This is a genomic window from Serinibacter salmoneus (assembly GCF_002563925.1).
Taxonomy (GTDB): domain Bacteria; phylum Actinomycetota; class Actinomycetes; order Actinomycetales; family Beutenbergiaceae; genus Serinibacter; species Serinibacter salmoneus.
Genome location: NZ_PDJD01000001.1, coordinates 1,724,099 through 1,779,854, shown reverse-complemented (window position 1 = coordinate 1,779,854; position 55,756 = coordinate 1,724,099). Strand labels below are relative to the sequence as shown.

General features: G+C 71.4%; 55 protein-coding genes and 2 tRNA genes (2 of these 57 cut by a window edge). 36 read left to right on the top strand and 21 right to left on the bottom strand.

All coding sequences use genetic code 11. The features are described from left to right. The 3 genes from ATL40_RS07985 to ATL40_RS07975 form a co-directional block, all read right to left on the bottom strand. Window positions 1–689, bottom strand: partial view of a linear amide C-N hydrolase gene (locus ATL40_RS07985; protein ID WP_098469080.1) — the 5' portion only. It extends 355 nt beyond the left edge of the window; the window shows 689 of its 1,044 coding nt (coding positions 1–689); the start codon lies at window positions 687–689; its stop codon lies off the left edge, out of view. Between the two features lie 168 nt (window positions 690–857). Beyond that, window positions 858–2,294 carry an argininosuccinate synthase gene (gene argG, locus ATL40_RS07980; protein ID WP_098469079.1) on the bottom strand — a complete coding sequence of 479 codons (1,437 nt, stop codon included), beginning with the start codon at window positions 2,292–2,294 and terminating at the stop codon, window positions 858–860. A gap of 44 nt (window positions 2,295–2,338) precedes the next feature. Continuing rightward, on the bottom strand, window positions 2,339–4,282 hold the full coding sequence (locus ATL40_RS07975) for a helicase HerA-like domain-containing protein (RefSeq protein ID WP_098469078.1): 1,944 nt from the start codon (window positions 4,280–4,282) through the stop codon (window positions 2,339–2,341). 90 nt (window positions 4,283–4,372) lie between these two features. Between ATL40_RS07975 and holA the strand changes: the two genes are divergently transcribed. Further along, the gene (gene holA / locus ATL40_RS07970; protein WP_098469077.1) at window positions 4,373–5,386 is read left to right on the top strand and encodes a DNA polymerase III subunit delta; all 1,014 of its coding nucleotides are present in this window, start codon (window positions 4,373–4,375) and stop codon (window positions 5,384–5,386) included. A gap of 88 nt (window positions 5,387–5,474) precedes the next feature. On the opposite strand, the gene rpsT is transcribed toward holA, so the two are convergent. Together rpsT and ATL40_RS07960 are read right to left on the bottom strand one after the other, a co-directional pair. Beyond that, window positions 5,475–5,735, bottom strand: coding sequence for a 30S ribosomal protein S20 (rpsT, locus tag ATL40_RS07965; protein WP_098469076.1), 261 nt, complete (start codon window positions 5,733–5,735; stop codon window positions 5,475–5,477). Window positions 5,736–6,010: 275 nt separating this feature from the next. Then, window positions 6,011–6,571, bottom strand: coding sequence for a type II toxin-antitoxin system PemK/MazF family toxin (locus tag ATL40_RS07960; protein WP_098469075.1), 561 nt, complete (start codon window positions 6,569–6,571; stop codon window positions 6,011–6,013). Between the two features lie 63 nt (window positions 6,572–6,634). On the opposite strand from ATL40_RS07960, the gene ATL40_RS07955 reads away from it, so the two are divergent. Genes ATL40_RS07955 through ATL40_RS07945 form a run of 3 tightly spaced genes read left to right on the top strand, consistent with a single transcriptional unit; the run spans window position 6,635 to window position 10,016 of the window. Continuing rightward, window positions 6,635–8,239, top strand: coding sequence for a circularly permuted type 2 ATP-grasp protein (locus ATL40_RS07955; protein WP_098469074.1), 1,605 nt, complete (start codon window positions 6,635–6,637; stop codon window positions 8,237–8,239). Next, on the top strand, window positions 8,233–9,162 hold the full coding sequence (locus ATL40_RS07950) for an alpha-E domain-containing protein (protein ID WP_098469073.1): 930 nt from the start codon (window positions 8,233–8,235) through the stop codon (window positions 9,160–9,162). Before ATL40_RS07955 ends, ATL40_RS07950 begins: the two co-directional genes overlap by 7 nt. After that, entirely contained in the window at window positions 9,159–10,016 is an 858-nt protein-coding gene (locus ATL40_RS07945) for a transglutaminase family protein (RefSeq protein ID WP_098469072.1), read from the top strand. The genes ATL40_RS07950 and ATL40_RS07945 overlap by 4 nt, the downstream gene beginning before the upstream one ends. A 37-nt stretch (window positions 10,017–10,053) precedes the next feature. Here the strand turns inward: ATL40_RS07945 and ATL40_RS07940 are convergent, their stop codons facing one another. From ATL40_RS07940 to ATL40_RS07930, 3 genes are all read right to left on the bottom strand, one after another. Then, complete coding sequence (locus ATL40_RS07940; protein ID WP_098469071.1) at window positions 10,054–10,551, bottom strand: septum formation family protein; 498 nt, start codon at window positions 10,549–10,551, stop codon at window positions 10,054–10,056. A 108-nt stretch (window positions 10,552–10,659) separates the two neighbouring features. Next, the gene (locus tag ATL40_RS07935) at window positions 10,660–11,118 is read right to left on the bottom strand and encodes a hypothetical protein (RefSeq protein WP_098469070.1); all 459 of its coding nucleotides are present in this window, start codon (window positions 11,116–11,118) and stop codon (window positions 10,660–10,662) included. A 46-nt stretch (window positions 11,119–11,164) separates the two neighbouring features. Continuing rightward, the gene (locus ATL40_RS07930; protein ID WP_245866887.1) at window positions 11,165–11,962 is read right to left on the bottom strand and encodes a maleylpyruvate isomerase family mycothiol-dependent enzyme; all 798 of its coding nucleotides are present in this window, start codon (window positions 11,960–11,962) and stop codon (window positions 11,165–11,167) included. 42 nt (window positions 11,963–12,004) lie between these two features. Between ATL40_RS07930 and lepA the strand changes: the two genes are divergently transcribed. Genes lepA through ATL40_RS07915 form a run of 3 tightly spaced genes read left to right on the top strand, consistent with a single transcriptional unit; the run spans window position 12,005 to window position 16,055 of the window. After that, window positions 12,005–13,876, top strand: coding sequence for a translation elongation factor 4 (gene lepA / locus ATL40_RS07925; protein WP_098469069.1), 1,872 nt, complete (start codon window positions 12,005–12,007; stop codon window positions 13,874–13,876). Window positions 13,877–13,913: 37 nt separating this feature from the next. Continuing rightward, window positions 13,914–15,119: a radical SAM family heme chaperone HemW gene (gene hemW, locus ATL40_RS07920; protein WP_098469068.1), complete on the top strand. Its 1,206-nt coding sequence runs from the start codon at window positions 13,914–13,916 to the stop codon at window positions 15,117–15,119. 9 nt (window positions 15,120–15,128) lie between these two features. Further along, on the top strand, window positions 15,129–16,055 hold the full coding sequence (locus ATL40_RS07915; protein WP_098469067.1) for a DUF2189 domain-containing protein: 927 nt from the start codon (window positions 15,129–15,131) through the stop codon (window positions 16,053–16,055). A gap of 84 nt (window positions 16,056–16,139) precedes the next feature. Here the strand turns inward: ATL40_RS07915 and ATL40_RS07910 are convergent, their stop codons facing one another. Further along, window positions 16,140–17,018 carry a DUF3097 family protein gene (locus ATL40_RS07910; protein ID WP_098469066.1) on the bottom strand — a complete coding sequence of 293 codons (879 nt, stop codon included), beginning with the start codon at window positions 17,016–17,018 and terminating at the stop codon, window positions 16,140–16,142. A 122-nt stretch (window positions 17,019–17,140) separates the two neighbouring features. On the opposite strand from ATL40_RS07910, the gene hrcA reads away from it, so the two are divergent. The 11 genes from hrcA (at window position 17,141) to ATL40_RS07855 (ending at window position 28,434) form a co-directional block, all read left to right on the top strand. Further along, a complete protein-coding gene (gene hrcA / locus ATL40_RS07905) occupies window positions 17,141–18,196 on the top strand; it encodes a heat-inducible transcriptional repressor HrcA (protein WP_098469065.1) in 1,056 nt (351 codons plus the stop codon). Window positions 18,197–18,245: 49 nt separating this feature from the next. Beyond that, on the top strand, window positions 18,246–19,364 hold the full coding sequence (dnaJ, locus tag ATL40_RS07900; protein WP_098469064.1) for a molecular chaperone DnaJ: 1,119 nt from the start codon (window positions 18,246–18,248) through the stop codon (window positions 19,362–19,364). Beyond that, window positions 19,364–20,434 carry a PhoH family protein gene (locus ATL40_RS07895; protein WP_245866885.1) on the top strand — a complete coding sequence of 357 codons (1,071 nt, stop codon included), beginning with the start codon at window positions 19,364–19,366 and terminating at the stop codon, window positions 20,432–20,434. Before dnaJ ends, ATL40_RS07895 begins: the two co-directional genes overlap by 1 nt. Further along, window positions 20,434–20,886, top strand: coding sequence for an rRNA maturation RNase YbeY (gene ybeY / locus ATL40_RS07890; RefSeq protein ID WP_098469063.1), 453 nt, complete (start codon window positions 20,434–20,436; stop codon window positions 20,884–20,886). The genes ATL40_RS07895 and ybeY overlap by 1 nt, the downstream gene beginning before the upstream one ends. Before the next feature lie 9 nt (window positions 20,887–20,895). Next, on the top strand, window positions 20,896–21,843 hold the full coding sequence (era, locus tag ATL40_RS07885; RefSeq protein ID WP_098469062.1) for a GTPase Era: 948 nt from the start codon (window positions 20,896–20,898) through the stop codon (window positions 21,841–21,843). A gap of 23 nt (window positions 21,844–21,866) precedes the next feature. Further along, window positions 21,867–23,546, top strand: coding sequence for an alpha/beta hydrolase family protein (locus tag ATL40_RS07880; RefSeq protein WP_098469061.1), 1,680 nt, complete (start codon window positions 21,867–21,869; stop codon window positions 23,544–23,546). Window positions 23,547–23,576: 30 nt separating this feature from the next. Then, window positions 23,577–24,281: an FHA domain-containing protein gene (locus tag ATL40_RS07875; protein ID WP_098469060.1), complete on the top strand. Its 705-nt coding sequence runs from the start codon at window positions 23,577–23,579 to the stop codon at window positions 24,279–24,281. A gap of 142 nt (window positions 24,282–24,423) precedes the next feature. Continuing rightward, window positions 24,424–26,199, top strand: a complete 1,776-nt coding sequence (gene leuA / locus ATL40_RS07870; protein ID WP_245866883.1) for a 2-isopropylmalate synthase — start codon at window positions 24,424–24,426, stop codon at window positions 26,197–26,199. Between the two features lie 56 nt (window positions 26,200–26,255). Continuing rightward, window positions 26,256–27,008, top strand: coding sequence for a DNA repair protein RecO (gene recO, locus ATL40_RS07865; RefSeq protein ID WP_098469058.1), 753 nt, complete (start codon window positions 26,256–26,258; stop codon window positions 27,006–27,008). After that, window positions 27,005–27,838 carry an isoprenyl transferase gene (locus ATL40_RS07860; RefSeq protein WP_098469057.1) on the top strand — a complete coding sequence of 278 codons (834 nt, stop codon included), beginning with the start codon at window positions 27,005–27,007 and terminating at the stop codon, window positions 27,836–27,838. The genes recO and ATL40_RS07860 overlap by 4 nt, the downstream gene beginning before the upstream one ends. A 248-nt stretch (window positions 27,839–28,086) precedes the next feature. Then, on the top strand, window positions 28,087–28,434 hold the full coding sequence (locus ATL40_RS07855; RefSeq protein WP_098469056.1) for a VOC family protein: 348 nt from the start codon (window positions 28,087–28,089) through the stop codon (window positions 28,432–28,434). Window positions 28,435–28,440: 6 nt separating this feature from the next. Here ATL40_RS07855 and ATL40_RS07850 read toward each other — a convergent pair whose 3' ends face one another. The 6 genes from ATL40_RS07850 to ATL40_RS07825 all read right to left on the bottom strand — a co-directional run bounded on the left by ATL40_RS07850 (window position 28,441) and on the right by ATL40_RS07825 (window position 33,226). Beyond that, entirely contained in the window at window positions 28,441–29,046 is a 606-nt protein-coding gene (locus ATL40_RS07850) for a DedA family protein (protein WP_211283084.1), read from the bottom strand. Further along, a complete protein-coding gene (locus tag ATL40_RS07845) occupies window positions 29,046–29,432 on the bottom strand; it encodes a Fur family transcriptional regulator (protein ID WP_098469055.1) in 387 nt (128 codons plus the stop codon). Before ATL40_RS07845 ends, ATL40_RS07850 begins: the two co-directional genes overlap by 1 nt. 44 nt (window positions 29,433–29,476) lie before the next feature. After that, window positions 29,477–30,412 carry a metal ABC transporter permease gene (locus ATL40_RS07840; RefSeq protein ID WP_098469054.1) on the bottom strand — a complete coding sequence of 312 codons (936 nt, stop codon included), beginning with the start codon at window positions 30,410–30,412 and terminating at the stop codon, window positions 29,477–29,479. After that, window positions 30,409–31,188 (bottom strand): metal ABC transporter ATP-binding protein, encoded by a 780-nt coding sequence (locus ATL40_RS07835; RefSeq protein ID WP_245866882.1) that lies wholly within the window; start codon window positions 31,186–31,188, stop codon window positions 30,409–30,411. Before ATL40_RS07835 ends, ATL40_RS07840 begins: the two co-directional genes overlap by 4 nt. After that, complete coding sequence (locus ATL40_RS07830) at window positions 31,185–32,198, bottom strand: metal ABC transporter substrate-binding protein (protein WP_098469052.1); 1,014 nt, start codon at window positions 32,196–32,198, stop codon at window positions 31,185–31,187. The genes ATL40_RS07835 and ATL40_RS07830 overlap by 4 nt, the downstream gene beginning before the upstream one ends. Before the next feature lie 86 nt (window positions 32,199–32,284). Continuing rightward, window positions 32,285–33,226 (bottom strand): metal ABC transporter substrate-binding protein, encoded by a 942-nt coding sequence (locus ATL40_RS07825; protein ID WP_098469051.1) that lies wholly within the window; start codon window positions 33,224–33,226, stop codon window positions 32,285–32,287. Window positions 33,227–33,355: 129 nt separating this feature from the next. Between ATL40_RS07825 and ATL40_RS07820 the strand changes: the two genes are divergently transcribed. The 6 genes from ATL40_RS07820 to ATL40_RS07795 all read left to right on the top strand — a co-directional run bounded on the left by ATL40_RS07820 (window position 33,356) and on the right by ATL40_RS07795 (window position 40,250). Beyond that, window positions 33,356–34,735, top strand: coding sequence for a glycine--tRNA ligase (locus tag ATL40_RS07820; RefSeq protein ID WP_098469050.1), 1,380 nt, complete (start codon window positions 33,356–33,358; stop codon window positions 34,733–34,735). Between the two features lie 125 nt (window positions 34,736–34,860). Beyond that, on the top strand, window positions 34,861–36,006 hold the full coding sequence (locus tag ATL40_RS07815) for a YibE/F family protein (RefSeq protein ID WP_245866880.1): 1,146 nt from the start codon (window positions 34,861–34,863) through the stop codon (window positions 36,004–36,006). A 62-nt stretch (window positions 36,007–36,068) separates the two neighbouring features. Further along, a complete protein-coding gene (locus tag ATL40_RS07810) occupies window positions 36,069–37,553 on the top strand; it encodes an alanine/glycine:cation symporter family protein (RefSeq protein ID WP_098469048.1) in 1,485 nt (494 codons plus the stop codon). Window positions 37,554–37,661: 108 nt separating this feature from the next. Further along, the gene (locus ATL40_RS07805; RefSeq protein WP_098469047.1) at window positions 37,662–37,943 is read left to right on the top strand and encodes an HU family DNA-binding protein; all 282 of its coding nucleotides are present in this window, start codon (window positions 37,662–37,664) and stop codon (window positions 37,941–37,943) included. A gap of 112 nt (window positions 37,944–38,055) precedes the next feature. Beyond that, a complete protein-coding gene (locus tag ATL40_RS07800) occupies window positions 38,056–38,400 on the top strand; it encodes a DUF3039 domain-containing protein (RefSeq protein WP_098469046.1) in 345 nt (114 codons plus the stop codon). A 50-nt stretch (window positions 38,401–38,450) separates the two neighbouring features. Beyond that, complete coding sequence (locus ATL40_RS07795; RefSeq protein WP_098470363.1) at window positions 38,451–40,250, top strand: DEAD/DEAH box helicase; 1,800 nt, start codon at window positions 38,451–38,453, stop codon at window positions 40,248–40,250. Window positions 40,251–40,286: 36 nt separating this feature from the next. Here the strand turns inward: ATL40_RS07795 and ATL40_RS07790 are convergent, their stop codons facing one another. The 3 genes from ATL40_RS07790 to ATL40_RS07780 are packed head-to-tail and all read right to left on the bottom strand — an operon-like array spanning window position 40,287 to window position 43,298. Continuing rightward, a complete protein-coding gene (locus ATL40_RS07790; protein ID WP_098469045.1) occupies window positions 40,287–41,627 on the bottom strand; it encodes a nicotinate phosphoribosyltransferase in 1,341 nt (446 codons plus the stop codon). 26 nt (window positions 41,628–41,653) lie between these two features. After that, complete coding sequence (locus ATL40_RS07785) at window positions 41,654–41,929, bottom strand: ferredoxin family protein (protein WP_098469044.1); 276 nt, start codon at window positions 41,927–41,929, stop codon at window positions 41,654–41,656. A gap of 19 nt (window positions 41,930–41,948) precedes the next feature. Next, a complete protein-coding gene (locus ATL40_RS07780; protein WP_098469043.1) occupies window positions 41,949–43,298 on the bottom strand; it encodes an FAD-dependent oxidoreductase in 1,350 nt (449 codons plus the stop codon). A 138-nt stretch (window positions 43,299–43,436) separates the two neighbouring features. Between ATL40_RS07780 and clpS the strand changes: the two genes are divergently transcribed. The 8 genes from clpS to ATL40_RS07740 all read left to right on the top strand — a co-directional run bounded on the left by clpS (window position 43,437) and on the right by ATL40_RS07740 (window position 52,259). Then, complete coding sequence (gene clpS, locus ATL40_RS07775) at window positions 43,437–43,784, top strand: ATP-dependent Clp protease adapter ClpS (protein WP_098469042.1); 348 nt, start codon at window positions 43,437–43,439, stop codon at window positions 43,782–43,784. A gap of 22 nt (window positions 43,785–43,806) precedes the next feature. After that, complete coding sequence (locus tag ATL40_RS07770) at window positions 43,807–44,484, top strand: DUF2017 family protein (protein ID WP_098469041.1); 678 nt, start codon at window positions 43,807–43,809, stop codon at window positions 44,482–44,484. Between the two features lie 101 nt (window positions 44,485–44,585). Next, on the top strand, window positions 44,586–45,461 hold the full coding sequence (gene murI / locus ATL40_RS07765) for a glutamate racemase (protein ID WP_098469040.1): 876 nt from the start codon (window positions 44,586–44,588) through the stop codon (window positions 45,459–45,461). After that, window positions 45,458–46,234, top strand: coding sequence for an MBL fold metallo-hydrolase (locus ATL40_RS07760; protein ID WP_098469039.1), 777 nt, complete (start codon window positions 45,458–45,460; stop codon window positions 46,232–46,234). Before murI ends, ATL40_RS07760 begins: the two co-directional genes overlap by 4 nt. 219 nt (window positions 46,235–46,453) lie before the next feature. Then, window positions 46,454–49,105 (top strand): phosphoenolpyruvate carboxylase, encoded by a 2,652-nt coding sequence (locus ATL40_RS07755; RefSeq protein WP_245866878.1) that lies wholly within the window; start codon window positions 46,454–46,456, stop codon window positions 49,103–49,105. 86 nt (window positions 49,106–49,191) lie between these two features. After that, entirely contained in the window at window positions 49,192–49,962 is a 771-nt protein-coding gene (rph, locus tag ATL40_RS07750) for a ribonuclease PH (protein ID WP_098469038.1), read from the top strand. Then, complete coding sequence (gene rdgB, locus ATL40_RS07745; protein ID WP_098469037.1) at window positions 49,959–50,585, top strand: RdgB/HAM1 family non-canonical purine NTP pyrophosphatase; 627 nt, start codon at window positions 49,959–49,961, stop codon at window positions 50,583–50,585. The genes rph and rdgB overlap by 4 nt, the downstream gene beginning before the upstream one ends. A gap of 45 nt (window positions 50,586–50,630) precedes the next feature. After that, window positions 50,631–52,259: an ATP-binding cassette domain-containing protein gene (locus ATL40_RS07740; protein WP_098470361.1), complete on the top strand. Its 1,629-nt coding sequence runs from the start codon at window positions 50,631–50,633 to the stop codon at window positions 52,257–52,259. Between the two features lie 29 nt (window positions 52,260–52,288). Here the strand turns inward: ATL40_RS07740 and ATL40_RS07735 are convergent, their stop codons facing one another. Genes ATL40_RS07735 through ATL40_RS07725 form a run of 3 tightly spaced genes read right to left on the bottom strand, consistent with a single transcriptional unit; the run spans window position 52,289 to window position 53,633 of the window. Beyond that, on the bottom strand, window positions 52,289–52,834 hold the full coding sequence (locus ATL40_RS07735) for a DUF4916 domain-containing protein (RefSeq protein ID WP_098469036.1): 546 nt from the start codon (window positions 52,832–52,834) through the stop codon (window positions 52,289–52,291). Window positions 52,835–52,886: 52 nt separating this feature from the next. After that, the gene (locus tag ATL40_RS07730; RefSeq protein WP_098469035.1) at window positions 52,887–53,363 is read right to left on the bottom strand and encodes a DUF6328 family protein; all 477 of its coding nucleotides are present in this window, start codon (window positions 53,361–53,363) and stop codon (window positions 52,887–52,889) included. Next, window positions 53,364–53,633 carry a Rho termination factor N-terminal domain-containing protein gene (locus tag ATL40_RS07725; protein WP_098469034.1) on the bottom strand — a complete coding sequence of 90 codons (270 nt, stop codon included), beginning with the start codon at window positions 53,631–53,633 and terminating at the stop codon, window positions 53,364–53,366. Between the two features lie 146 nt (window positions 53,634–53,779). On the opposite strand from ATL40_RS07725, the gene ATL40_RS07720 reads away from it, so the two are divergent. The 4 genes from ATL40_RS07720 to rsgA all read left to right on the top strand — a co-directional run. Further along, window positions 53,780–53,855: transfer RNA gene (locus ATL40_RS07720), tRNA-His, on the top strand. 229 nt (window positions 53,856–54,084) lie between these two features. After that, entirely contained in the window at window positions 54,085–54,564 is a 480-nt protein-coding gene (locus ATL40_RS07715; protein ID WP_098469033.1) for a peroxiredoxin, read from the top strand. Between the two features lie 183 nt (window positions 54,565–54,747). Continuing rightward, a tRNA-Leu gene (locus ATL40_RS07710) sits at window positions 54,748–54,832 on the top strand. 126 nt (window positions 54,833–54,958) lie between these two features. Next, window positions 54,959–55,756, top strand: the 5' portion of a protein-coding gene (gene rsgA, locus ATL40_RS07705) for a ribosome small subunit-dependent GTPase A (RefSeq protein ID WP_098469032.1). Its footprint extends 219 nt past the window's final position; the window shows 798 of its 1,017 coding nt (coding positions 1–798); the start codon lies at window positions 54,959–54,961; the stop codon falls past the right edge of the window.

Sequence of the window (55,756 nt, the reverse complement as noted above, 5' to 3'; positions counted from 1 at the left end):
ATCGCCGCGATCGCCTGCAACTGCGTGTCGGGCTGCTCGAGCCGGTTCACGTAGTAGGACGCGCGGGCGAACCGGTCGGTGGCCAGCGTGGAACCGGGCAGCGGGGTCTCCCCGCCGAGCCCGGCCACCGTACGGACGAGCTCGAGCTGCTGGTCATAGGTGGGGGAGTTCGTCATCACCGTGAACGCGCGGTCGTGATAGACCTTCGGGTGCCCATCGGTGTACTCGATGATCGCCGAGTCGCCGGTCGCATCGTCCAGCGCGAGGTGGATGGCGGGCGGGTTGCCGCCGGTCGGGTCGGCCAACTGCACCACCTGCAGGTCGTTCTCCTCCACCCACGCCACGGCCTCGGCCACGGTGGCGAAGTTGTCCAGGAAGTACTGCATCCACACGGCCTGGCTCAGCGAGGTGCGCTCCGGGTCCAGCGTGCCGTAGTCCGACTCCGCCAGCCAGAGCACGTGCCCGGCCAGGCCGGCCTCATTGATGCCGTCCACCGAGATGATGTCGAAGGCGGTCGCCACCACGCTGCCGTACTTCGCGGTCCAGGTGAGCGTGCCCTCCACGCCGTCATCCCGGCTCACGCCGCGGGGCTGCTTCCACATGTTGGTCATCAGGTCCTTGTGGAAGTCCATGTTCCGGCCGACGATGACCGAACCGTTCGCGTTCGGCCACATCACGCGGGTGCACATATCGACTCACTCTCGTCTCGGGGGGTTCCTCCCCCGAGAGTAGGCATGTGCGCCCAGCCTGCACCCCGTGGCCAGGGTGAAAGCCCGGGTGAGCCGAGCCCCGGGCTGAGCCCGGCGGGCGCGACCGTCACGGTCATTCCCGCCGGGCCTGTCGTCGATGCGCCCGGCTCAGTCGGCGCCGAAGTCGAACGCCGCGGAGTCCAACGCCGCGTCGTCGGCGGCGTCATCCACCGGCTCGGCGATCTTCTCGCCGCCGCCCGCGGGCAGGGTGCCCAGCAGCGTGCCGTGTTCCACCAGGAGTTGGCCCTGGTCCAGCGGCTGCCCGGCGTAGAGCTCGAGCTTGCCGCGCGAGTCGGCGATGTCGAGGTTGCGCATCGTGAGCTGACCGATCCGGTCGGTGGGACCGAACGCGGCGTTGTCGGTGCGCTCCATCGAGAGCTTGTCCGGGTGGTAGGAGAAGTTCTCCCCGCGGGTGTCCATGATCGAGTAGTCCTCACCGCGGCGCAGCCGCAGCGTGACCTGCCCGGTCACCAGGGAGGAGACCCAGCGCATGATCGACTCGCGCATCATCAGCGACTGCGGGTCCAGCCACCGGCCCTCGTACATCAGTCGCCCGAGGCGGCGACCCTCGTTGTGGTAAGTGGTGATGGTGTCCTCGTTGTGGACGGCGTTGAGCAGCCGTTCGTAGGCGATCCACAGCAGCGCCATCCCCGGGGCCTCGTAGATGCCACGGGACTTCGCCTCGATGATGCGGTTCTCGATCTGGTCGCTCATGCCAAGGCCGTGCCGGCCGCCGATGGCGTTGGCCTCCTTGACCAGGTCGACGGCCGCCTCCTTGCCCTCGTAGCGCACGCCGTTGATCGAGATGGGACGGCCGGCCTCGAACCCGATCGTCACGTCCTCGGTCTCGATCGCCACGCTCGGGTCCCAGAACTTCACGCCCATGATCGGCTCGACCGACTCCAGGCCCACGTTCAGGTGCTCCAGGGTCTTGGCCTCGTGGGTGGCGCCCCAGATGTTGGCGTCAGTAGAGTAGGCCTTCTCCTGGGAGTCGCGGTAGGGCAGGTTGCGCGCGGTGAGCCACTGGCTCATCTCGGTGCGCCCGCCGAGCTCGGCGACGAAGGCCGCATCCAGCCACGGCTTGTAGATGCGCAGGTCCGGGTTGGCCAGCAGGCCGTAGCGGTAGAACCGCTCGATGTCGTTGCCCTTGAAGGTGGAGCCGTCGCCCCAGATGTCCACGCCGTCCTCGTGCATGGCGCGCACCAGCAGGGTGCCGGTGACGGCGCGGCCGATCGGCGTGGTGTTGAAGTAGGTGCGGCCGCCGGAGCGGATGTGGAACGCGCCGCAGGCGATGGCGCTCAGGCCCTCCTCGACCAGCGCGACCTTGCAGTCCACGGCGCGGGAGATCTCCGCGCCGTACTCCAGCGCGCGGCCGGGGACACCCTCGATGTCCGGCTCGTCGTACTGGCCGATGTCAGCGGTGTAGGTGCAGGGGATCGCACCCTTCTCCCGCATCCACGCGACCGCCACCGATGTGTCCAGGCCCCCGGAGAACGCGATGCCGACGCGCTCACCCACGGGCAGATCTGTCAGAACCTTAGCCATGGGAAAACCATACAGGATGATGAATAGTCATACAGTCACGGGTGTCAGCGCCGGCGGGTGCCGAACAGCGTGCGGGTGATCTCCCGTCCCAGTTGCTGGCCGGCCGAGCGCAGGAACCCGTCCAGCACCGACCCCGAGGCGCTGGTCGAGCGGCGTGAGCGGCTGCCGCTCGAGGACGAGCGGCTTGAGGCTGAGCGGCTAGAGCGCGAGGCCGTGAGGGCCTCGCGCTCCAGGCGCCGCCGCATCTCCTCCAGTTCCTTCTCCCGGGCGCGGGCCTCCTTCGCGGCCGCCTCGGCGCGTTCGTCGGCCTCCTTCTCCAGGCGCTGCAGCTCCGCGGCACGCGCCGCCTCCTGCGCCTGCAACTCCGCGCGACGCGCCAGCAGCTCGTGTGCCGACTCGTTGTCCACCGCCGTGCCGTACCGGGCCTGCAGGGGCGAGGCGTCGATCACGCCCTGCATCGCGGAGTCCTCGGCCGGGGCCATCAGGCTCAGCGGCGCCCGCACCCGCGTCCACGCCACCGGCGTGGGCGCGCCGGACTCCGACATCACCGTCACCACGGCCTCCCCGGTGCCCAGCGAGGTCAGCAACTCCTCCAGGTCGTAGGGGGAGTGGGGGTAGGTGCGCACGGCGGCCCGCAGCGCCGTCGCGTCCTTCGGGGTGAAGGCGCGCAGCGCGTGCTGCACCCGGTTGCCGAGCTGACCGAGCACATCGGCGGGCACGTCCTGCGGGGACTGCGTCACGAAGAACACCCCCACGCCCTTGGACCGGATCAGGCGGACGGTCTGCACCACCTGGTCCAGGAAGTCCTTCGAGGCGTCGTCGAACAGCAGGTGCGCCTCGTCGAAGAAGAACACCAGGCGGGGCTTGGCCAGGTCGCCCACCTCCGGGAGTTCGGCGAACAGTTCCGCCAGCAGCCACATGAGGAACGTGGAGAACAACGCCGGACGGTCCGCCACGGCGGGCAGTTCCAGGGCCGAGATCACCCCGAGGTCCTCGCGGGTGCGCAGCAACTCGGAGACGGAGAATGCCGGCTCCCCGAAGAACGCGTCCGCGCCCTGCGCCTGCAGCGCGACGATCTCGCGCAGGATCACCCCGGCGGTGGCCGTGGAGATCCCGCCGATGCCCTTGAGCTCGGCCTTGCCCTCGTCCGAGGTGAGGAAGGCGATCGTGGCCTGCAGGTCCTTGAGGTCCAGCAGCGCCAGTCCCTGGGTGTCGGCCCAGTGGAAGATCAGCCCGAGGCTGGATTCCTGTGTCTGGTTCAGGCCCAGCACCTTGGACAACAGCAGCGGGCCGAAGTCGGTCACGGTGGTGCGGATCGGCACGCCGGGGCCGATGCCGCCGAGGCTGTAGAACTCCACCGGGAAGGTGGTGGGCGCCCAGTCCTGTCCGATCGAGGAGGCGCGGGCGGTGAGTTTCTCCGAGGCGGCGCCGGGCGTGATCAGTCCCGACAGGTCGCCCTTGATGTCGGCCAGGAACACCGGCACACCCGCGAGCGAGAGGCCCTCGGCCATCGCCTGCAGGGTTCGTGTCTTCCCGGTGCCGGTGGCGCCCGCCACCAGGCCGTGCCGGTTGAGCATGCCCAGGGAGAAGGCGACCTGGGCGGGCGGGAGGGGTTCGCCGTCGACCAGGAGAGCCCCCAGCGGCAGCGCGCCGCCGGGGAAGGAATAGGCAGCGGCGACCTCGGCGGGGTACCCGGTCAGGCCGCTGGGCTGGGCGTCGCTGGTGTCCGACGGCGCAGTCTCGCCGTGGGTGAACCCGTCGCCATGGGTGGGTGGCTCGGTGGGTGTTCCGGTGGGCGCCTGTTGGGCAGGTGGGGGCGTCTCGGCCGCCGCTGCCGCGGCCGCTGCGGCCTCTGCCGCGGCCGCTGCGGCCTCTGCAGCGGCCAGTGCCGCCTGGGCGGCGGCCGCGCGGGCCTGTGCTGCCTCGGCCTCGGCTGCTGCGGCCTGGGCGCGCAAGCGCGCGAGTTCCGCCTCGTCTGGTGTGCTCACGTGGTCTCCTCCCCGGTGCAGCCTAGCGGCGCGCGTGCCCGTGCAGGTCAGCGGTGCCTCGACGTCGGTGGCGTCTGGCAGGCTAGCCACGTGCCTCCCTCACGCCGCCAACCGAAGGTCACCGGGATCCCCTGGGACCGGGTCGAACTCGCCCCCGTGGTGCTCGTGCGAGGCAAGGAGGATCTGCTTGCGGAGCGCGCGATGGACTCCCTCGCCGAGCAGGCACGGGCGCGCGCTCGCGAGGAGGGTACGGGCGCCCTGGAACTGACGCGATTGGAGGCGGCCACCTACGAGAGCGGGCGGCTGAGCGTGCTCGCCTCGCCGTCGCTGTTCTCCGAGCCCCGGCACATCGAGATCCACGGTCTGGAGGCGCTCTCGGACGCGTGCGCCACCGACGTGCTCGCCTACCTCGCCGACCCTGCGCCGGATGTCTCGCTCGTGCTGCGGCACCGTGCGGGAGTGAAGGGCAAGAAGGTGCTGGAGGCGATCACCGCGGCCGGCGCCACCCTCGTGCAGTGCGAGGAGATCCCGGATCGCGACAAGGGCGGGTTCGTGGCGGCGGAGTTCAAGCGCGCTCGGCGGCGGGTGGACCCGCAGGCGGTCACGGCGCTGGTCGACGCGGTGGGGTCCGATCTGCGCGAGCTCGCAGCGGCTGCGGGGCAGCTGATCTCCGACACCACGGGAGCCGTGACGCCTCAGATCGTGGACCGCTACTACGGCGGCCGGGTCGAGGCGACCGGGTTCAAGGTCGCGGACGCGGCGATCGCGGGAGATGTCGCCGGTGCGCTCGCACTGGTGCGTCACGCCATGGCCAGCGGGACCGACCCCGTACCGCTGGTGGCTGCGCTGGCGCTCAAGCTGCGCACCATGGGCCGGGTGGCAGCCTCACGCGGGCGGGACGTGGGGCCCGAGGCGACCAAGGGCCTGGCGCCGTGGCAGGTGGACCGCGCCAAGCGCGACCTGCGCGGCTGGACGCCGGAGGGTCTCGCGGCGGCGATCACCGCCGTCGCCGCGGCCGACGCCCAGGTGAAGGGGGAGTCGCGCTCGCCGGGCTACGCCGTCGAGCGTGCCGTGCTCACCGTGGCGTCCTCGCGCGCCGGCTGAGGTCTCACGGGAGCGGCACTGGCGGGAACGGCGACGGGCGCCGCTCCCCGGAGGGTGCGGCGCCCGTCGGCGTCGGTGATGCGGCTCGTCAGAGCGCGGCAACCTGCTTGGCCAGACCGGACTTGCGGTTGGCTGCCTGGTTGAGGTGGATGACACCCTTGCTCACGGCCTTGTCGAGCTTGCGCGACGCGATGCGCAGCGACTCCTCGGCGGCGGCCTTGTCGCCGGCGGCGATGGCCTCGCGGGTCTTGCGCACGTGCGTCTTCAACTCGGTCTTGACGGACTTGTTGCGCAGACGCGCCTTCTCGTTCGTCTTGTTGCGCTTGATCTGGGACTTGATGTTTGCCACTGGTGTGCTTTCCTGCTGCTCGGTGAATGGGTCGGCGAGGGTTCTCCCCGCAGAATGGGACAGGACGTGGGGACACCCCGTGGTTCCTGCGGGACGAGCCAGCCGACCCGAATGGGCGCCAGGCTCGACCTGCAAGGCTACCACGCTGCGCGCGTGAGCCCCCGCGGCGCCACCCGCCCTCGCCGAGTGTGCTGTTGCGCACAGGTGGCGCGCCTGTGCGCTGCGTAAGGACCCGCTCGGCGGGGGTGGGGCTGCGTAAGGACCCGCTCGGCGGGCTACCCCCAGCCGAAGTGGCCCGCGAGGGCGTTCACCACCGAGAGGAACACCTTCTTGGAGACCTGGGAGCCCTCCCGTCGCACCGCGGACTCGGGTACCAGGAGCAACCTGTCGATCCGCACCTCGCTGTCGCGGCCCTGCCGGTCCCATCCGCCCGTGCCCACGTCCAGCCACACCCGCCCGTAACGGTCCTCCTCGATGCCGCGGCGGTGCCCGTGGTCCTTGGAGGTCAGTTGCAGCCCCACGAGGTCGTGCTTGCTGCGGCCCACGATCAGCACCGGCCGGTCCTTGCCCTGCGAGGGGTCGTCCTCGTAGGGCACCCAGCCCCAGACGACCTCGCCTGGGTCCGCCTGGCCATCGGGGTGCGGGGCGTAGTCCAGAGTGGGACGTCCGCGCCGGCGCAGGTCGTACTCGGTGATGGTGCCGACGGCCACCGCCGAACCGCTCGAGCGGGTACCGCCGCGCGGACCCGGCTTCGCTCCGGTCCCCGAGCGTGTCGTCGAGGTGGGCCGGTGCAGCACGGTGCGCGCGAGGGCGCCGAGGAGCGATTTCAGACTCATGTGGATACCCTAGAGCGGACCCCGTTTTACCCGCTCGTTACTGAGGAGGGTTAGGTTCACTGCATGGCAGATCTCCTGGAGGGATACCCCGCCGGCGCGGCGTGGGACGAGATGCGCGGCCACGCGCCCGGAGCAGGCTCCGAGGATCAGTGGCGATCGCAATACGACAGCGTCCGCGCCACCATGTCCAAGCTCTCACCTGCGGAGATGCGTGCCAGAGCCGATGCCCTCGCGCACTCCTATCTCGCACAGGGCATCACGTTCGATATCGGCGGCGAGGAACGTCCGTTCCCGCTCGACCCGGTGCCGCGCGTGATCGACGTGGACGAGTGGTCCACCCTGGCGCCGGGCATCGCGCAGCGGGTGCGGACCCTCGAGGCGCTGCTGGATGACATCTATGGCCGCCAGAAAGTGGTCTCCGACGGCGTGATCCCGCGGGCGCTGATCACCTCCTCCGCGCACTTCCACCGCCAGGCGCGCGGCATCGTCCCCGCCAACGGTGTGCGGGTGCACGTCTCGGGCATCGATGTGATCCGCGATTCCGAGGGCGGCTGGCGGGTGCTGGAGGACAACGCCCGCATTCCCAGTGGCGTCAGCTACGTGCTGTCCAACCGCCGCGCGATGGCGCAGACCTTCCCGGAGATGTTCGCCTCCACCCGGGTGCAGCCCGTCTCGGACTACCCGCGCCGCCTGCTCGCGGCGCTCACCGCTGCCGCTCCCTCCGGGGTGGACGACCCGGTGGTCGTGGTGCTGACCCCCGGTGTGTTCAACTCCGCGTACTTCGAGCACTCCCTGCTCGCCCGCCTCATGGGCGTGGAACTGGTGGAGGGCCGCGACCTGGTGGTCTCCGGCGGCCGTGTGTACATGCGCACCACCGAGGGCCGCCGCCGCGTGGACGTGATCTACAAGCGCGTGGACGACGAGTTCGTGGATCCGGTCGCCTTCCGCGCCGACTCCCTTCTCGGTTGCCCGGGTCTGCTCGGGGCGGCCCGCCTGGGGAACGTGACCATTGCCAACGCCGTCGGGAACGGTGTGGCCGACGACAAACTGATGTACACCTACCTGCCGGACCTCATCCGCTACTACCTGGGCGAGGAGCCGCTGATCCAGAACGTGGACACCTGGCGGCTGGAGGAGCCCGACGCCCTCACCGAGGTGCTGGACCGGCTCGAGGAACTGGTGGTGAAGCCGGTGGACGGCTCCGGAGGCAAGGGCATCATCATCGGCCCGGCCGCCTCCCGGGAGGAACTCGACGAGGCTCGCACCCGGCTGCGGCTGGACCCCCGCGGCTGGATCGCGCAGCCGGTGGTGCAACTGTCCACGGTGCCGACCCTGGCCGGTGACCGATTGCGGCCACGCCACGTGGACCTGCGTCCGTTCGCGGTGAACGACGGCGAGGACGTGTGGGTGCTGCCCGGTGGGTTGACGCGTGTGGCCCTGCAGGAGGGACAGCTCGTGGTGAATTCCTCTCAGGGCGGCGGGTCCAAGGACACCTGGGTGATGTCCCGGACACGGTGGCCCCAGGGAACCTCCAGCGAGGGCGACACGCTGCTGCCCGACGGTTCAGCCCGCCAGGGGCAACCGGTGGACACCCACCCGGACGGACGCAAGTCCGTGAGCCAGCAGCAACAGCAGCAACAGCAACAGGGCGCGGAGGAATCATGCTGAGCCGCATCGCGGAGTCGCTGTTCTGGGTGGGCCGCTACATCGAGCGCGCCGATGACACCGCGCGCATCCTCGAGGTCCACCTGCAACTCCTGCTGGAGGACCCCTGGATCTCCGAGGACCTGGCCTGCCGCTCGCTGCTGGCCGTGATGGGTGCCCCACCGCCTCCGGTGGGTTCGGCGGTCACGCCGCAGGACGTGCTGAGCACCCTTGCCTATGACCGCCTCAACCCCGGGTCGATCGCCGGTGCGCTGGACGCGGCGCGTGAGAACGCCCGCCGCGCCCGCGAGACGATCTCCACCGAGCTGTGGGAGTGCCTGAACAAGACCCGTAACGAGTTGCCGACCGCCATCACCTCCCGCACCAGCCCGGACTTCTTCTCCTGGGTGCAGGAGAAGTCGGCGATGGCCACGGGGATCACCGACTCCGCCACGGCGCGCGACCAGGTGTGGACCTTCCTCGTGCTCGGGCGCTCCATCGAACGGGCCGACATGACCGCCCGGTTGGTGGCCACGCGTGCCGTTGCTGGATCCTCCGGCCCCAGTTGGACCACGCTGCTGCGCTCCTGCGGTGCCCACGAGGCATTCCTGCGCGCCTACCGGGGCAGCGCGAGCGACGCACTGGCCGCAGAGTTCCTGCTGCTGGACCCGCTGTTCCCACGCTCGGTGGTGTTCGCCCTCAAGCAGGCCGAGGACTGCCTCGTGCAGCTCGGCGAGGGCAACGAGCGCTCCAGCAACGAGAGCGCGGTGCGGATCCTCGGTCGGGTTCGTTCGGGCCTGGAGTTCCGCCCCGTGGGGCAGCTCCTGGCGCACCTTCCGGACGAGATGGAGGACGTGCAGCGGGCCTGCTCGAGCGCGAGTGATGCGGTCCGGTTGCGGTACTTCCCCACGGGGGCACACGACGACTGGGTGGGAGAGCGACTGTGACGCGGCTGCACATCGTCCACACGACGAGTTTCATCTACGACCGCCCGGCGGCGGCCTCCTACAACGAGGCGCGGATGCGGCCGGCAACCCTGCCCGGCCAGATGGTCCTCTCCTCCCGGCTCTCGGCGAGTCCGAGCACCTGGAGCACCGAGTACCGCGACTACTGGGGCACGCAGGTCACCGCGTTCGAGGTACTGCGCACCCACTCGGAACTCGTGGTGACCTCGGAGTCCACGGTGGACCTGCAGCCGAGGCCCGATCCCGGCGCCACGGGGGTGGCGGAGAGGGTGGAGTGGTCCACCCTGACCGAGCCCTCGATCGCCGACCGCCTGGCGGAGTTCCTGGCCAACACCGAGGCCACGGCCCCGAGCGACGAGCTCGCGGCCCTCGCGCTGGAGTGCGGCGGCGGCCGCAGCCCCGTGGAGGCCGCCCTCGCGGTGTGCGAGGCGGTGCGCTCGGCCGTGGAGTACGTGCCCGGTGTCACGGGCGTGCACACCCGCGCCGCCGAGGCGTGGGCGCAGCGCTCGGGGGTCTGTCAGGACATCGCCCACCTGGTGCTCGGCGCGCTGCGCAGCCTCGGGATCCCGGCGCGCTATGTCTCCGGCTACCTGCACCCGCTGGGTCACGAGGCCGTGGCGGGGGAGACGTTCCTCGGCGAGTCCCACGCCTGGATCGAGTTCTGGTGCGGCGAGTGGTACCCGTGGGATCCCACGAACCGATGCGCCGTGAGCGACCACCACGTGGTCGTCGCGCGGGGCCGGGAGTACAACGACGTCACCCCGCTGCGCGGCGTGTTCGCCGGAGGTGGCCAGTCCCAGCAGTCCGTTCAGGTGGCGCTCACCCTGGAGGCCTGAGCGGGCGTGGACACCGGACGCGGACCGCTGCTCGGCGTCAGTAGCCGGCGCCGCGCAGGGACTCGGTGTGCGTGGTGTCCGGCTCGTACACCACGCAGGTGATGAGCCGATCGTCCAGTTCGGTCCAGCTCTCCTGGCTCGGGTAGAGATAACTGGCGTACAGCGCCGACTCCTCGTAGGGCACGCCGATGAACGCGTCCCACTCGGCGCCGCAGTAGTCCTCGGCCATGGTCGCGAGCGCGGCCTCACCGGGGAAGTCGGTCTCGCTGCGGGTCTGCTCCGCGAACACCTCGTACTGGTGCGGTTCGCTGCACGGCACGGTCGGCACCGACCCGAGCTCCCCGGCCTCGTCCTGCGACGAAGCGGTGGGGTCGTTGTAGCAGTCGCCGATCCGGAGTTGGAAGGCGCTCGTGTCCCCGCCCTCCACGATCTCCCCCGACTCGTCGCGCACTTCCGGCGTGGTGCACGGGGCGAGGACGGCGCAGACCGCGGGGACGGCGAGGATGCGGACGGTTGTGCTGGGCAGACGGGTCATCGAACCCCCCTCTCTGGTGGGTGCCGACGGTCAGTGCCCGGTCGACCGACACCCCCCATGGGCCGACCGGCCTACGACACTAGCCACCTTCCGGCGCGTGGTGGGGGATCAGATCAGCCGTGCGAGCCCGACGATGAGGATCAGCCCGAAGGAGAGGCCACAGGAGACCAGGGTCGCCACGCTGAGAGCGGCCAGCCCGCCCACGCCCAGGCGCGGCACCACGGAGCGTTCGGCTCCGGAGACGATGATCTCCACCTGATCGCCCGAGGTCGTCACCGTGCGCACCACGTTGTCCGGATGCTCCCCGGTGCGTTCCATCTCCGCGAGCCGCGCGAGCACCTGCTGGCGCCGGATCGCGAGCCACACCACGGGGATCGCGAGCACACCGGCCACCACCCGCACCACCCAGGCCCCGGCGCCCTCGAGCCCGATGGTGGTGGTGAACAGCAGACCGACCATGACGGCGCCCAGGATGATCAGGCCGAGCGTGGGCGATCCCACGGCGCGCGATCCACCGCGCCCGATGCTGCGCCAGTCGACTCCCGGACCCTGTCCCTGATCGGTCATGATCCCAATCTCCCATGCGGGCCCGGGGGAGACCAGGGGGATTCGCTCAGGGCGTGAGGTGGGTGGTCAGGACCCGTTCGGCCTCGGTGATCCAGGAGGCCTCGCCCACGACGGCGAATCGCGCCTGTCCCAGCCGGGCGCGTCCCCAGAGCAACAGGGAGAGATCCAGCGCGTCCGCGGTGATCCTCACCTCCGGCGCGCCCCGCGGTGCCCCGGTCAGTACCCAGGGGCCTCGGCGCGGATCGACCAGCGTGATCCGCACACCCGGCGCGGGTGCCCGCCCCAGCCGGAGCTGGCGCGGGTGCATCACCTCGGTCACCTCCGCCACGCAGTCCTCCCACAGCGCCGCGCGAGTCTCGGCGTCGACTGCCGGCCCGAGCGGCCCCAGGTCCAGGCCGAGCGCCGTGCGCAGGTCCCACAGGTGGATCAGGGTCTCCAGCTTCTGGCGGCGGTGCCAGAAGCGCACCGTGCCGGTGGGCTCGGCGGGGGCCGCGTCGTCGTCCAGCAGCGTCCAGGCCGGGGCGTCCGGATCCAGCGCCCGCAGCGTGCCCGCGAGTTCGGCCGCCTGCTCCCGGTAGAAGGTCGGTAGCGGCAAGGAGCCCCGGCCGAGCGGCGCCTCGCGCTCGCGCCTCGCCCGGGCGGCGGCCCAGTGGTGGATCCGGGCGAGGTGGTCCACCAGATCGCGCACCCGCCAGGTGCCGCACCACGGGATCGGGGCACCCAGCCCCGCCTCGCCCGCCACCTCCACGGTGCGGGCGAATTGCTCTTGCAGCAGTTCCAGCGCGTCGAGGTCGTCACCCGGGGGGCGCCACGGCGCGGGGAGCGAGGAGGTCTCCATGATCATGGGACGATACTGGTTCGTTCCCGTCCTCGACCCGGAGTCAGCGTGCCCATTCCTTCGCCTGCGCTCGCCGCGACGATCCAGCCCGCGGCAACCCCGCCCGAGCTCCTGCGCAACTTCTGCATCATTGCTCACATCGACCACGGCAAGTCGACCCTGGCCGACCGGATGCTGCAGCTCACCGGCGTGGTGGAGCAGCGGGCGATGCGCGCGCAGTACCTGGACCGGATGGACATCGAGCGTGAGCGCGGCATCACCATCAAGTCCCAGGCGGTGCGGATGCCGTGGCAGGTGGGGGACAAGGCCTACGCGCTGAACATGATCGACACCCCCGGGCACGTGGACTTCACCTATGAGGTCTCCCGGTCCCTGGCCGCCTGCGAGGGCGCGGTGCTGCTCGTGGACGCGGCGCAGGGCATCGAGGCGCAGACGCTGGCGAACCTGTACCTGGCGCTGGAGAACGACCTCACGATCATCCCGGTGCTGAACAAGATCGATCTGCCCGCGGCGCAGCCGGAGAAGTACGCCGAGGAACTCGCGGGCCTGATCGGTGGCGACCCGGAGGACTGCCTGAAGGTCTCGGGGAAGACCGGTGCGGGAGTCGAGGCCCTGCTGGACCGGATCGTGGGCGACTTCACCCCGCCGGTGGGCGATCCGGACGCCCCGGCGCGCGCGATGATCTTCGACTCCGTCTACGACACCTACCGCGGCGTGGTCACCTACGTTCGCGTGGTGGACGGGCAGCTCTCCCCGCGCGAGCGGATCCTCATGATGTCCACGGGCGCTTCGCACGACCTGTTGGAGATCGGCGTCAGCGCCCCCGAACCGGTGCCCACCAAGGGCCTCGGCGTCGGCGAGGTGGGCTATCTCATCACGGGCGTGAAGGATGTGCGCCAGTCCCGCGTGGGTGACACCGTGACCAGTTCGCGTCAACCGGCAGAGCACGAGATCGGCGGGTACCGCGACCCCAAGCCGATGGTCTACTCCGGCCTGTACCCGATCGACGGCTCGGACTACCCGGTGCTGCGCGACGCCCTGGACAAGCTCAAGCTCAACGACGCCGCGCTGGTGTACGAGCCCGAGACCTCCGCCGCGCTGGGGTTCGGGTTCCGCTGCGGGTTCCTGGGGCTGCTGCACCTGGAGATCGTCCGGGAGCGGCTGGAGCGGGAGTTCAACCTCGACCTCATCTCCACCGCCCCGAACGTCATCTACGACGTCACGATGGAGGACGGCACCGAGCACGAGGTCACCAACCCCAGTGAGTACCCCGCGGGGAAGATCCGCGAGGTGCGCGAGCCCATGGTGCGCGCCACGATCCTCATGCCGAGCGAGTTCATCGGCGCGGTCATGGAGCTGTGCCAGAACCGGCGCGGCAACCTGCTGGGGATGGACTACCTGTCGGAGGAGCGCGTGGAGATGCGCTATGAGCTCCCGCTCGCCGAGATCGTCTTCGACTTCTTCGACCAGCTGAAGTCCCGCACCCGCGGCTACGCGTCGCTGGACTACGAGACCACGGGTGATGCGGTCGCGGACCTGGTGAAGGTCGACATCCTGCTGCAGGGCGAGACCGTGGACGCCTTCAGCGCGATCGTGCACAAGGACAAGGCCTACGCCTATGGCGTGGCGATGGCGGGCAAGCTCAAGGAACTCATCCCGCGGCAGCAGTTCGAGGTGCCCATCCAGGCGGCCGTGGGCTCGCGGATCATCGCCCGCGAGACGATCCGCGCCATCCGCAAGGACGTGCTCGCCAAGTGCTACGGCGGTGACATCTCCCGAAAGCGCAAACTCCTGGAGAAGCAGAAGGAGGGCAAGAAGCGGATGAAGACCATCGGGCGGGTGGACGTGCCGCAGGAGGCCTTCATCGCCGCGCTCTCCTCCGATGCCGGCGGCGGCAAGGAATCCAAGGACGCCAAGTAGTGGCGCCCGTACGGCCCGAGGCTGTGGGGGAGCCGCGGTGAGCCCCGCGCTGCCCGACGGCGAAGCCGCCCCGCGCGATGGCTCGTTGCCTCCCGAGGTGCTCGGCGGGGCGCAGGAGCGCGCCTTCGGGGTGTATCTGCACGTGCCGTTCTGCGCGGCGCGGTGCGGGTACTGCGACTTCAACACCTACACCGCCACGGAACTCGGCGGCGGGGCGAGCGCTGCCACCTACGCCGAGGACGCGCTGCGGGAGATCGCGCTCGCGCGCGACGTGATGCACCGCGCCGGTCTGCCCGCGCGCGAGGTCGGCACCGTCTTCGTGGGAGGGGGGACCCCCACGATGCTCCCCGCCGATGACCTGGTGCGCATGCTGGCGGCGGTGCGGGAGGCCTGGGGGATCGCGGAGGCCGCCGAGGTGACCACGGAGGCGAATCCCGACTCGGTGAGCCCCGCGAGCCTCGCGCGGCTGCGCGAGGGCGGGTTCACCCGGGTCTCCTTCGGGGTGCAGTCCGTGGTGCCGGAGGTGCTGGCCACCCTGGACCGCACGCACGACCCGCGCCGGGTGCCCGAGGTGGTGGCCTGGGCGAAGGAGGCCGGCCTGGCGGTCTCGGTGGACCTCATCTACGGCACGCCGGGGGAGAGCCTGGCGCAGTGGCGCGCGAGCCTGGAGGGGGCGCTGGCCCTCGAACCCGATCACATCTCGGCCTATGCGCTGACCGTGGAGCCCGGCACGGCCCTGCACCGCCGGGTGCGGCGGGGTGAACTGCCCGCGCCCACCGGCGACGACGAGGCCGCGAAGTACGAGCTCGCCGACGATCTGCTCGCGGCGGGCGGGTACTCCTGGTACGAGATCAGCAACTGGGCGCGTACCCCGGATGACCGTTGCCGTCACAACCTCGCGTACTGGCGCGGTGAGGACTGGTGGGGGATCGGTCCCGGCGCGCACAGCCACATCGGGGGCGTGCGGTGGTGGAACGTGAAGCACCCGAGGGCGTACGCCGGCCGGCTGGCGCGGGGGGAGAGCCCCGCGGCGGGCAGGGAACTGCTGGATGCGACCGCCCGGGAGTTGGAGCGGGTGCTGCTGGGCACGCGCCTGGCCGAGGGCTTCCCGGTGGCGGGCCTGGATGCGGGCAGCGTGGCGCAACTCGAGCGGGACGGGCTGGTGACCTGCCATGATGCTCGCCTGCACTTGACGCGGCGTGGGAGGCTTCTTGCTGACGCGGTCGTTCACGCCTTGACCTAGGAGGAACTCATGTCCACGCCATACCCCCCGCCCGACCCGGACCGGCCCGACGACGCCGCGGGAGATCAGCCGCCGAACAACCCCTGGGACAACCAACCGGGCGCGGGGCAGACCCCGCCCCCGCCCCCGCCTGGCTACGGCACCCAGCCCCCGCCCCCCTCCTACGGCACGCCGCCCGCCGGAGGCCAGGGGGGGTACGGCGCCTTCCCGCCGCCGCCACCCCCGCCCTCCGGAGCCTACGGGGCGGCTCCGGTCGCTCCGCCGAACGATCTCGGCACGGCGCTGTCGATCGCATGGTCCCGACTGTGGAAGAACTTCGGTGTGCTCCTCGGGGCGTTCCTGATCTGGGGCATCGGGCTGAGCATCGTGATCGGTGCGCTGTACGCCATCGTCCTGGCACCGTCCATCGCGACCAGCACCTCGGACTCCGAAGCGATGGCCGCGCTCGGATCGGGCATCAGCGTCGGCGGCACGATCGTGGTCGGGGTCGTGAGCGCACTGGCCGGGTTCTTTGCGCAGATCGGGATCATCAACGGCGCACTGTCGATCGTGGACAACGGGCGCGCGCGCCTGGGTGACTTCTTCACCTTCCGCAACATCGGTTCCGCGATCGTGGTCGCTCTGCTGCTCGGCATCGCCTCCGGCCTGGTGGGCTGGACCTGGATCGGCGCGTACGTGGTCTTCTTCTTCGGGATGTTCGCGCTCTACTTCGCGATCGACCGCAATATGGGCTTCATGGACGCGATCAAGGCCAGCGTGGACGTGGCGATGAAGAACGCCGTGCCCGTGATCCTGCTGCTGTTGGTCACCCAGCTCGCGGCGCCGCTCGTGGGTCTCCTGGCGTGCTTCATCGGACTTCTGGTCACGATGCCGTGGGCGATGCTCTCCATCGCGGTGTTCTACCGCCGCGTGACGGGCGGCACGGTCGCTGCCTGAGGGAGACGGATCGAGTGAGCGCACGGTGCGCTCACAGCGAGGGGCCGGCGGGAACATTCCCGCCGGCCCTTGTGACATCCCGACTCACTCGATCGTGACGAAGTCCACCAGTTCCTCCACCCGGCCCAGGAGCGCGGGGGACAGGTCCCGGTAATCGCGGACCGACCCGAGGATGCGGGCCCATCCCTGGGCGATATCGGCCTGCGTGCGCCGGGGCCATCCCAGCGCCGCGAGCGACCCCACCTTGATGTCGGTGCCGCGCGGTACATCCGGCCACGCTCGCAGCCCCACCCGCTCGGGCTTCACGGCCTGCCACACATCCACGTACGGGTGCCCGAGCACCTTCACGTGTTGCGCGGCGGCACCGAGGCCGTGCAGTACCTGGGCGGCGAGACGGCTCTCCTTGGAGCCGGACACCAGGTGATCCAGCAGCACCCCGGCGCGGCGCTGGGGTGCGGGGGCGAACTGCGTGAGGATCTCCTCGAGATGGTCCGCACCCTGCAGGAGCTCCACGACGATCCCCTCCAGGCGCAGGTCGTCGCCCCAGACCTTCTCCACGAGCTCGGCGTCGTGCTTGCCCTCCACCCAGATCCGGGACGCGCGGGCCACGCGCGCCCTCGCCCCGTGGACGGCGACGGAGCCGGACGCCGTCCGGGACGGCCGGGCGGGTGCGGACTTCGGTCGCGGCCGCACGAGCCGCACCGGCTTGCCCTCGATCCAGAACCCCGGGCCCAGCGGGAAGGAGCGTCGCGCCCCGCGGCGGTCCTCGAGCACCACCACGTGCCCACCGTTGGTCTTCTCCACGGTGATCACCTCGCCCACGTACCCCGAGGTGACGTCCTCCACCACCAGGCCGGGCGCGGCCTCGACGTCGCGGGTCACGGCGCGTGAGCCGGTGCGCACCCGGGGATCCTCGTGTGGGCTCGTGCTGGCGAGGACATCTCGTCCGTACAGATCGGGCATGCTGGCAGCGTAGGAAGTCGATCGCGTGGGGGCGGTGCGCGACGCGCCCGAAGGGGTGAGGCGAGGGAGCGCGTAGAATTGGCACTCACCCATCGAGAGTGCTGGCCGCCGGAGGTGATTCCATGAGTACGGACCGTCGACTCGACGTGCTGCGGGCCATCGTGTCCGATTACGTCGCGACCCGCGAGCCCGTGGGTTCGCGCAGCCTCGTGGAGCGTCACAACCTCGGGGTCTCCCCGGCCACGATCCGCAACGACATGGCCGCCCTCGAGGACGCCGGCTACATCGCGCAGCCGCACACCTCGGCCGGCCGCATCCCCACCGACACCGGGTACCGACTGTTCGTGGACCATCTGGCCTCGATCAAGCCACTGACCGCGCCCGAGCGGCGCGCGATCGAGTCGTTCCTGGAGCAGTCGGTGGACCTGGACGACGCCGTGAACCGGACGGTCCGGCTGTTGGCCCAGCTCACCCATCAGGTCGCGGTGGTCCAGTACCCCTCCCTGCGTCGCTCCGCGCTGCGGCATGTGGAGCTCGTGCCGCTCGGGGGCGAGCGGCTGCTCGTGGTCATGATCACGGACTCGGGACGGGTCGAGCAGCGCATGGTCGCGGCCCCCGCCACGCCCGGCCCCTCACCCGTCCTCGACGAGGTGACGGTCGCGGACCTGCGCGCCCGCCTGAACGTGGCCGCCGCCGGCCTGCGCATGCCCACCCTGCGCGCGGCGCTGACCCGGGTGGCCCACCAGGTGGAGCCCTCCCTGGTCCCGGTCGTCGACGCCGTCGCCGATGTCATCTCCGAGACGCTGATGGAGGAGGTGGAGGATCGGATCGTCATGGCGGGTACGGCGAACCTCGCGCGCTCCGGTGTCGACTTCGCACAGACGATCTCCCCGGTCCTCGAGGCGATCGAGGAGCAGGTCGTGATCATGCGGCTGCTCGCCGAGATGGCGGCCGATGGCAGTGACGACGACCTCCAGGTCGCGGTTCGCATCGGGGCCGAGACCAAGCACGAGGGCCTCGCGGAGACCTCCGTGGTCGCCTCGCCCTACGGCGGCGAGACCTCCTCCGACGCCCTGGCCTTCCTCGGGGTGCTCGGACCCACCCGTATGGACTATCCCGGAGCCATGGCGGCGGTGCGCGCCGTGGCGCGGTACCTCTCCCACGTGGTGAACTCGTGAGAGCTCCCACCCACGGCGCATCAACCCGACGGCAAGGAAACACACCTACGTGACTGACTACTACCAGAGCCTCGGCGTCTCCCGCGACGCCTCGACCGAGGAGATCAAGCGCGCCTACCGCAAGTTGGCGCGCAAGTACCACCCCGATGTGATGGGCGACGAGGGCGCGGAGAAGTTCAAGGAGATCTCCGTGGCCCACGACGTCCTCAGCGACCCCGCCAAGCGTCAGCGCTACGACTCCGGCGGCATGGACGGCGGTGCGGGTGGCGCGGGTGCGGGCTTCGCCTTCAGCGACATCTTCGAGTCGTTCTTCGGTGCTGCAGCGGGCGGCGGCGGGGGCCGCGGCCCCATCCCGCGCGCCCGGCGCGGGCAGGATGCCCTGGTGCCGATCGAACTGACCCTGGAGGAGGAGGCGTTCGGCGCGCACAAGGAGATCCCGGTCGACACCGCTGTGGTCTGCTCCACCTGCCACGGATCGTGTGCGCGCCCGGGGACCAGTCCCAAGCCGTGCACCGTGTGCGGTGGCCGCGGTTCGGTGCAGCGCGTGGCCCGCTCGTTCCTGGGCAACGTCATGACACAGCAGCGTTGCGACGCCTGCCAGGGTTTCGGCTCCACGATTCCCGAGCCGTGCCCGGAGTGCTCCGGTGAGGGCCGGGTGCGGACCCGCCGCACGATCGACGTGGACGTGCCCGCCGGGGTCGAGGACGGCACCCGCATCAAGCTGGTGGCGCAGGGCGAGGTCGGCCCGGGCGGCGGGCCCGCCGGCGACCTGTACGTGGAGATCCACGAGAAGCGGCACCCGATCTTCACCCGCCGCGGTGACGACCTGCACTGCACCTCCGCGCTGCCGATGACCGCCGCAGCGCTCGGCACCACGGTGACCCTGGACACCCTGGACGGCCCCCAGGAGGTGGACATCGCCCCGGGCACGCAGGGCGACGCCGTCATCACCCTGCGCGGTAAGGGCATGGGCAGACTGCGCGGCCACGGGCGAGGTGACCTGCACATCCACCTCGACATCACGGTGCCCACCAATTTGGACGAACGCCAGACCGAACTGCTGCACGAACTCGCGCAGTTGCGCGGCGAGGAACGGCCCGAGGCCAGGGTGGCTCCCGTGGGCGCCGGGATGTTCTCCCGGTTGCGCGACAAGTTCGCGGGGCGTTAGTGGCACAGGATCCGAGCTCCGGCGGCATCCCCCGGGCGGAGGCGACGCGAGTCGTCCAACTCGGCGAGGACCTGGACATGCGCGCATTCGTCGGGCCGCGCGATGAGGTGATGCGCGCCGTCGAACGCGGCTTCCCCACCCTCGAGGTCCACCTGCGCGGCAGCACGGTGACCCTGGCCGGCCCCGACGGCGAGGCCGACCTGGCTGCGAACCTCATGGCCGAACTCGCGGCCGTGGCGCGCTCCGGGCAGCCGCTCACGGCGGACGCCGTGGACCGCGCCATCGGCATGCTCCGGGACGCGGGCACGGTGACGCCCTCGCGCGTGCTGACCACCAACATCCTCTCCTCCAGGGGTCGCACCATCCGCCCCAAGACGGTGGGGCAGAAGGACTACGTCGACGCCATCGACCGCTCCACCGTGACGTTCGGTATCGGCCCGGCCGGAACCGGGAAGACCTACCTCGCGATGGCCAAGGCGGTGCAGGCGCTCCAGGCCAAGCAGGTCTCCCGGATCCTGCTGACCCGGCCGGCGGTGGAGGCGGGTGAACGGCTCGGCTTCCTCCCCGGCACGCTGACCGACAAGATCGACCCGTACCTGCGCCCGCTGTACGACGCGCTGCACGACATGCTCGACCCGGACTCCATCCCCCGGTTGATGGCCTCGGGCACGATCGAGGTCGCCCCCCTGGCCTACATGCGTGGACGCACCCTGAACGACGCGTTCATCGTGCTGGACGAGGCGCAGAACACCTCCCCGGAGCAGATGAAGATGTTCCTCACCCGGCTCGGGTTCGGCTCCACGATGGTGGTGACCGGAGACGTGACGCAGGTGGACCTGCCGGGAGGTACCGCCTCCGGACTGCGGGTCGTGACCGACATCCTCGCCGACGTCGACGACATCGCGTTCTGCCGCTTGACCTCCGCCGACGTGGTCCGTCACCGGCTCGTCGGTGAGATCATCGACGCCTATGCCCGCTGGGACTCCAGCACCAGCGAGGAGAACGGCCCCGGGTCCCGCGCCCGCGGCCGGGACGCCCGGTACGGCAACGAGAGGCGGCGCCAGGTCTGATGAGCATCGAGGTGAGCAACGAGACCACCTACGAGGTAGACGAGAGTGAGTTCGCCGACCTTGCGCGCTACGTGCTGGACGCGATGCACGTGCACCCGCAGGCCGAACTGGCGATCCTGTTCATCGACCCCGAGGCCATGACCGAACTGCACGTGCGGTGGATGGACCTCCCGGGCCCCACCGATGTGATGTCCTTCCCGATGGACGAGTTGCGCCCCGGCACCCCCACCCAGAGCAGCGAGGAGGGCATCCTCGGTGACATCGTGGTCTGCCCCGAGGTCGCCACCGCTCAGGCTCGCGAGGCCGGTCACTCCGCCACCGAGGAGATGCTGCTGCTGGTCACCCACGGCATCCTGCACCTGCTCGGGTTCGACCACGCCGAGGAGGAGGAACGCGAGGAGATGTTCGCCCTGCAGCGCACGCTCCTGCTGACCTTCCTCGCGAACCGATGAGGACCCGTGATGTCTGAGCTCACCTTCGCCACGCCCCGTGACCCGGAGTCCTACCGGGCGGGCTTCGCCTGCATCGTGGGCCGCCCCAACGCCGGCAAGTCCACGCTGATGAACGCCCTCGTGGGCACGAAGGTGGCGATCACCTCCGGGCGCCCGCAGACCACCCGCCACACCATCCGCGGCATCGTGCACCGCGAGGACGCTCAGCTGGTGCTCGTGGACACCCCCGGGTTGCACCGCCCGCGCACCCTGCTCGGCCAGCGGCTCAACGACCTGGTGGAGGGCACCCTCGCCGAGGTCGATGTCATCGCGTTCTGCCTGCCCGCGGACCAGAAGGTCGGCCCGGGCGATGAGTTCATCGCCCGCCGCCTCGCGGGCGTGCGCACGCCCGTCGTCGCGCTCGTCACCAAGGCCCAGACCGTGCCGCAGGCCGACCTGGTGAACCAGCTCATCGCCGTCGAACGCCTCGGGGAGGTGCTCGGCGGCTTCGCCGACATCGTCCCGGTCAGTTCCCTGGAGGAGTACCAGGTGGACGTGGTGGAGCAGGTGCTGTGCTCCCACCTGCCGGTCTCCCCGCCGCTGTACCCGCAGGGGGAACTCACCGATGAACCCGAGCAGGTGATGGTGGCCGAACTCGTGCGCGAGGCCGCGCTCGAGGGCGTGCGCGACGAGCTCCCGCACTCCCTGGCGGTCGTGGTCGAGGAGATCACCGAGCGGGAGGGCCGCACCCCGCAGCAGGGCGACCTGCTGGACGTGCACGTCACGATCTTCGTAGAGCGCGACTCCCAGAAGGCGATCGTGATCGGCAAGGGCGGATCCAGGCTGCGCGACGTCGGCTCGCGGGCCCGTGCCGGGATCGAGGGGCTCCTGGGTACCAAGGTCTACCTGGACCTGCGCGTGAAGGTCGCCAAGGACTGGCAGCGGGACCCGAAGGCGCTCACGCGCCTCGGCTTCTGACTCTCCTGGGCTTCTGACCTCTCATGGCACAGTACGGCGCCGACCAGGAGCAGTCCCTGCGCCTCTTCGGGCGGGTGCGGGGCGCGTCCGCAGGCCTGCGCGTGGTGGTCTGGAGCGTGCTGACCGTGGTGGCGTTCGCGCTGGTCGGTGCGTTCGCCGGCCCCGCCTGGCAGCCGAATCCGGTCACGGCGACCGTCGAGCCCGCCACGGCGGACACGGCGGTGTCGGCCGCGAGCTGGGGTGGGACCGAGGCCGTCGGGCGCTACGAGACCGTCTCGCGCCAGGAGAGCGTGCAGTCCGAGGGTGTGGAGATCGAGGTGCTCATCGTCGAGCCGGTCGGGCTGGCCGACCCCGCCCCAGCGGTGGTCTTCCTGCACGGGGCCGGGACCGGGCGAGCCCAGTCCTTCGCGGAGCACGCGACGGCGCTGGCGAGCGCGGGCATCGTGGCCGTGGTCCCCGACAAGCGGCTGGACACCTACACCACCTTTCAACGCGATTACGAGGCGATGGCAGTCGACTACGCCGTCACCTATGAGATGGCACGCGAGCTGCCCGGCGTGGACCCCGACCGGGTCGGGTTGTACGCGGAGAGCGAGGGAACCTGGATCGCGCCCGTCCTCGCTCAGGAACACCCGGAGGTCGCCTTCCAGGCGCTGATCTCCGCCCCCATCGTGACGCCGCGGGAACAGGCGGCGTTCGCGGTCGATGCCTACCTGCGCAATGTGGGTGTGCCGCACTCGTTGCTGCGGGCCATCCCGCGGGGCGCCGGAGCGCACCTGCCGGGCGGGATCCTCGCCTACGCCGACTTCGACGTGCTGCCCTACCTCGCGGCCGATCCGCAGCCGATCTTCATGGCCTACGGCACGCAGGACGCCTCGATGCCCACCGTGCAGGCCCCGCAGATCGTGGCGGGGGTGGTCCCGGGCGGCACGGACCAGGTGATGCTGCGCTACTACGAGGGCGCCAACCACGGCATCCGCATCGGCAGTTCCACCGACCCCGTGGTGGGGGCCTTCTTCGAGGACCTCTCCCGGTGGATGCTCGATCCCGCGGAGGCGATGGCGCAGGGGCCCGCGGTGGCCGGAGCCACACCCTCCCAGTTGAACCTCGCCGACGCGGTCCCGGAACCGCAGTGGTACGCCGACGGCGAGATGCTCCTGCGGGTGCCCCTCGCCTCCGCCGCAACCCTCGCCGGTGGCGTGCTGATCCTCCTGGTGAGCAGCGCCCTCGTCCGCGTGCGTGGGCGGGTGAGCAGCACACGGAGCGTTGCGCTCGCAGGTGAGGGCGGTGACGAGGAGATCGGTGGCGACGGCGAAGAGGCCGGCGCGAGTGTGGGCGTGGGGCGGTCCGCCACCGGCGGTCTGGAGACCACAGGCCTGGCGCGCCCGTTGTCCTGGCTCGTGGCGATGACGCTCCTGGTGCTCGCCTCCTTGCTGGCCTACATCGTGGCGGTCGCGCGTCTGGCGCTGGACTACTCCACCGACGCCGTCCTGGTGTGGGGCGGGTGGGTCCTCGTGCAGGCGCTCGCGGTCGCCGCGGCCGTCAGCCTGGTCTTCTCGGTGCGGGCGCTCCCCGGCGCCGCGCGGGCCTGCTCCGGGCAGCACCGGGTGTGGACGCTGCTGGGTGCGGGCGCCACGATCCTGGGCTGCGTCGGCCTGTTGATCGTGGCCGGGTACTGGGGGGCGTTCTCCCCGATCTCCTGAGCGTGAGGCGTTACAGTGTGCGCGGGGGGAATGAACATGGGATTACAGGTCGAGTTCAGCGGCGAATGGCATGAGGTCACGCCGGACGAGCCTTTTCACATCGGCAGGGACGGGGATCTCGCGGTCGACGACAATCCGTATCTGCACCGGCAGTTCCTGCGCATCGTGAACACCGGTGAGATGTGGTGGCTGGAGAACATCGGATCGCGGTTGACCGCCACGGTTGCGGACGGTGCCGGGAGCGTGCAGGCATGGGTCGCGCCGGGTGCGCGATTGCCTCTGGTCTTCGAGCGGACCACGATCATGTTCACCGCAGGCCCCACCACCTACGAGGTGGTGGTGGTGGGGGAGGAGTCCTCCTACACCTCCACGGCGACCACGAGTGATGTGGGGGACACCACCATCGGGTCCGTGCCGCTGACACCGAGCCAGAAGGCGATGATCCTGGCCTTCGCTGAGCCGGTCCTGAAGGGGCGGATCGGTTCCGCCGAGATCCCCAGTTCCGCACAGGCGGCGGAACGTCTGGGATGGCCTCTGACCAAGCTGAATCGAAAGCTCGACAACGTGTGTGACAAGCTCTCCCGCCAGGGGGTGCGAGGGCTTCGCGGTGGGCCGCGCCGCCTCGCGGTGAACCGTCGGGCCCGTCTCGTGGAGCATGCGGTGGCGACGCGGCTGGTGGTCGCGGAGGACCTGACGATGCTGGACGATCCGGACCAGTGGTCAACCGAGGAGTAGCCCTGGGCTAGGGTGGGCACGTGCGGACCACATGGACGACGCTCCTTCTTGGGTGCCGCGACGGGATCAGCTAGCGGCCGGTCCCCCGTCGCGGCGGTAGGTGTGTGCCCGGCCGTCCCGCATCGACGCACCAGAGGAAACCATGTCTGAGTCACGCCCCACGCCCACCCGCACGATCCCTGCGCCGCAGCAGCCCACACCGATGGAACTGGGCAAGTACCGCCCGTTCCATGAGGTCAACGGCATCGACCTGCCGGACCGGCAGTGGCCCTCCCGCCGCATCACCCAGGCGCCCCGGTGGCTGTCCACCGACCTGCGTGACGGAAACCAGGCGCTGATCGAGCCGATGAACCCCGAGCGCAAGCGCCGGATGTTCGACCTCATCGTCGCGATGGGCTACAAGGAGATCGAGGTGGGGTTCCCGGCCGCGAGCCAGACCGACTTCGACTTCGTGCGCAGCCTCATCGACTCCGGTGCGATCCCCGAGGACGTGACCATCTCCGTGCTCACGCAGGCGCGGACCGACCTCATCGACCGGACGGTGGCCTCCCTGATCGGCGCGCCGCGCGCGACGGTGCACATGTACAACGCCACGGCGCCCGTCTTCCGCGACGTGGTCTTCCGCACCGACCGGGCGGGCACCAAGAACATCGCCGTCTCCGGCACCCGCGACGTCATGGACTACATCGACAAGCACCTCGATCCCGACGCGATCGTGGGGTATGAGTACTCCCCGGAGATCTTCATCGACACCGAGATGGAGTTCGCCCTGGAGGTGTGCGAGGCCGTGATGGACGTGTGGGAGCCGGACGGCGACCGCGAGATCATCCTCAACCTGCCCGCCACGGTGGAGCGCGCCACCCCGAACGTCTACGCCGACCAGATCGAGTGGATGAGCCGCAACCTCTCGCGCCGCGAGAGCGTGGCGCTGTCGGTGCACCCGCACAACGACCGCGGCACCGCCGTGGCCTCCGCGGAACTCGCCGTGATGGCCGGTGCCGACCGCGTGGAGGGCTGCCTGTTCGGGCAGGGTGAGCGCACCGGCAATGTGGACCTGGTCACGCTCGGGATGAACCTCATCTCCCAGGGCGTGGACGCCGGCATCGACTTCTCCGACATCGACCACATCCGCCGCACCGTGGAGTACTGCACGCAGATGGCGGTGCACCCGCGCCACCCCTACGGCGGCGACCTGGTCTACACCGCGTTCTCCGGGTCGCACCAGGACGCGATCAAGAAGGGCCTGATCGCCCGGGACGCCGATGTTGCGGCCGCCGGTGGCAACGAGGGCGCCGTGCCGTGGACCGTGCCCTACCTGCCGGTGGACCCCCGGGACGTGGGCCGCAGCTACGAGGCGGTCATCCGGGTCAACAGCCAGTCCGGCAAGGGCGGCATCGCCTACCTGATGTCGACCGAGCGGAAGCTGGACCTGCCGCGCCGGCTGCAGATCGAGTTCTCCCGGATCGTGCAGAACTACACCGACACCTCCGGCGGCGAGGTCACGGCCGAGACGCTGTGGGAGATCTTCACCGATGAGTACCTGCCGGCGCCGACCAGTTCGCCGCTGGAGCCGTGGGGCAGGTTCGCGCTGCGCAACACCCAGCTGACCTCCGCCGGGGACGCCTCCGGGGAGGAACTCGCCGTCACCCTGCTGGACGACGGCGAGGAACTGGACCTGGTGGCCCGAGGGAACGGCCCGATCGACGCGTTCACGCAGATCCTCGCCGGACGCGGGGCCACCGTGTCGGTGCTGGACTACGCGGAGCACGCGCTCTCGGAGGGCGGCGACGCCTCTGCGGCCTGCTACATCGAGGCCGAGGTCGAGGGTCAGGTGGTGTGGGGCGTGGGGATCGACCCGTCCATCACCACCGCCTCCTTCCGGGCGATCGTCTCGGCGGTCAACCGCGCCATGCGCTGAGCCATCCCGCCGCGTGCCTGCACCGGGATGTCAGTGGGGTGAGGGATGATCGGCCGGTGAGGAGTTATCGGGACGAGGCCGTGGTGCTGCGCACCCACGACCTCGCGGAGTCCGACCGCATCGTGACGCTGCTGACGCGCCGCCACGGGCAGGTGCGCGCGGTCGCGCGCGGCGTGCGCCGGACCTCCTCGAAGTTCGGCGCCCGCCTGGAACCGTTCGGTGTGGTGGATGTCCAACTCTTCCCCGGGCGGTCCCTGGACGTGGTGACCCAGGTGGAGACCCTGGCGCCTTACGGCCGATCGATCATGGCGGACTACGCGCTGTTCACCAGCGCCGCGGCGATGGTAGAGACCGCCGGCCGGCTGACCGATGACCTGGAGAACGAGTCGGGCACCCAGCACTACCGGCTGCTCAGTTCCGCGCTGCGCGCCCTGTCCGAGCGGTCACACGCCTCCTCCCTCGTGCTGGACTCGTACCTGCTGCGCGCCCTCGCCCTGGCCGGCTGGGCGCCGTCGTTCACCGAGTGCGCACAGTGCGCCACGCCGGGGCCGCACCGGGCGTTCTCCGCTCCGATGGGTGGCGCGGTGTGTGAGCGCTGCCGCCCGCCGGGTTGCGCGGCTCCCGCGGCGGAGACCTTCGAGCTGCTCGGCGCGCTGCTGGCGGGGCAGTGGTCGATCGCGGATGCGAGCGGCGAGCGGAATCGGCGGGAGGCCAGCGGCCTGGTGGCGGTGTTCGTGCAGTGGCACCTGGAGCGGCAACTGCGGTCGCTGCCGTACGTGGACCGGGCGTTCGGGGAGGCGACGGCGTGAGCGCTCGACGTGACGTACCCACCTGGCAGCCGCACGATCCGGTGGCACCGCCCGCGCATCCCTCCGGCGCGCGAGTGCCGGTGATCCCCGAGGGCCTGGTGCCCCGGCACGTGGCGATCGTGATGGACGGCAACGGCCGGTGGGCCAATGCGCGGGGCCTGCCCCGCACCGAGGGTCACGCGGCGGGGGAGCAGGTGCTGCTCGACGTCGTCGCCGGCGCGATCGAGATGGGCATCGGTCATATCAGCGCGTACGCGTTCTCCACGGAGAACTGGAAGCGGTCCCCGCAGGAGGTGCGCTACCTGATGGGGTTCAACCGTGACGTGCTGCGCCGCCGCCGGGACGTGATGAACGAGTGGGGTGTGCGGGTGCGCTGGGCCGGGCGCCGACCCCGGCTGTGGCGCTCGGTGATCTCCGAGTTGGAGACGGCGGAGCAGCTCACCGCGGGCAACACCACCTGCACCCTGACGATGTGCGTGAACTACGGCGGCCGCGCCGAGATCGCGGACGCGATGCGCTCGATTGGGCGGGAGGTGGCCGCCGGGCGGCTGGACCCCGACCGCATCACCGAGGCCACCGTGGCGCGGCACCTGGACGAGCCGGACATGCCCGATGTGGACCTGTTCATCCGCACCGGCGGGGAGCAGCGCTCCTCCAACTTCCTGATCTGGCAGTCCGCCTACGCGGAGTACGTCTTCCTGGACAAGCCGTGGCCCGAGGTGGACCGCCGGGACCTGTGGGCGGCGGCCGAGCAGTTCGCCCGGCGAGACCGCCGCTACGGCGCCGCGATCGACGCCGTCCGGGACAACCCGCCCACCGCATCGTCCTGACTGAGCCAGCCTGATCCCACCCCGCGAGCGCTCCGCCGGTTCGCCGAGCGTGTTGTTGCGCCGACCCTGCTTCGCCGAGCGTGTTGTTGCGCGGAGGTGGCGCGCGGGAATCGTGCGCAGTCCATCGTTCGGCGGGTGGGGAGGTTCGCCGAGCGTGTGGTTGTGCCGACCCGGCCTCGCCTGGTGTGCGCCAAGAGACGCCGCAACCCGTTCACCGCGATGTCGGTGGTGGCACCTACGGTGTGGGTATGACGAACGCGATTGCGATGGTGACGACCGATTCCACCGATCCGCTTCCGCTCGCGGAGTTCTGGGCCACGGTGACCGGTGGCGAGATCGTTGCGGAGAACGAGGGCTGGTTCGTGGTGGTGCAGACACCATCGCTTCGGCTCGGATTCCAGCGGGTCGAGGAGGTGGCGCCCGGGAAGAACCGGCTCCACCTGGACCTCGCCGTGGAGGGTGACCTGACCCCCGAGCTCGAACGGCTCCTGGCGGCCGGCGCCACCCTGGTGGGTCACCGCACGCAGGGTGACTTCGGCTGGGTCACCCTGGCGGACCCACAGGGCAACGAGTTCTGTATCGCCGCGGGGGAGTAGCGCCGCTCAGGCGGGAGGTCGGGGCGCGGCGACGTCGTCGCGCCCGGCGTCCGTCCGGGTGCGCACGTCGCGCGGATCGAGCGTGTCGTCATGGTCGGCCGTGTCCGCTGTGAGGCGACGGCGGCGCGCGCGTACGACGGCGTGGACGATCAGTGCCCCGAGAGCGAGCACGATGAGCACCAGCGCGGCGATGCCCCACGGCGACCCGGTCGCGGCCGAGAGGGCGGCCAGCCAGGCCGCCCAGCCGATCGTGGCGTAGATGATCGAGTGCGCCACACACCCGAGCAGCATCGCGGGCAGGTAGCGCGCGAACGGCATGGCGAGCACCCCCGCCGCGCCGTTGATGACGGTCTTGGTACCACTGGCGAGGAAGGAGAGTGGCACGGCGATCAGGCCCCAGCGCTCGATCGTGCGCACCCCGCGCTGGCCCTGCTCGCCCTGCAGCCACGCGTGCACCCGGCGCACCCACGGCCGCTGCGGCCGGGTGTGGTCGAGGGACCACGTCGTGACCACGCGCGCGATCCAGTACGTCGCCTGGGTCCGGAAGAAGACGATCGCGAAGAAGAAGGCGAACAGCGGCCAGAACGACGCGCCGTCGAGCCAGGACGGCATCAGCGGGTGGCGCAGTCCGGGCAGGTCCCGAAGAGCTCCACCGTGTGCTGCACATCGGAGTACCCCTGATCGGCCGCGATCGCCTTGGCCCAGGCCTCCACGGCCTGCGCGTCGAGCTCGGTGGTACGACCGCACACCCGGCAGACCAGGTGGTGGTGGTGGGAGTCCCGCGCGCACATGCGGTAGCGCACCTCGCCGTCGGGACCGCGCAGGGCATCGACCTGCCCGTCGTCGGCCAGGATCTGCAGGGTGCGGTAGACGGTGGCGAGGCCCACGGACTCCTCGCGGTCGATGAGGAGCCGGTGCACTTCCTGGGCGCTGACGAACTCGGTGGTCTGCGCAAGCAGATCCGCCACGGCCGTGCGCTGCCTGGTGGTGCGTGCCACGGCTTCCTCCTTGGTGCGCCACCCCTGGCGCGCTATGTCACAGTCTAGTTCGGCTTGTCCTCGCACCCCGCGGCCGGCGCGGCGACCAGGACGTCGTCGGGCAGGTCGGGGTGCGGATCCTCCATGCTACGCGGACGGGCGCGGCGCAGCAGTGGCGCGAGGGCCGCGGTGACGGCGTAGATGCCGATGGCCAGGCAGACGATCACGGCGCCGGGTGAGAGGGCGTGGAAGTAGGTGATGATCAGGCCGCTGACCGTGACCAGCACGCCGACCCCCATCGCGATGCGCATCGTGGCCGTGAAGGAGCGGGCCACGAGCTGGGCGATCGCGACCGGGACGATCATGATCGCGCTCACCAGCAGCAGCCCGACGACGCGCATCGCCACGGTCACGGTGAGTGCGGCGATCACCGCGATCAGCACGTTGAGGGCGCGCACCGGCAGGCCCAGGGTGCGCGCCATCTCCTCGTCGTGGGAGACGGCGAAGAGCGCCGGGCGCAGTCCCACCCCCACGCCGATGACCAGGACGCCCAGGATGCTGATGGTCAGCACGTCGCTGGGGGCCACGGTGGCGATGGAGCCGAAGAGGTAGGCCATGAGATTGGCGGTGGTCCCGCCCGCGAGTCCGATCAACAGCACACCACCCGCGATGCCGCCGTAGAACAGCAGCGCGAGTGCCATGTCCCCGCTCGCCTTGCCGCGCTCCCGGACCACGTCGATGATCAGCGCGCCGGCGATGGCGGCGACCACGGCCCCCGGGATGGCGAGGGAGTCCTGGGGCGTGAGTCCCAGCGCCCCACCGACCAACCACCCGGCGGCGACGCCGGTGAGCGCCACGTGGCCGATGCCGTCACCGAGCAGCGAGAGCTTGCGCTGCACCAGGTAGGTGCCGATGACAGGGGCGGAGAGCCCCACGACCACCGCGGCGATGAGCGCGCGCTGCATGAGCGGGCTGGAGAAGATGTCCAGGACGGCGCTCATGCGAGGTTCTCCGGGTTCAGAGCGAGGGCGGCCGGGGCGAGGTCGGGCTCGGCGTGGTCGTGCTGGTGATCGTGGTCGGCCTCGTCGTGCCCGGGCGCCGGGTGCGGTGGCGGGCCGTCGTGCACGACGGCGCCATGTCGCAGCACGACCGCCCGAGTCAGCAGGGGTGCCAGCGGCCCGGACTCGTGGAGCACCACCAGCACCGTGAGCCCGTCCCTGCGCAGGCGGCGCAGGGTGCTCGCGAAGGTAGCCTGGCTGTCGGTGTCGACCCCCGCCAGTGGCTCGTCCAGCACGAGGAACTCGGGTTCGCGGACCAGTGCCCGTGCGATGAGCACTCGCTGCTGCTGGCCACCGGAGAGTTGGGCGATGGGGCGGCGCAGGTGCGCGGCCATCCCCACCCTCTCGAGCGCGGCGAGCACCCGGGCACGTGCGTCACGCGGTGGCGCGATGCGCCGAGCGCTCAGCAGGCCGGAGGTGACCACCTCGCGGACCGTGGCCGGGACCCCCGCGACGGCGGTGGATCGCTGGGGGACGTACCCGACGCGCTCCCAGGGCACGCTGCGGCGCCGGGCGACCGGCGTGCCGAACAGGTGCACCTGCCCGGCCGAGGCGGGCACAACCCCGAGCGCGGCGCGCACCAGCGTCGACTTCCCCGAGCCGTTGGCTCCGAGCAGGGCGACGCACTCCCCACTGGCCACCCTCACCGAGACGTCCCGCAGGATGCGGGACCCCCCGAGGGTGACGTCGAGGTGCTCGACGTGCAGCGGGAGGATCACGCGCAGTCCATGGCGGTGCGCAGCGCCTCGAGGTTGGCCTCGGTCTGCGTGAGGTAGTCCCCGCCGTCCTCCGGCTCGCTCTCCAGCGGGCTGAGCAGGGCGGTGGTGATTCCCAGGTCGTTCGCGAGGACCTCGGCCACGTCCGGGCTCAGCAGCGTCTCCACGAAGATCGTCGTCACGCCGTTCTCGGTGACCACCTGCTCGATCTCACGCACCTTGGCGGGGGAGGGCTCGGTGTCCGGGTCGATCCCGGACAGGCCGACCTGCTCGAAGCCGTAGGACTCGGCGAGGTAGCCGTAGGCCTCGTGGGAGACGACGATGACGTCCCGTTCGCAGGAGGCCAGTCCGTCGTGGTAGGCCTCGTCCAGGCCGTTGAGCTCGGCGATCAGGGCGTCCGCATTCGCGTGGAAGGTCTCGGCGCCCGCCGGGTCGAGGGCGGAGAGCTCCTCCGCGAGCGCCTCAGCGGCGGCTGCCATGCGCAACGGGTCGAGCCACACGTGCGGGTCGAAGTCGAGATCGCCGTGGTCGTGACCGTCGTGGGAGTCCTCGGTGTCGGCCTCCTCCTCGGCGTGCTCGTCCTCGGCATGGTCGTGCTCGTGCTCGACGCCGAGGGTCACCGGGATCAGGTCCAGCGCGGTGCTCGAGGTCTGGGCGACGGCGTCGTCCACGGCGGTCTGGAAGCCCTCCAGGTAGACCACGAGGTCGGCGTTCTCCACCGCGTTCACCTGGGCGGGGGCGAGTTCCAGGTCGTGCGGCTCCGCGCCGGCAGGGGCCAGGCTCTCCACGGTCACCAGGTCGCCACCCACGGCGCCGGCGAGGAACTCCAGCGGGTACGCCGCGGCGACCACCGTGATGCGCTCACTGTCAGCCTCCGTGGCGTCGGCGGACGCGGTGGTGGCGTCCTCGGCGGCGCCGGACCCCCCGGAGTCGTCGGTGCTCGAGCACGCGGCGAGGGTGAGGGCGGCGGCCGTGAGGAGCGCGGGCATGGCACGGCGAGCGGTACGAGGCATGAAAACCATTCTCATCGCATCCTTGAGGTCTGTCAAAGCCTGTGGTAAGCGACACACCCCGCGCGCGGTGGGCCGGGGTAGCGCGATCACGCGCACCCGAGGGCAGCCCGGAGTGCCTCCAGGTTGGACTCCATCGTGGACAGGTAGTCCCCGCCGCCCTCCGGCCCGCCCTCCAGGGGGCTCAGGAGCGCCGTCTCGATGCCCAGGTCGTCCGCAAGGACCTCGGCGACGTCCGGGCTGAGCATCGTCTCGATGAAGATCGTGGTCACACCATTGGTGGTGATGACCTCCTCGATCTCCCGAACGGTCGCCGGGGAGGGCTCGATCTCGGGGTCGAATCCCTGCAGCCCCGCCTGCTCGAGGCCGTACGCGGCTTCCAGGTACCCGTACGCCTCATGGGAGACGACGATGACGTCGCGTTCGCACGAAGAGAGTCCCTCGGTGTAGGCGGCGTCGAGTGCCGTGAGTTCGGCGGAGAACGCATCGGCGTTCGCCTGGAAGGTCTCGGAGCCCTCGGGGTGGACGGCCGTGAGTTCCGCTGCGAGGTCCTGGGCCGCCACGGACATCCGCAGTGGGTCGAACCAGACGTGCGGATCGAGCTCGAGGGCCTCGGTGTCCTGGGCGTCGATACCCTCGCGCTCGAGCGCGTCACCGGAGCCCTTCATGTCGAAGGCCGGCACGCCCGCCTCTGCCACGAGGGCGTCCACCGATCCCTGGAAGTGGTCGATGTAGACGATGAGCGCCGCCTCCTCCCGCACGCGGGCGGCATCGGCGGGAGAGATCTCCAGATCATGGGGCTGGTTCCCTGCCAGCGTGAGGTTCTCCACCGTCACCAAGCCGCCGCCGACCCGCGCGGCCAGGTACTCCATCGGGTAGGCGGTCGCCACCACCGTGACCGGCGTCGCCGGGTCGGTGCCGCTTCCGGCCGCCGGTTCGATCTCCACGGCGGATGTCGAGGCGCAGCCGGCGACGGCGAGGCCCGCCGCGGCGAGGAGGCTGGGCAGGGCAGGGCGAACCGACGACGACATGAGAAACATTCTCAAAAACGGGTGGATGGTTGTCAACTCGTCCGCGCCGTCCGCCGCCTGCCTGACGAGGTCCTCACGTCCTGCCCGGTAAGTTGGGGCGCAGTACCGACCCCATCGCAAGGAGCAGCAGTGGCCAGCCGTCTCGATTCCGTCATCGCCCTCGCGAAGCACCGCGGCTTCGTGTTCCAGTCCGGGGAGATCTACGGTGGTTCGCGCTCCGCGTGGGACTACGGCCCCCTCGGCGTGGAACTCAAGGAGAACATCAAGCGCCAGTGGTGGCGCGCCATGGTGCAGCGCCGTGAGGACATCGTGGGTCTGGACTCCGCGGTGATCCTGCCGCGCCAGGTGTGGGTGGCCTCGGGGCACGTGGGCGTCTTCACCGACCCCCTGACCGAGTGCCTCTCCTGTCACAAGCGGTTCCGCGAGGACCAGATGATCGAGGAGTTCGCCGAGCGCAAGGGTCGCGAGCCCGAGGGCGGCCTGGCCGAGGTCAGCTGCCCGAACTGCGGCACCCGCGGTCAGTGGACCGAGCCGCGGGACTTCAACATGATGCTGAAGACCTACCTCGGCCCGGTCGAGGACGAGTCCGGGTTGCACTACCTGCGTCCGGAGACCGCCCAGGGCATCTTCGTCAACTACGGCAACGTCTCCACGTCCGCGCGCAAGAAGCCGCCGTTCGGTATCGCGCAGATCGGCAAGTCCTTCCGCAACGAGATCACGCCGGGCAACTTCATCTTCCGCACCCGCGAGTTCGAGCAGATGGAGATGGAGTTCTTCGTCCAGCCCGGCACCGATGAGCAGTGGCACCAGTACTGGATCGACGCGCGCACCGACTGGTACACGGGTCTGGGGATCAACCGGGACAACCTGCGCCACTACGAGCACCCGCAGGAGAAGCTCTCCCACTACTCCACCCGCACGGTGGACATCGAGTACCGCTTCGGGTTCACCGGCAGCGAGTGGGGCGAGCTCGAGGGCATCGCCAACCGCACCGACTTCGACCTCTCCACCCACTCCGAGCACTCCGGGCGTGACCTGTCCTTCTTCGACCAGGCCTCGGGGGAGCGGTGGACCCCCTACGTCATCGAGCCGGCGGCAGGCCTGACCCGCTCGCTGATGGCGTTCCTGGTGGACGCCTACGCCGAGGACTCCGCGCCCAACGCCAAGGGCGGCGTGGACACCCGCATCGTGCTGCGCCTGGACCCGCGGCTGGCTCCCTACAAGGCCGCGGTGCTCCCGCTGTCCAAGAGCGCGGAGTTGCTGCCCACGGCGGAGAATCTCGCCGCTGAGCTGCGCGAGCACTGGATGATCGACCACGACGTCACCCAGGCCATCGGCAAGCGCTACCGCCGCCAGGACGAGATCGGCACGCCGTACTGCATCACGGTCGACTTCGACACCCTCGAGGACCAGGCGGTGACGATCCGCGACCGCGACACCATGGCGCAGGAGCGGGTCGCGCTGGACCAGGTGGTCGGCTACCTCGCCGCCCGCCTCGTCGGGGCGTGACCCAGGGCCCGCAGGAGGCCCCGCGCAGCCGCCGGGGCAGGCATGCGGGTGCCCCTGAGGTTCCCGAGGTTCCCGAGGCGCCTGAGGTGCCCGGCCACGCAGGTCATGGTCATGGTCATGGTGAGTTGAACCTCCCGGCCCGGGAACGCCGTCGCGCGCAGATCCTGCTGACCTCGATCGTCGTCCCACTGCTCCTGGTGACCGTGATCGCCATGGTCGCGCTCTGGCCCCGCAGCGAGTCGATCGCCGGTTCCGTCCCCATGACCGTGGACGGCGTGAGTTTCGAGACCGCACGCATCGTGGCGGTGCCGCTCACACCGGGTGCGGAGGTCGAGGCGGAACTGCTCACCGGCTCCGGGGCCGGGCAGGTGGTCGAGGTCACCGTGCAGCCGGACGTGCTGAAGGAGGAGATCCCGATCGGCGCGGAGATCTCCGTGGTCTTCGATGGTCAGGGGCTCGCCGACGGCGCCGCCTACACCTTCGTGGACTACGAACGAGACATCCCGCTGCTGTGGCTCGCCCTGGCCTATGTGGCGCTGGTGGCGCTGGTCGCCCGGTGGCGGGGCCTGGCGGCGGTGGTCGGGCTGTTCGGCTCGCTGAGCGTGATCGGGTTCTTCGTGCTGCCGGCCCTCATGTTGGGTACCTCGCCGCTGCTGGTCGCGCTCACCGGTTCCAGCGCCATGATGTTCCTCTCGGTCTACCTCGCGCACGGGATCTCGATCCGCACCACCACCGCCCTGGTCGGGACCTTCGGTGGGCTGGCCGTCACGACGGTGCTCGCGGTGTGGTCCGCGGACGCCACCGGGTTGCTCGGCACGGGCTCGGAGGAGGGGTTCCTCGTGGCCGGGCTCTTCCCGGAGGTGAGCCTGCGCGCCCTGCTGGTGTGCGGGTTCGTGATCGCAGGGCTGGGGGCGCTGAACGACGTGACGATCACCCAGGCGTCCGCCGTCTGGGAGCTGCACGCCACGGATCCGAGCGCTCCGCGCCGTCGGGTCTTCGCCCGCGCCATGCGCATCGGGCGGGATCACATCGCCTCGACCGTGTACACCCTGGCCTTCGCCTACGTCGGCACCGCGCTGCCGTTGCTGATGGCCACCGCGATCTACGATCGCAGCGTGCTCGACCTGCTCACCTCCGCCTCGCTGGCGGAGGAGATCGTGCGCACCCTGGTCTCCTCGATCGGGTTGGTCCTTGCGATCCCGATCACCACCGCGATCGCCGCGGCCCTGGTGCGCACCTCGCGCCCCGCTCTGCGTGTTACCGGCGTGTGACGACGCGCGTGTCGTGCTCCTCAGTCCGCGCGCGCCGGGCCCGCGGGCGCTAGGTTCCACGTATGAGCACCCTTGAGGACTGGATCGGCACCATCGGCGGCTACCTGTGGAGCTGGGCCGTCCTGCCCGTCGTCGTGATCCTCGGGTTGTACCTCACGATCCGTACCGGTGGCGTGCAGATCCGCCTGTTGCCGGAGATGATCCGACGACTCACGGACAAGACCCCGCCGGGCCCGGACGGGAAGGCGCAGTCGATCTCCGCTTTCCAGGCCTTCACCGTCTCGGCGGCCTCGCGCGTGGGCGTCGGGAACATCGCGGGCGTGGGGACGGCGATCGTCACCGGCGGCCCGGGGGCCGTGTTCTGGATGTGGTTGATGTCGATCATCGGCGCCGCCTCGGCGTTCGGGGAGTCGACGCTGGCGCAGATCTACAAGGTGAAGGACTCCCCACGGGGCTTCCGCGGCGGGCCCGCGTACTACATCCAGCACGGGCTCGGCGCGCGCTGGGCGGGTGTGCTCTTCGCCGTCATCCTCATCATCTGCTTCCCGTTCGTGTTCAGCGCCCTGCAGGCCAACACCATCTCCGCTTCGCTGTCCTCCACCCTGGGCAATGAGACTGCCGCGCTGAGCTGGGGCATCGGGATCGTGCTGGCCCTCATGACCGCCGCCGTTGTCTTCGGCGGCGCTCGCCGGATCGCCTCGGTCACCGACAAGGTGGTGCCGGTGATGGCCCTGCTGTACCTGCTGGTGGGCCTGGTGATCGTGGCGATCAACATCGAGAACGTCCCCGAGATGATCGTCTCCATCTTCCGCGACGCGTTCACGATGAACGCCGTGACCGGCGGCGCCTGGGGAACCGTGGTGCTCATCGGGGTGCAGCGAGGCATGTTCTCCAATGAGGCCGGCCTGGGCTCGGCCCCGAACGCCGGCGCCGCGGCCGCCGTCACGCACCCGGTCAAGCAGGGCTTCGTGCAGAGCCTCGGCGTCTACTTCGACACCCTGCTGGTCTGCTCGATCACCGCGTTCATCGTGCTCAGCGCCTCGCCCGACCTGGTGGCCGCCAACGAGACCGGGACCCCCGGCATCGAGATGACGCAGACCGCGATGGTCGATGCGCTCGGTCCCTGGGCCGGCTCGCTCCTCACCTTCATCATCTTCCTGCTGGCGTTCTCCTCGATCCTGGGCAACTACTTCTACGGCCAGGCCAACATCGAGTTCATCACCGGTGAGAACCCGCGGATCCTCACGGTCTTCCGGATGCTCGTGGTGCTGGCGATCCTGGCGGGTTCGGTGGCCTCCGCCTCCCTGGTGTGGACGTTCGCGGACCAGATCATGGGCGTGATGGCGCTGGTGAACCTCATCGCGGTGGCCCTGCTCACCCCGGTGATCTTCCGGGCCCTGAAGGACTACGAGACCAAGCGGAAGGCCGGAATCGAACCCGTGTACACGGTGAAGGACTTCAAGCCCCGCGGCTACGTGGAGTTCTGGCAGGACTACGAGCAGGTCACTGGCTACCCGCCCGAGAAGGTCCAGCGCGAGGTGAAGTAGACGCGCCGAATCGCCGGGATTGTGCGGATCCTGCGCCGACGATGGCGTAGTGTCTCCCCACGAAGGGCGCGCAGCAGCGCGCACACCCACGTCTCGAAGGGGAATTCTGTGACTGTCAACCGTTCCGACCTCGTCGCCGCCATCGCCGAGAAGGCCTCGCTCTCCAAGAAGCAGGCCGACGACGCTCTCGCCGCCTTCCAGGACGTGCTGGTGGAGAGCCTGGGCGCCGGCGAGGCCGTCAAGGTCACCGGCCTGTTCTCGGCCGAGCGCGTCGAGCGCGCCGCCCGCACCGGCCGCAACCCGCGCACCGGCGAGGAGATCGCCATCCCCGCCGGTTACGGCGTCAAGCTGTCCGCCGGTTCCACGCTGAAGGCCGCCGTCGGCAAGTGAGCCATCGGGCCCACGGCCCGACCGCGCCGGGCGCGGGAAGAGTAGGTGTGTTCCTGCTCCTCCCGCGCCTCGCTTTTTTCCTCGCCGGGGGTGGCCGCGTAGACTGGGCGCCATGAGCGAGCCGTTGCCACCCAGCGCCCCCGGAGCTCCGAGCGCCCCCGGGGGGCCCGCCACGGAGGGCTCCACCAGCACGCTCGAGCGCACCGAGACCCGGCACCAGGAGCAGTCCGGGGACAACGACCGGTACGCGCACTACGTGCCCAAGGACAAGATCCTCGCGGCCGCGATGTCCGGGGAACCGGTGATCGCGCTGTGCGGCAAGATCTGGTTGCCCACCCGCAACCCGGACCGCTACCCGGTGTGCCCCGCCTGCAAGGAGATCTACGCGAGCATGAACGGCGGCGGAGATTCCGGTGGGTCGAGTGGCTCCGGCGGTGACGCCGGCACGCCCTCGTGATCGGCGGACCCCAGGGCACGCCGCAGCAGCAGCCGAGCGAGCAGGGTGACCTGTTCGACTCCCTGCACGAGCCTGCCCGCACGCCCGCACACCCCTCCCGCTCTGCCGCCGAGCAACTCTCCCCGGCCTTCCCGCAGCGCGCCGCCTGGGGCACCGCCGGCAATCTGCGCGCATGGCAGGCCGCCGCCCTGACGCTGTACGGGGAGTCCAACCCGCGTGACTTCCTCGCCGTGGCGACCCCGGGCGCTGGGAAGACCACGTTCGCGCTGCGCGTGGCCACCGAGCTGCTCACGCGGGGCGAGGTGCGGCAGGTGACCGTGGTGGCGCCCACCGAGCACCTGAAGACGCAGTGGGCGGACGCCGCGGCCCGGGTGGGCATCTCCCTGGACCCGAACTTCCGCAACGCGCAGGGGCACCTCGGCTCCCACTACGACGGCGTGGCCCTCACCTACGCGCAGATCGGCGCCAACCCCGAACTCCACCGCGAGCGCACCCGCGCCCGCGACACCCTGGTGATCCTCGACGAGGTGCACCACGCCGGCGACTCCCGCAGCTGGGGCGACGGCGTGATCCGTGCGTTCGAGGGCGCCGCCCGCCGCCTCTCGCTCACCGGGACACCGTTCCGTAGCGACACCGCCGCGATCCCGTTCATCACCTACGAGGCCGACGCCGAGGGCATCCGTCGCTCCAAGGCGGACTACACCTACGGGTACGGGGACGCCCTGCGCGACGGCGTGGTGCGGCCGGTCATGTTCCTCGCCTACTCCGGGGAGATGACCTGGCGCACGAGCGCGGGTGACGAGGTCAGCGCGCGACTGGGGGAGCCGCTGACGAAGGACATGATCGCCCAGGCCTGGCGCACCGCCCTCTCACCCGAGGGGGAGTGGATCCCCGCCGTGCTCAAGGCGGCCGACACCCGCCTGACGGAGGTGCGCCGCTCGGTGCCCGATGCGGGCGGTCTCGTCATCGCCACCGACCAGGCCTCCGCCCGCGCCTACGCCAAGCAACTGCGCGCGATCACCGGGCAGGCCCCGATCGTGGTGCTCTCCGACGACGCGGGCGCGGGGGAGAAGATCGAGGAGTTCTCCGCCGGCACCCAGCGCTGGATGGTCGCCGTGCGCATGGTCAGTGAGGGCGTGGACGTACCCCGCCTCGCGGTGGGCGTCTACGCCACCGCCACCGCGACCCCGTTGTTCTTCGCCCAGGCCGTGGGCCGCTTCGTGCGTGCCCGGCGGCGTGGGGAGACCGCCTCGGTGTTCGTGCCCAGCGTGCCGGTGCTGCTGGGACTTGCCGGTGAGTTGGAGGTGGAACGCGACCACGCCCTGGACCGACCCCGGCGGGAGAACGAGGACGGCCTGGACGACGCCGCCCTGGAGCAGGCCAACCGCAACGAGAAGGCCTCCGACGACCTGGCGGGCCCCGGCTACCAGGCCCTGGGAGCGCAGGCCTCCTTCGACCACGTGCTCTTCGACGGCGGCGCCTTCGGGACCGGCGGCGAGGTCGGTTCGCAGATGGAGTCGGACTTCCTGGCGATCCCCGGACTCATGGAGACCGACGAGATGGCCAGCGCGCTGCGCGCCCACCAGAGCAATCATCTGCGCAGGTCCGGCTCGACGGCCGCGCACGAGCACGCCGAACGTCAGGTGGTGGACCACCGCGAGGTGGCGCGCCTGCGCAAGGAACTCAATCAACTCGTCTCGGCGTGGTCGCGCCGCTCCGGCACACCGCACGCGGTGGTGCACACCCGGCTGCGTCAGCACTCCGGCGGACCGGAGGTGCCGCAGGCCACCGCCGAGGAACTGCGCAGCCGCGTGGCGAAGGTGCGGGACTGGTTCGTCGGGCGCCCCTGAGGCCCCTGAGGTCCCGGGAGGCCCCGCGCCGTCCCGCTACCGGGGGCGCAGCACCTCCGTGGGGATCGCGGGGTCGCCGTCGCTGAGCCGGTGCGACGCCCGCGGCAGTTCCGCGCGTGAGGCGGCGTGGCGCCGCGCGGCCCGTGCCACGCCCTCGGCGCCGACATAGCGGGTGTCGACCACGCCGTCGGACACCAGCGGCACCACCAGCCGGCGCAGCCGCTCGTTCTCTTCCAGTGCGCCGAGCGCTGCGAGGTCCGGCGCGTCCTCGTCCCGGGAGACCACCACCACCTCCTCGGTGGCGAGCGCGTTCTCCAACCGGCGAGCGGCGACCTTGCGCCCGCCCACGCTCGACTTCCCCTCGGCGGCGGCCTTGGCGACCGGCCGCATCACGCCGTCGGCGGCCTCGCGCAGCACGAGTTTGTAGACCATCCCGCAGGTGGGGTGCCCGGAGCCCGTCACCACCGAGGTGCCCACCCCGTAGGAGTCCACCGGCGCGGCCGCGAGCGAGGCGATCGCGTACTCGTCCAGATCACTGGAGACCACGATGCGGGTGCCCGTGGCGCCGAGCGCATCGAGTTGCGCGCGCACCTCGCTGGCCAGGGTCGGCAGGTCCCCGGAGTCCAGACGGACCGCGCCGAGCCCCGGCCCCGCGACCTCGACGGCACGCGCCACGCCCCGCTGCACGTCGTAGGTGTCCACCAGCAGTGTGGTGCCGGGCCCGGCGGCGGCCACCTGAGAGGCGAAGGCGGACCGCTCGTCGTCGTGCAACAGGGTGTAGGCATGGGCGGCGGTGCCGATGGTCTCCAGACCGTAGCGTCGCCCCGCCTCCAGGTTCGAGGTCCCCGTGAAACCGGCCACCACCGCCGCGCGGGCGGCGGCCACGGCGCCCTCCTCGTGGGCGCGGCGCGACCCCATCTCCAGACAGGGCCGGGTGCCGGCGGCCATGGTCATCCGGGAGGCGGCGGCCGCGACCGCGGAGTCGTGATTGAGGATCGAGAGGATCAGGGTCTCCAGCAGCACCGCCTCACCGAAGGTGCCCTGCACGGTGAGCACGGGGGAGCCGGGGAAGTACAGGTCCCCCTCCTCATACCCCGAGATGGTCCCGGTGAAGCGGTACCCGGCGAGGTAGGCCAGGGTCTCCTCGCCGACCACGCCCTGCTCACGCAGCCACTCGAGTTCGCTCTCGCCGAACCGGAAGGCGGTCAGGGCCTCCAGGAGCCGTCCGGTGCCGGCGAGCACGCCGTAGCGGCGGCCGGCGGGCAGGCGGCGCGCGAACACCTCGAACACGCACCGGCGGTGCGCCGTGCCGTCCGCGAGGGCGGCCTCGAGCATGGTGAGCTCGTACCGGTCGGTGAGCAGGGCCGTGGATTGCATGCGCCCCACCCTAGGGTCTCGACCCCTCAGCCCTGGCGGAAGGTGACCCCGGTGCCGCCGCGGGGGTAGTGCCAGCCCAGATCCGGCGCCACCGCCAGGCACGCGCCGCACTCCAGGCACGCGGCGGCATCGGCGAGGACCCGATCGCCGACCTCCCGGTAGACCCCGGCCGGGCACACGGCGATCACGGCGCGGGCGGCCGGGGAACCGGCGCGTAGCGCGGAGGGGTCGATGTGCGACTGGGAGTCGGTGACGAACCGCGTGGTGCCCAGGCGCAGGTTCACGGGGGTGCGTTCGCTCATCGGTGCTCTCCGCTCGTGCTCATACCGACCGCCACAGGGCAGCGGCGTCGCCCACCCAGGTGCGCAGCCCCACCCCGGAGCGGCGCACGGCCTGGACGGCGAGGTGGCGCAGTGGACGGCGGGGCGCGCCGTCGAGCCGGAAACTGCCGCGCAGCACCCGCTCGGCGGCCTCGCCCCACGGGCCGTAGGGGCCGGGGCGATGGAACAGCGCCGGGGTGCGCGCATAGGTGCGCATGTCCGCTCCCGCGGTGCTGGCCTGCAGCGCCGCGGCGTAGCGATGCAGGCCGGTCGCGGAGGCGTCGCCGGCCTCGATCGCCTCGGCGACGGCGTCGCCCGCCAGCAGGCCGGAGGTGATCGCCAGGTCCATCCCGCGCAGCACGAGCCCGGAGTTGATCGTCAGGCCCGCGGCGTCACCGGCCACCACCAGGCCGTCGAACGCGACCTGCCCCACGCCGGTGTGCCCCGACTCGGACACCAGGTGCGAGCCGTACTCGATCACCTCGGCGCCGGCGAGCCAGCGGCGCAGCCGGGGATGGGTCAGGGCGTGCTCGAAGACCTCATGGGCGCTGCGCCCGGAGCGTGTCAGGGCGTCCAGGCGCAGCACCACCCCGAAGGAGAGGGACTCCCGGTTGGTGTAGAGGAACGCGCCGCCGGCCACCCCCGCGGTGACGTCGCCCACCAGCGCGTGCGCGGCGCCCTGCCCGGGCTCGAGCCCGAACCGGTCCTCGAGGCGGCCGGCCGGCATGGCGAGGACAGCCTTGACCCCCACCGCGAGGTCGCGCGGGGCGGGGTCCGGCCGCAGCCCGGCGCCGCGCGCCAGGAAGGAGTTCACGCCGTCAGCGGCCACCACCACGCGGGCCCGCAGGTCCTGCCCGTCCGCGCGGATCCCCGTGACCCGGGGCGCGCCGTCGGGACCGGGCTCGGTGACCAGGGAGTCCACCCGCATGCCCGGCATCAGGAACGCCCCGGCCTCCTGAGCGCGTTCGGCGAGCCACGGGTCGAGGCGGGCGCGCAGCACGGTGACGGCGTTCGGCAGCGCTGCCGTGGAGCCCGCCGACCCGGTCGTGGTCAGCAGCGCGGCGTCCTCGTAGTCCAGGCTGGTGACCGAGTCCGGGCGGACGCTGGAGGTCACGTGCCGCACCACCCGACGCTCCCAGGGCGCCTCGGGGGTGGGGTCGCGGGGGAAGTCGGGCAGCGCGTCGGCCAGCGGCGCGGGGTAGAGGACCCCGCCGGAGAGGTTCTTCTCCCCGGGCCTCTCGCCCCGTTCCACGAGCACCACACTCAGGTTGCGCTGCGCGAGGCGCATGGCGGCCATGCTCCCGGCGGGGCCGGCGCCCACGACGGCGACGTCGAAGTCCGGCTCGGTCATGCGCCCAGCCTAGACGGCGGCTCGCGGCAGGGGCGGGGACCCTCGGCCCGCGCCCGGGCGCCCGGACGCTCGGGCGTCCGGACACCATTGCGCCCGACCCGGTGCCGCGCGGTGCCCGGCGCGCATACCCTGGTGACCATGGATCGAGCCGGCTGCGTGAGTGCGACTGCGCCGTCGCCGCTGCAGGAGAGCGAGACCGAGGCCGATACCCGGCCGTATGCCCGGCCCTCCCGAGGCTGGCGCACCGTGGTGTGGGACGACCCGGTCAACCTGATGTCCTATGTCACCTACGTGTTCCGTGCCCACTTCGGCTTCCCACGGGAACGCGCCGAGGAACTCATGCTGCGGGTGCACCACGAGGGGCGCGCCGTGGTCGCCCGGGGGGACCGGGAGCGGATGGAGGCCGATGTGGCGGCGATGCACTCCTACGGCCTCAGCGCCACGTTGGAACCGACCCCGGATGGCGGCGGGGGTCCCGGCGCCTGAACGCGCCGCCTAGGGTGGAGTGATGGAGGCGTTCCGCAGGACCCGATCCGGCTTCGTGACGCGCATGGACGCGAACGAGCGCACGATCATCGCGCGGGTGGTGGCCGATGTCGCCGAACTGCTCGGCTTCGAGACCCCCGGTCCGCAGCAGCGCACGCAGGATGAGGGCAGCCCCACCGACCCCGCCGCGCAGGCCCGGGAGTCCGAGGAGCACGCGGACCGGATGCGACGGTTGGCGCGGGAGGTGGACGCCGCGTTCACCGCGGGGGAGTCCCGCGGGCGCAGCGAGGGTGTCAGCGATGACCTCCCGGCGGATCCCGCGCTCGCGCGCCTGCTGCCGGACGGTAGCGAGGACCCGGAGATCGCCGACTCGCTGCGCGACCTGACGCAGGAGACGGTGCGTGACGCCAAGGGCACCCGGCTGCAGCGCGTCTGGGGCGACCTGGTGGGCACCGGGGGGTTGATCACGGTTCCCGCGGAGGGGGCGATGGACTGGGCCGGCGCGCTCACGGACGTGCGGCTCGTGCTCGCCGAGCGATTGGGCATCACCGACGAGGGGTCGGTGGCGGCCGTGGAGGAGCTCGCGGCGGGATCCCCGGACGATCTCACCCGGGCCCTGGCCACCCTGTACGTGGCGCTGTCCTGGCTCCAGGAGTCCCTCGTGGAGGCGATGCTGGAGGAACTCCCGGACGGCGCGTAACCGCGCGCAGGGCATCCCCACCGCCGCGCGTGACGCGTTCCACAGCCCGCCGGCCCCGGTCTACGCCGGTGGCTGTCGGTGGGCCTGGATACCCTGAGGACATGCAGTGCGACGCGCCGATCGGCGTCTTCGACTCCGGGGTCGGTGGGCTCACGGTGGCCCGCGCGATCCTGGACCAGATGCCGCACGAGGCCGTGCGCTACCTGGGAGACACCGCCCGCACCCCCTACGGCCCGCGGCCCATCGCGCAGGTGCGGGAGTACTCCCTGCAGATGCTGGACCGGCTCGTGTCCTCCGGCGTCAAGGCCCTGGTCATCGCGTGCAACTCCGCCTCCTCCGCGGTGTTGCGAGACGCCCGCGAGCGTTACGAGACCGCCGGGATCCCCGTGGTCGAGGTGATCCACCCCGCGGTGCGCCGCGCCGTGGCGGCCACCCGCAACGGCCGCGTCGGTGTGATCGGCACGAGCGCCACCATCACCTCCCGCGCCTACGAGGACGCCTTCGCCGCCGCGCCCCACCTGAGCATCGCCACGGCCGCCTGTCCGCAGTTCGTGGAGTTCGTCGAGCGTGGCATCACCTCCGGGCCGGCGGTGCTGAGCGCCGCGGAGACCTACCTGACGCCGCTGCGGGAGGCCGGGGTGGATGCCCTGGTGCTCGGGTGCACCCACTACCCCCTGTTGACCGGCGTGATCTCCTACACGATGGGGGAGGGCGTCACCCTGGTCTCCTCGGCGGAGGAGACCGCGAAGGACCTCTTCCGCCAGCTCGTGCAACGCGACCTGCTGCGCCCGGACGACGCCCCGCCGCCGGTGCACGAGTGGCTGGCCACCGGGGACCGAGCCGCGTTCCGCACCCTGGCGCGCCGGTTCCTGGGCCCGGAGGTGCCCACGGTGCACGATGCGGTGGAGGTCACCGGAGAACTGCCGCGGATCACCGCGGAGATGCTGGCCGCCTACGACCCGGGGGGCTCGCGATGAGGCTGACCGTGCTGGGGTGCTCCGGCTCGATGGCGGGCCCCGACTCGGCCGCCTCCAGTTATCTGGTGCGGGCCGGCGCGGGCGAGGATGACACCGTCGTGGCGCTCGACCTGGGTTCCGGGGCGTTCGGTCCGCTGATGGCGCAGACGAGTCCCACCGCACTGGACGCGGTGGTTCTCAGCCACCTGCATCCCGATCACTGCGCGGACCTGACCGCGATGGCGGTCTGGCGCCGCTACGGCCCCGACGGCGCGCTGCCTCCGCTGCGGGTGATCGGCCCGGAGGGGACCCGGGAGCGCCTGGCCGTGCTGTGCGAGATGGAGGCCCCCGAGATCTCCGAGGTCTTCGCCGTCGAGCACCTCACCGAGGGGCAGGAGGTGCGGATCGGGGCGCTTCGCCTGCAGGCGCACCCGGTGCGGCACCCGATCCCCGCGTGGGGACTGCGGGTCAGCGGCCCCTCGGATGTGCACGACGGCGCCGCGCACCTGGGCTACACCGGCGACACGGCGTGGTGCGAGGGCGCGATCGCCGTGGGCCGGGGCGTGGATCTGCTGCTCGCCGAGGCCGCGTTCCAGGATGGGTTGGAGCACCCGCCGGGGATCCACCTGACCGGTGCGGAGGCGGGTCAGGTCGCGACGCGTGCGGGTGCCCGCCGGCTGGTGCTGACGCACCTGCAGCCGTGGACCGATGCCGCCCGGGTGCTGGCGGGCGCGCGCGGTGCCTACAGCGGCCCGGTCGAGGTCACGCACGCGGGAGCCGACTACCTCCTCTGACCCCGCTCGCCTGAGCACCGCTACCTGGGCCCCGCCATTTGGTCACCGCCGTTTGGGCACCGCCGTTTGGGCACCGCCATCTGAGACGGCGCCGCACCCGCTGGACGGATGGCGTGATGTTGGTCTCTCATTGACCAAGTAGTGGCAGTCTCGTGATGTCAGCGTCACAGATGCGGGCTACTGTCGCAGTCACGACTGGCAAGGGAAGGATGCGATCGGATGACGCAGGACACCAGGAGCAGCGCGGCGCCGGAGATGCCCGCGCCGCTGCGGCGTGACGTACGACTCCTCGGGGAACTGCTCGGGCGGGTGCTCGCCGAGAGCGGCGATGAGGGTCTGCTCGACGACGTCGAGGCGCTGCGATCCCTGACGATCGAGGCCTACGGCGGATCGGAGGATGCGCTGGCGCAGGCCGAGGAGTTCGTGGCGGGTCTGAGCGACAAGCGCGCGGCGGACATGGCGCGGGCTTTCACCTGCTACTTCCATCTGGTCAACCTCGCCGAGGAGTACCACCGGGCCCGCACCCTGCGCGCCCGGGACTTCTCCGATCCGCAGGGCATCCTCCCCGCCGTGGACACCATCCCCGGCGCCATCTCCCAACTCAAGGGCGAGGTCGGGGAGGAGGAGACCATGCGCCGCCTGGCGGCACTGGAGTTCCGCCCGGTCCTGACGGCCCACCCCACCGAGGCGCGCCGTCGTGCCGTCTCCTCCGCCATCCGGCGGATCTCCGCGAGCGTCGCGGCGCTGGATGATCCGCGTGCCAACGAGGCCGAGGTGCGCGAACTGCACCGCCAGATCCTCGCGGACATCGACGTGATGTGGCGCACCGCCCTGGTGCGCACCGAGAAGCCCACCGTGCTGGACGAGGTTCGCACCGCGATGTCGGTGTTCGACACCACCCTGTTCGAGCAGATCCCGCTGATGTACCGCGCGCTGGACACGGCGCTGCAGCCGGAGACCACCGGCACCGTGCCCCCGAAGGCCCCCGCGTTCGTGCGGATGGGCACCTGGATCGGTGGCGACCGGGACGGCAACCCGAACGTCACGGCGAAGATCACCCGGGAGGCCTCCATCATCGCCGCCGAGCACATCCTGCTCGGCCTGGAGAAGCACACCACGCGGGTTGGCCGCGAGCTCACCCTGGACGCGGCGACCACCCCGCCCTCCCGCGCGGTGCTGGACCTCCTGGAGCGGCACCGGGACCTCTCGGAGGAGCTCGCCACCGCCATCGAGGAGCGTTCCCCCGGTGAGCCCTACCGCCAGGTGCTGTTGTTCATGGCCGGGCGGATCAAGGCCACCCGGGAACGCAACGCGGACCTGGCCTACCACGGGCCGGAGGAGTTCCTCGAGGGCCTGCGCCTGGTGCAGTCCTCGCTGGCGGAGGCCGGGGACGGGCGCAGCGCCTACGGCGAACTGCAGCACCTGATCTGGCAGGTGGAGACCTTCGGCTTCCACCTGGCCGAGCTCGAGGTGCGCCAGCACTCCCAGGTGCACGCCGAGACCCTCGCGGAGTTGCGCGAGAAGGGGGTCGACGGCGACCTCTCGCCCCGGTCGAAGGAGGTGCTGGACACCTTCCGGATGATCGGGCGGATCCAGCGCCGCTACGGCCCCAGCGCCGCGCGCCGCTACATCGTCTCCTTCACCCAGAAGGCACAGGACCTCGCGGCGGTGTTCGAGCTCGCGGAGATCTCCGCACACGGCGGCACGCCCCCGGTGATCGACTCCATCCCCCTGTTCGAGACCTTCGAGGACCTCAACAACAGCGTCGACATCCTCGACGAGGCCATCAAGCACCCGACGTTCGCGGAGCGTCTGGCCGCCCGGGACCGCAAGATCGAGGTCATGCTCGGGTACTCCGACTCCTCCAAGGACGTCGGCCCGGTCTCGGCCACGCTTGCGCTGTACGACGCGCAGCAGCGCATCGCGCAGTGGGCGCTGGACAACGACCTCGAGCTCACCCTGTTCCACGGCCGCGGCGGCGCGCTCGGGCGCGGCGGCGGCCCCGCCAACCGCGCGGTGCTCGCGCAGCCCCCGCACTCGGTGGACGGCCGCTTCAAGCTCACCGAGCAGGGCGAGGTCATCTTCGCCCGCTACGGGGACAAGGCCATCGCCTCGCGGCACATCGACCAGGTCGGCGCCGCCACCCTGATGTCCTCCGCGCCCTCCATCGAGGCCCGCAACTCCGGGGCCGCGGAGAAGTTCGCCGACATCGCCGCGACCATGGACCGGGTCTCCCGGGAACGGTTCTACCAACTCGTGCGTTCCGAGGGCTTCCCGCAGTGGTTCGCCCAGGTCACCCCCCTGGAGGAGGTGGGCCTGCTCGCGCTGGGCTCGCGCCCCGCCAAGCGCGGCCTGTCGGTGAACTCCCTGGATGACCTGCGGGCCATCCCGTGGGTGTTCTCCTGGACGCAGGCACGCATCAACCTCACCGGCTGGTTCGGCCTCGGCACCGCGCTGGCCGCCGTGGGTGACGTGGCGACCCTGCGCTCCGCCTACGAGGAGTGGCCGCTGCTGGCCACCCTGCTGGACAACGTGGAGATGTCCCTGTCCAAGGCCGATGAGCGCATCGCCCGCCGCTACCTCGCCCTCGGGGACCGCGAGGACCTCGCGGACCTGGTGATGGAGGAGATGGCGCTCACCCGGGAGTGGGTGCTCAAGGCCACCGGACACGAGCGGCCCCTGGAGACCTCCAAGGTGCTCGGCCGCGCCGTGCAACTGCGCTCGCCGTATGTGGACGCCCTCTCGCTGATCCAACTGCGGGCACTGCGCGGGCTGCGGGCCGGCGCCCCGGAGGAGGAGGTCGCCGGGCTGCGGTCCCTGCTCCTGCTGTCGGTGAACGGCGTGGCCGCCGGCCTGCAGAACACCGGCTGAGTCGCCGACTGCGTGACGCGCCCCGCGGGCTTGGGTCCAGGCCCGCGGGGCGCGTTCGTGCGTTCCGGGCACGTAGCCTGGGGGGCATGACGAGCACCGCTTCGCAGCAGACGATCACCCGCGCCGACGGCCGCACCCCCGAGCAGCTGCGCGAGGTGCGCATCACCCGAGGCTGGCTGGACGCCGCCGAGGGCAGCGTGCTGGTGGAGTTCGGCAACACCCGGGTGCTGTGCGCCGCCTCCTTCACCGCGGGCGTGCCGCGCTGGCGCAAGGGCAGCGGCAAGGGCTGGGTGACCGCGGAGTACGCCATGCTGCCGCGCGCCACCAACACCCGCGGTGACCGGGAGTCCGTGCGCGGCAAGATCGGCGGGCGCACCCACGAGATCTCCCGCCTGATCGGCCGCAGCCTGCGCGCCGTGGTGAACGTGGCCGCGCTCGGGGAGAACACCATCGTGCTGGACTGCGACGTGCTGCAGGCCGACGGCGGCACCCGCACCGCCGCGATCACGGGCGCCTATGTGGCCCTGGCCGATGCGATCGCGTGGGGCCAGCGCGAGGGCCACGTGAAGAAGGGCGCCGTGCTGACCGACTCCGTGGCCGCCGTCAGCGTCGGCATCATCGACGGCACCCCGATGCTCGACCTGCCCTACAGCGAGGACGTGCGCGCCGAGACCGACATGAACGTGGTCACCACCGGCTCGGGGGAGTTCATCGAGGTGCAGGGCACCGCGGAGGGCGCCCCGTTCCGCCGCGCCGAACTCGACAGCCTGCTCGACCTCGCCGTCGCCGGTACCGCGGACCTCGCCCGGATCCAGCGTGAGGCCCTGGCCACCGAGCCCGCCGGGTACCGGGCATGACCACCCCGCGCCTGGTGCTGGCCACCCGCAACGCCCACAAGGTGGGGGAGCTGCGGGCGATCCTCGCCGCGGCGCTGCCGGGCCTGGCGCCCGGCGCGGTGGTCGGAGCCGACGCCTACCCGCAGGTACCCGACGTGGTCGAGGACGGCGTCACCTTCGCCGCGAACGCCCTGAAGAAGGCGCGCGCCCTCGCCGAGGCCACCGGGCTGCCCGCCCTCGCGGACGACTCCGGTCTCGCCGTGGACGTGCTCGGTGGCGCCCCCGGGATCTTCTCCGCCCGCTGGAGCGGCGTGCACGGGGACGACGCCGCGAACCTCGACCTGCTGCTGGCGCAGCTGAGCGATGTGCCCGCGCAGCACCGCGGGGCCGCGTTCGTGTGCGCCGCGGCGCTGGTGACGCCCACGGGGGAGGAGATCGTGCGCGAGGGTCGGCTCGCCGGCACCCTGCTCACCGAGCGGCACGGCGAGGGCGGCTTCGGGTACGACCCGATCCTGCGACCCGACGGCGAGAGCCGCTCCTGCGCCGAGCTCTCACCCGCCGAGAAGAACGCCATCAGCCACCGCGGCGCCGCCTTCCGGGCCATCGCGCCGCAGGTGGCGCGGGTGCTCGGCGCCGGGGGCTGAGTGACCGATCCCGACCACCCCGCGGGCTCCTCGCTCACGCCCGCCGTGGACCCCGCCGGCAGCGGCCCGCGGCTGATCGCCCGTGGGCTGAGCTTCGCCTACCCCGACCACCCCGTGCTCACGAGGGTGGACCTCGTGGTGGCCGAGCGCGCCCGGATCGGGGTGGTGGGGGAGAACGGCAGCGGGAAGTCCACGCTGCTGCGCCTGCTCGCCGGCGCGCTGGAGGCCGATTCGGGGACCGTCCAGCGGCGCGGGTCGGTCGTCACCGTGGCGCAGGAGCTGCCCGTGGCCGGCGGGGAGACGCTGGGCGATGCGCTGGCGGCGAGCCTGCGGCGCGCCCGCGAGGCGGCGACGGCGATGACCACCGCCCTGGAGCGGCTCACCGACCCCACGGCCGCGAGCCGCTCCGGGCAGGCGAGCACGTCGCGGGAGGCGAGCGACGCCGTCGAACGCTACGAGGCGCTGCGCGCCTGGGACGTGGACCGCGAGCTGGACGAGGCCCTGACCCGGTTCGGCGCCCCGCGGGACCGGGAGCGCCCGCTGGCGCAGATGAGCGTGGGGCAGCGCTACCGGGTGCGGCTGGCCTGCGCCCTGGCCGAACGCTCCGACGTGCTGCTGCTGGACGAGCCCACCAACCACCTCGACGACGCCGCGATCGAGCACCTCACCGCGCGCCTGGCGCAGTGGCCGGGCGCCGTGGTGCTGGTCACCCACGACCGGGCGCTGCTGGACGACGCGGTGGAGACCATCCTCGACCTCGACCCCACGATGGAGGGTCCGCCCGCGCGGTACGGCGCCCTGCGGTACGCGGACTACCGCGCCGCGAAGGACGCCGCGGTCGAGCGCTGGCGCGCCCGCTACGCCGCGGAGCAGCGCCGGATGGCGCAGCTGTACTGGACCCGGGACGCCACCTACGAGGGCCTCTCGGACGAGTGGCGCCCGGAGAAGGGCAGCCGCAAGCACCGCCGCGCCACCCGTGCCCGGCAGCACGTCAAGGCGGCGGACAAGCGGATGGAGCAGCTCGCGGCGCGGGCCGCCGCCGTGCCCCCGCCGCCCACCGATGTCACCTGGCCCGACCTGCAGGCCAGGCCCACGGTGCACGACGGCGATGCGCTCCTGCTGCCCGGCGCTCACGTCCCGGGCCGGCTGGAGCGGGCGGACCTCATGGTGGCGGTGCCGCCGGGTGGCCGCCTGGTGGTGAACGGGCCGAACGGCGCCGGGAAGTCGACCCTGCTCGGGCTGCTCGCCGGGGCGGCCACCTCACCCGCGCTGCGGGTGGGCGTGCTGTGGCAGGAGAGCCGGCGCGATGAGCGCGGCGAGGAGACCGGTTTCGATCTGGCTGCCCGCACCGCGCTGACGCTGCTCGAGGAGCGGCGGTTGAACCCGCGCGAGGTGCTCCCGGTCGCCGAGACGGGCCTGGTGAGCGAGGAGGACCTGGACCGTCCGGTGCGCGAGCTCTCGGTGGGGCTGCGCCGCCGCCTCGACCTGGCGCTGGTGCTCGCCGCCATGCCGCACGTGCTGCTGCTGGACGAGCCGACGAACCACCTCGCGGTGGACCTCGTGGACTCCCTGACCTTCTGGCTGCGCCGGACCGAGGCGGCGGTGGTGATCGCCACACACGACCGGGTGATGCGCGCCGACTTCGCCGACTGGCCGCAGCTCGACCTCGTCTGAGCAGGCGGCGCCGCACCCGATCGGTGGGGTCAGATCCCGCCGAGGTGGGAGATCGCGGCGCGCACCAGCGGGCCGTGCCCGGAGATCATGTCGCCCTGGATCACGGGGTCCAGGGCCTCGCTCGGGGTGAGCCAGATCAACTGCAGCGCGTCCTCCTGGGCCCGGGCATCGCCGTCGATCGGCACGATGTAGGCCAGCGAGACCGCGTGCTGCCGGGGGTCGTGGTAACTGACGCCGCTGCCTGTGCGCGGCACGGGGAAGTACTCGTTCACGGTGAAGGGCTGCGGGCTCGCCGGGATGCGGGGCAGCGCCATCGGGCCGAGGTCCTTCTCGATGTGGCGGGAGATCGCGGTGCGGATCGTCTCGCCGAGCAGCACCCGGCCGGAGACCACGGTGCGCCACAGTCCGCCCTCGCGGGGGTTGCGCAGCAGCAGGCCGACCTTGCTCAGCGCCCCGTCCGGCTCCAGGAGCACGGGTACGAGGTCCACGTAGACCATCGGCACCTTGCGGCGCACGAACTCCAACTGCTCCGGGGCGAGCCAGGGCCCCATGTCATCGGCGCGTACTTCGCTCACACCCTCATTCCTACCTCACGGCGCAAGGGCCGTGCGGGGTGGACACGCGCGGCTACCCGCGCCGCGTCAGTCCGATGGGGAGCACGAGCCAGAGGGCCAGGAGCAGGATCGCCGTGATGGCACCCGCGATGAGCCCGGCGGTGCCGGAGACCACCACGCTGAACGCCAGCACCGCCGTACCGGTGACTACCAGGCCCAGCATCACCACGCCGACCAGCGTGAGCCGAGCACCCACGGTCACCAGCGGCGTCTTCAGGCCGCGCCGGAAGACGAGGCGATGTACGCTCACCGGCGCGATCAGGACCCCGGTGGTGGCCACGGACAGTGCGACCAGCACCAGGTAGAGGGTCACCTGGCCGGTGCTCAACTCGGTGAATCGCTGTTGGAACGGGAGGGTCAGCAGGAAACCGGTGAGCACCTGGACGCCGGTCTGCATCACGCGGAGTTCCTGCAGCAACTCGACCCAGTTCCGGTCCGCGCGCTCGGAGTCGCTCTCGTCGCGATCGTCGGCGGGTAGTCGCTCGGTCACCTAGTGGCTCCGCAGGGCGTCGATGAGGTCGGCCTTCCGCATTCGTGAGCGACCCTCGATGCCGAGTTCGGCGGCACGCTCGCGCAACTCACTGACCGTCCAGTCCTCGTAGGCACCCGATTTCCCGCCCCGCCGTCCTACCGTGGACCGGCCACTGTTCGCGGCGGCGTTGGCGATGCGAGCCGACTTCTCCTTGGAGTTCCCCTCGTCGCGGAGGGATTCGTAGAGCTCGTTGTCCTTGACACTGGGTCCGGGTTCCTGCCGTGCCATGATGCCTTCCCTTGCTCGGGTTCGGGGGGGCTTCGAGCATGCGCAGCCTGTGGCGCGGGACACAAGGGGGAGGCGCCCGGTCGGTGCGAATCGACGCCTGTGGTCGGCTATAGTGGACCGGCGCCACACACCGATGCGGTGCGATGGTGGGTATAGCTCAGCTGGTAGAGCGCCTGGTTGTGGTCCAGGAGGTCGCGGGTTCAAGCCCCGTTACTCACCCCACGTGCGAGAGGCCCGGATCGTCCGCGATCCGGGCCTCTCGACGTCTCTGTGTCCGCCCTCGAGGGGCCCGCGCGGCGAGCCGACACGGGCTCCCGGGTGTGCGCGCGCAGGGGTGATTCGTCGGTGGTCTCACCCCGCCGCGGGCCGCGGGCGGGCGCCCGGCGGGTAGGCTCGCAGGTGTGAATGGCCCCGCCCGGCGGGGTCCCGCCCGAACCCGAAGGAGCCGTACATGCCACGACTGCAGGTGGGCGACGTCGCCCCCGAGTTCACCCTCCCCACGGCCGACGGCGCCACCGTGAGCCTCGCCGACCTGCGGACGCGGACCGAGGCGGGCGTGATCGTCTACTTCTACCCCGCGGCCGGCACGCCCGGCTGCACCACGCAGGCGTGCGACTTCCGCGACTCGCTCGCGTCGCTGCGCGCCTCGGGGTACGAGGTCGTCGGCATCTCCCCGGACAAGCTCGGTAAGCTCGAGCGCTTCGCCGATGCGGAGAAGCTGCCCTACCCGCTGGCCTCCGACCCGGAGCGCGAGGTCCTGGAGGCCTACGGCGCCTGGGGCGAGAAGAGCATGTACGGCAAGAAGGTGACGGGCGTGATCCGCTCCACCTTCGTCGTCGCCCCCGACGGCACCCTCACGTTGGCGCAGTACAACGTGCGCGCCACCGGTCACGTCGCCAAGCTGCGCCGCGACCTGGGCCTCGCCTCCTGACGGCGCGGTAGTTCCGCGGCGCGGTAGTCCGGCGGCAGTAGTCCCGACGGCGCAGCCCGCCAGACGGACCGGCCCACGGGACCGCGCGGGGGTCCGGCCCACGGGACCGCGCGGGGGTTCGGCCCACGGAACCGCGCGGGGGTCCGGCCCACGGAACCGCGCGGGTAGGCTGGACCGTCGCAGGCGCGAGTGGCGAAATTGGCAGACGCGCAGGATTTAGGTTCCTGTGTCCTCGGACGTGCGGGTTCAAGTCCCGCCTCGCGCACCAGCAGCCCACGGGAGACGACGAAACCCGCGAGGGACGACGCCCGGCGTCGTCCCTCGCGGGTTTCGTCGTCTCTCACCGCTCGGGGCGCGGGCGAATTACGCTGGACGGCGTTCCTAGCCTGAACCCATGACCTCCACCACCCCGCAGTGGCGCGTGGCCCGTGTGGACCGCACGCAGGTGTTGCTCCTGGACTGTGGCGCCACGCGCGTCGAACGCGCCGTGCCCCTCAAGCCCGGCGGCCTGCTCGAGCGCACCGTCGGTGAGCCGACCGTGCCCGCGGTGGGCGACGCCGTCGTGCTCGCGGATGAGCGGGCTCTGCTGCTCCCGCGCCGCAGCGAACTCGTACGCGACACCGCCGACCGCACCTCCCACACCCAGGTGATGGCCGCGAACCTCGACCTCGCGCTCATCGTGGAGCACCTGGACCCCGCCCCGAGCCTCGGACGGATCGAGCGGTTCGTCACGCTGGCGTGGGATTCCGGTGCGACCCCGGCGGTGGTGCTGACCAAGGCGGACCTGCACCGCGACCCCAGCGCCGTGGTGGCCGAGGTCCAACGGGTGGCGCCAGCGGTGGAGGTGAGATCCGTCAGCGCCGTCACCGGTGAGGGCCTCGACGACGTGCGCGCGCTCCTGGCGGACGACCTCACCCTGGTGCTCGTGGGCCCCTCGGGCGCGGGGAAGTCGACCCTGGTCAACGCCCTGGCGGGCGCCGAGGTGATGGCGACGGGGGAGCGGCGCTCGGACGGAAAGGGTCGGCACACGACCACCCACCGGCGCCTCCTGCCGCTGCCCCTGGCCGGTGGCACCGCCTGGGTGATCGACACCCCGGGCGTGCGCGCGGTCGGGCTGGTCGCGCGAGAGGATGCGCTCGAGCGCGGATTCCCGGACGTGGTCGCACTCACCCAGGAGTGTCGCTTCCGCGAC

What these genes read in the sequence shown, in the direction of transcription:
- argG (WP_098469079.1), bottom strand. Translation starts at nt 2,294, where the DNA reads ATGGCTAAGGTTCTGACAGATCTGCCCGTGGGTGAGCGCGTCGGCATC.
- ATL40_RS07960 (WP_098469075.1), bottom strand. Translation starts at nt 6,571, where the DNA reads ATGAGTCTGAAATCGCTCCTCGGCGCCCTCGCGCGCACCGTGCTGCAC.
- ATL40_RS07955 (WP_098469074.1), top strand. Translation starts at nt 6,635, where the DNA reads ATGGCAGATCTCCTGGAGGGATACCCCGCCGGCGCGGCGTGGGACGAG.
- ATL40_RS07950 (WP_098469073.1), top strand. Translation starts at nt 8,233, where the DNA reads ATGCTGAGCCGCATCGCGGAGTCGCTGTTCTGGGTGGGCCGCTACATC.
- ATL40_RS07940 (WP_098469071.1), bottom strand. Translation starts at nt 10,551, where the DNA reads ATGACCCGTCTGCCCAGCACAACCGTCCGCATCCTCGCCGTCCCCGCG.
- ATL40_RS07935 (WP_098469070.1), bottom strand. Translation starts at nt 11,118, where the DNA reads ATGACCGATCAGGGACAGGGTCCGGGAGTCGACTGGCGCAGCATCGGG.
- ATL40_RS07930 (WP_245866887.1), bottom strand. Translation starts at nt 11,962, where the DNA reads ATGATCATGGAGACCTCCTCGCTCCCCGCGCCGTGGCGCCCCCCGGGT.
- ATL40_RS07915 (WP_098469067.1), top strand. Translation starts at nt 15,129, where the DNA reads ATGTCCACGCCATACCCCCCGCCCGACCCGGACCGGCCCGACGACGCC.
- ATL40_RS07910 (WP_098469066.1), bottom strand. Translation starts at nt 17,018, where the DNA reads ATGCCCGATCTGTACGGACGAGATGTCCTCGCCAGCACGAGCCCACAC.
- hrcA (WP_098469065.1), top strand. Translation starts at nt 17,141, where the DNA reads ATGAGTACGGACCGTCGACTCGACGTGCTGCGGGCCATCGTGTCCGAT.
- ybeY (WP_098469063.1), top strand. Translation starts at nt 20,434, where the DNA reads ATGAGCATCGAGGTGAGCAACGAGACCACCTACGAGGTAGACGAGAGT.
- era (WP_098469062.1), top strand. Translation starts at nt 20,896, where the DNA reads ATGTCTGAGCTCACCTTCGCCACGCCCCGTGACCCGGAGTCCTACCGG.
- ATL40_RS07880 (WP_098469061.1), top strand. Translation starts at nt 21,867, where the DNA reads ATGGCACAGTACGGCGCCGACCAGGAGCAGTCCCTGCGCCTCTTCGGG.
- ATL40_RS07875 (WP_098469060.1), top strand. Translation starts at nt 23,577, where the DNA reads ATGAACATGGGATTACAGGTCGAGTTCAGCGGCGAATGGCATGAGGTC.
- leuA (WP_245866883.1), top strand. Translation starts at nt 24,424, where the DNA reads ATGTCTGAGTCACGCCCCACGCCCACCCGCACGATCCCTGCGCCGCAG.
- ATL40_RS07855 (WP_098469056.1), top strand. Translation starts at nt 28,087, where the DNA reads ATGACGAACGCGATTGCGATGGTGACGACCGATTCCACCGATCCGCTT.
- ATL40_RS07850 (WP_211283084.1), bottom strand. Translation starts at nt 29,046, where the DNA reads ATGCCGTCCTGGCTCGACGGCGCGTCGTTCTGGCCGCTGTTCGCCTTC.
- ATL40_RS07840 (WP_098469054.1), bottom strand. Translation starts at nt 30,412, where the DNA reads ATGAGCGCCGTCCTGGACATCTTCTCCAGCCCGCTCATGCAGCGCGCG.
- ATL40_RS07830 (WP_098469052.1), bottom strand. Translation starts at nt 32,198, where the DNA reads ATGCCTCGTACCGCTCGCCGTGCCATGCCCGCGCTCCTCACGGCCGCC.
- ATL40_RS07825 (WP_098469051.1), bottom strand. Translation starts at nt 33,226, where the DNA reads ATGTCGTCGTCGGTTCGCCCTGCCCTGCCCAGCCTCCTCGCCGCGGCG.
- ATL40_RS07810 (WP_098469048.1), top strand. Translation starts at nt 36,069, where the DNA reads ATGAGCACCCTTGAGGACTGGATCGGCACCATCGGCGGCTACCTGTGG.
- ATL40_RS07800 (WP_098469046.1), top strand. Translation starts at nt 38,056, where the DNA reads ATGAGCGAGCCGTTGCCACCCAGCGCCCCCGGAGCTCCGAGCGCCCCC.
- ATL40_RS07790 (WP_098469045.1), bottom strand. Translation starts at nt 41,627, where the DNA reads ATGCAATCCACGGCCCTGCTCACCGACCGGTACGAGCTCACCATGCTC.
- ATL40_RS07785 (WP_098469044.1), bottom strand. Translation starts at nt 41,929, where the DNA reads ATGAGCGAACGCACCCCCGTGAACCTGCGCCTGGGCACCACGCGGTTC.
- ATL40_RS07780 (WP_098469043.1), bottom strand. Translation starts at nt 43,298, where the DNA reads ATGACCGAGCCGGACTTCGACGTCGCCGTCGTGGGCGCCGGCCCCGCC.
- clpS (WP_098469042.1), top strand. Translation starts at nt 43,437, where the DNA reads ATGGATCGAGCCGGCTGCGTGAGTGCGACTGCGCCGTCGCCGCTGCAG.
- ATL40_RS07770 (WP_098469041.1), top strand. Translation starts at nt 43,807, where the DNA reads ATGGAGGCGTTCCGCAGGACCCGATCCGGCTTCGTGACGCGCATGGAC.
- murI (WP_098469040.1), top strand. Translation starts at nt 44,586, where the DNA reads ATGCAGTGCGACGCGCCGATCGGCGTCTTCGACTCCGGGGTCGGTGGG.
- ATL40_RS07760 (WP_098469039.1), top strand. Translation starts at nt 45,458, where the DNA reads ATGAGGCTGACCGTGCTGGGGTGCTCCGGCTCGATGGCGGGCCCCGAC.
- ATL40_RS07755 (WP_245866878.1), top strand. Translation starts at nt 46,454, where the DNA reads ATGACGCAGGACACCAGGAGCAGCGCGGCGCCGGAGATGCCCGCGCCG.
- rph (WP_098469038.1), top strand. Translation starts at nt 49,192, where the DNA reads ATGACGAGCACCGCTTCGCAGCAGACGATCACCCGCGCCGACGGCCGC.
- rdgB (WP_098469037.1), top strand. Translation starts at nt 49,959, where the DNA reads ATGACCACCCCGCGCCTGGTGCTGGCCACCCGCAACGCCCACAAGGTG.
- ATL40_RS07725 (WP_098469034.1), bottom strand. Translation starts at nt 53,633, where the DNA reads ATGGCACGGCAGGAACCCGGACCCAGTGTCAAGGACAACGAGCTCTAC.
- ATL40_RS07715 (WP_098469033.1), top strand. Translation starts at nt 54,085, where the DNA reads ATGCCACGACTGCAGGTGGGCGACGTCGCCCCCGAGTTCACCCTCCCC.